A 55998-nucleotide genomic window follows, 5' to 3' on the forward strand; every position below is an offset into this window, starting at 1 on the left:
CTCGCGTGGCTGGACGCGTGGCCGACGTCAGTTCTGTCCACGGTGTGCTGGCCATTCCTGAGTTAGGACGCGTCTATGCATCGGCCACCGGACGCAATGAGATCGACGTCATCGATATGGCGACGCTGCGCATAATTGCTCGCATCCCGACGGGCACATACCCGGACGGGATAGCCTATGCGCCAGACGCGCACAAGCTCTATGTTTCCGACCAAACCGGTGGCTCGCAGACAGTCATTGACGTGACTTCGAACCGACGGGTCGCAATCATCCCGCTTAACGGTGAGGCGGGCAATACGCAGTACGACCCGAGCTCAAAGCACATTTTCGTCAACGTCCAGACGCGCAATCAGCTGGTGGAAATCGACCCCGCCAGTGACAGGATTGTCGCGCGTATAGATGTGCCGGGCGCCAAGGGGAACCACGGGCTGCTAATAGACGCGGGCCACGGACTCGCATTCATCGCGTGCGAGGGAAACGACCGACTTGTCGTTCTCGATCTGCGCACGATGCGTGTGTCGTCGTTGTTCGAGGTCGGAAAGGACCCGGACGTGCTGGCGTACGACGCATCACTCCATCTTTTGTACGTCGCGGGCGAAGCGGGAGTTCTCTCGATGTTTCGGGTAGAAGCCGGCGCAATCTCCAAGCTGGGCGACATTCATGTCGGCCCAAATGCGCACGTCGTCGCTGTAGACCAAAAGACACATCGTATCTACGTTCCGCTCAGGAGCTTAGGCGGGCGGACGATGCTGCGCATTCTCGAACCCAAACGCCAGGATGCCGGTTGATGTCGTGTGTCGCTGCAAAGGCAAGCCACAGCACGCGTGGCGCCCAATCACCCGCCCCACGCGGTGCTCAAGCCGTCCGGGATAATCGTGAACAGTCGAACGCACGCGATTCAAGGGACGATGTGTGAAACGGTTCACTAACCTGAAAATTCCCGGCTGATATCTTCCCGCAGTACCATGGGCATGGGCAGCAATGAACGACTTGCGGGAGCCTCCGACCTTGTCAGTCGACAACAACAGTGAGCCGGATGTGCCGATGCCGTCGCGCAACTTTGTGGTAACGCGACGCGTGCTTGTCATCGTTCTGGTTTTGTCGGTTGTCGTTCCGCTTGGCTGTCTCGCAGGCTATGGGTACTTTGACTTCCAGCGGCGCGTCGCAGACGCGAGCGACATCGTGGACCGCCTGACCAGGGTTGCCCAGGAACACGCGCTAAAGGTTGTCGATATGAACAACGAAATCGGCACGCGCATCGTCGAGCTTCTCAATGATGACGATGACGCGGAAGTCCGCAAACACGAGGGTCGCATATATGGCAGGCTCAACACAATTGCAGCGGACTACCCCCAACTTGCTGCGATATCTGTGTTCGGCACAAACGGTGATCTGTTGGCAAGCAGCCGTTTCTTTCCTGCGCCGCGAATTTCCATCGCCGGACGCGAAGATTTTCGAGCGGCACTTGCGTCGGCGCCGGCCCCCTATTTCTCCAGGCCGTTATCGGGCAAGGTTATGCAGTCGGACGTCTTCACGACAAATATGGCCCGAGTCCGCAACGACACAGATTTTCTGGGCGTCGTCTCCATCGCGCTCAAGCGACAGTATTTCAGCGAATTCTACGCGGACCTGACTAACAACAACTCCGCGTTGCTCGTTGGGCTTTACCGCCAGGACGGGACCATTCTGGCCAGACTTCCGGACGTGGGGGGCCTGCGCAATCCGGCGCCGAATACCCCCTTTACCACAGCGCTTGCGGACGCGGTGCAAGCTGGCCGGGTCGATATGATTTCGACCGTTGACGGTGTCGAGAGAATCCTGTCGTTTCGGCGCGTGGGACGGTATCCACTTTATGTCGCCAGCGGCTACGCCACGGCAGCAATACATGACCAAGGGCGCAAACATCTGGCCATCGTGGCTATGTTCACGCTCGCACCGTGCGTTGGACTCTGGGCGCTGATTGTTTTCTCGCTTCGTCAACTGCGAGCTGAGGAAGCGGCATGGAATCACTGGAAAAACGAGTGGACACGGCGTGCATCTGCCGAAGCTTCGAGCCGTCAGTTGCGGCGCATGGGGGCGCTGGGAAATCTTGTCGCGCGAGTGGCTCACGACTTCAACAATCTGCTGATGGTCGTGGCGGCAAATATGGAACTGGCGACCCGAAAAAACTATGCGAATGTAAAAAAAGAGGTCACCGCGGTGAAGCGAGCCACAGTGGGGGCGGAAGAACTTGCCCGCAGACTGATGAGCGTCGCCCGCAAACAGCCGCTGAAGCATGAAGTCGTCGACTTGCCCGCATGGCTCGTGAGCGCCAGTAGCATCATTGGCACAGCGCTGACAGAAAGAATCGATTTCACTTTGGACGTAGCGCCGGATACCTGGCTAGTTAAGATAGACGTAACCGAACTGGAGTCAGCGATTCTGAACATCGCCGTCAACGCGAGAGATGCCATGCCCGATGGAGGCGTCTTTTCCATCCGATGCAGCAACGTCCGGGGCGCGCAATTCAAGAATGGACTACCCCCCGGAGAGTACGTGTTGTTAGCGCTTTCCGATACCGGACAGGGGATGCCTCCATCGGTGAAGGAGCACGCGTTTGAGCCGCTTTTTACCACCAAAGCACTTGGCGCGGGCACCGGTCTCGGGCTTGCACAGGTATTAGCCACATGCGAGCAGTCCGGTGGAACAGCGATGATAGAGAGCGAGCCAGGTAAAGGAACGACTCTCAAACTTTTCTTGCCTCGCTATCAAGGGGCAGAAAGTTTGGTAGAAGTGGCTTTGCCCGAACCCATTGCTGCGGCGCCTACGCCGCAGCATGTGTTCGTCGTAGAAGACAACCAGGAGGTGGCCGCCGGAATCTGCGCCGTCCTGGAGGTGCTCGGATGCACGGTACGACACGTCATGAGGGCCGACGAAGCGCTTGAGGTGCTCGTCAGCGGTGCCGCATTTGACTTCATACTTTCGGACGTGCATCTGCCCGGAAAGATGAGCGGTATCGACTTTGCCGAACATGTCCGGAGCAGATGGCCGGCGCAGAAGTTTGCGTTGATGACCGGCTACGCTGATGAACTTGAGCGCGCAAAGCTGGGCGGGGTGATTGTCCTGGCAAAGCCGTTCAATATCGACGAACTGAGCCTGCTACTGACCAACAGCAGTACAGTCGCCCGGGTATAGCGCGCGAGAATGGGGCGCATCCGCGCCCCGCCTTGGCGCATGTCCGGGCCGCGACTTGAGCACGCGGGGTCAGCGTCAGGATGCCAGCTTCGCCGCCAGTTCCGCGACGTGCTTGCCCTGGTAACGGGCGATGTCCAGTTCGTTCGCGCTCGGTTGGCGGCTGCCGTCGGCACCTGCAAGCGTCGTCGCACCGTAAGGTGTGCCGCCGGTGATTTCGTCCATCTTCGTGAGACCCGCACACGCGTACGGAACGCCGACGATGACCATCCCGTGATGAAGAAGCGTCGAGTGGAACGACGAGATTGTGGTTTCCTGGCCTCCGTGCTGCGTGCCGGTCGACGCGAAAACACTACCAATCTTGCCGATGAGTGCGCCCTTCATCCACAGGCCGCCGGTCTGGTCGAGAAAATTGCGCATTTGCCCGGCCATATTACCGAAGCGCGTCGGGGTCCCGAAGATGATTGCGTCATAGTCAGCGAGTTCGTCGATGGTAGCCACGGGCGCGGCCTGGTTCAGCTTGATGCCAGCTGCCATTGCCTGCTCGGCGGGAATCGTTTCGGGTACACGCTTGAGCGTCACGCTCGCGCCGGCGAACGACATCGCACCTTCAGCGATAGCATTCGCCATCGTCTCAATGTGACCGTAGGACGAGTAATACAAGACCAGAATCTTAGGCATTGAAGTTCTCCAGGTTTGCATGGCGACCCTGAGGGTCGGTTGAGACGGTTGTCAGACGAGGTGCATGCAATTCCCCCCACTGAAAGTCCAGGACGTGCGCTCCCCTCTTCGCTCGGTAAGGCGTACTGAGCTTGTCAATTTGAGCCAACGTAGTGTTGTCAGCAAGGTCAACGCTCGAAGTGGGCTCGGTACGTACGACAATTTCCATGCCCCGCGCGGTTTGGTTCCCGAGGGTGCGTGTAGGCGACATCGCGTACTGCTCGCGAAGGTTACGCGAACACCATCTGTAGTCAATGGCATATCGCGTTACTGTCTGTCACGTTTTAGTTGACGCGGTGCTTGTGGGAAGCGGTACAAAGATCTCTCCTGGCTGGGCGAGTGGCTCAACGATTTCATCCGGATCCTGCGCCTGTCGGAACATGTTGTCACCCCCAGCGTGGCCCCTTGTATGTCCACGAGGGATTCCCCCAAGGAAGCGGAAATCACTGTATTGCCTTCGGCACGACATTCGTGCCGCTCTTTTCAGTGGGCGCCTGGCGCAATGTCGCCATCGATTATTTGCGTATCGCAAATGGCGTGTTCGCTCGTTGTTCCATACCCGAAAACAGAGTTTGCTCCTATTGTCGTGACGTCGGCGAATTGAAATTCACCGCCTCGGTCGGTGGTCGACCATCCTTGCGATTGACGTCGCACACACAAGACATCGGAGCTGGCTACGCGCAAATGCCCCAGGGGCGCGCGGATGACCAGCGTCCACGGAGACAGACATGAAATCAACCGGATGGGATTCATCCTACGAATGGAAAGCGGTGACGCTGCTGGCGCTTGGCTTTGGGCTCGTTGGCCTGGACCGCTGGCTAATTGCTCCGCTGTTTCCGTCGATCATGAAGGACCTCAACCTCAATGCGCAGGACGTGGGCAATTGCATCGGCGTCCTCGGCCTGTCCTGGGGTGTTTTCGCTGCACTGATGGGCGGCATCTCGGACAAGGTCGGCCGCAGGAAGGTCCTCATACCTGCCATCATCGCTTTCTCGCTGCTCTCCGGGTTTTCGGGGCTCGCGGGCGGTCTCTTTGGTCTGATAGCCATCCGCAGCCTGATGGGCGTCGCAGAGGGCTCCTTCTGTCCCACGAGCTTCGCGGCCACGGCCGATGCGTCGCATCCGCGGCGTCGGGGCTTGAACCTCGGACTCCAGCAAAGCGGCTTCGCGCTGTTCGGATTAGCGTTGTCGCCCATTATCGCCACACAGCTGCTCAGTTTCGGGACGTGGCGATGGGTGTTTGCCCTTGTGGCCATACCTGGTCTGGTTCTCGGGGCGATTATGTTCTTCGTCATCCGTGAACCGAAGGCGACGAGGCGGCCGGGACCGTCGGAACATGCGCCGGCGTCTCTCGGGCATGTACTCAAGAATCGGAACATCGTCGTCGCAATGGGCGCACTGTGCTGTGCGATGACCGGTGTGTTCGTTCTCGGCGCGCTGCTGCCGCTTTACCTCACTGGATACCTGTCGCTGGATACACAGAAGATGGGTCTCGTCGTCTCGGCCATCGGCTTCGGTGGCTTTCTGGGGCAGTTCGGGTTGCCCGGTCTATCAGACGTGGTCGGCCGTCGTCTTGCAAGCATCGTTGGCTTTGCGGGCACTGCAGTCATGCTCTATATCTTCCGCGGCCTCGGCCCCCAGCCCATGGTGCTATTCGCAGTACTGTTCGTTGCTTCGTTCTTCACGCTCGGCCTGGTCTCACTGCTGTCCGGCCCGGTGGCGACCGAGGCCGCGCCAATCGGCCTTGTCTCGACGTCCATTGGTGCGGTCGTCGGCGTGGGCGAAATTTTCGGGGGAGGCATCGCCCCTGCCATGGGCGGGTACGTCGCAGCGCACTTTGGTATCCAGAACATCCTTTGGCTGCCGATGGTTGCAGTTGTCCTTGGCATTCTGGTCAGCATGTTTCTGAAGGAAACCGCACCGGCCGTCCTCCAGCGTCGCTTGGACGTGCGACCGGAGGTGGCCGCAGCAGAGCAACCGCGGTAATTGCCTCGTGTGTGCCGGGACGGGCAAGCAGCGATGTCAGCGCTTGAAAGAGGAGCGATGCAACTCTCCATGCAAGTGCCACTACCTCGGAAGTAACCCTCTCCAGTACCGGGGCAACGTGGACAGCTAATCGGCGGCACTCCCGCACAAGCGGCATGCGGGCTTGAAATCAACGTGAAAATACCTGACGTCTTTTGCAGACGCAGCGAGCCTTCTTGTACATATAATTTTACGTTTTCGCTGACGAGAAGGCGCGGTATGGACCGGTTCCTGAGCATCGAGGCATTCGTAAGAGTCGCGGAGGCGAGCAGCTTCGCGGAAGCCGCCAGGCAGTTAGGTGTGACAAGTTCAGTGGTGACGAACCGCATTCAGCAGTTGGAGAAGTTTGTGAATGCGCCGCTCTTCCATCGAAGCACGCGTCATGTGCGGTTATCCGAAGTTGGCGAGGCCTTCTATCGCGAGTGCGCCGAGGTGGTTGGCCGTGTCAATGAGTTGACTGACCAGATGCGCGAACTTCGCGCGACGCCGACCGGACGACTACGTATCCAGATGCTTCCAGGTTTCGCGCTCGGTCACTTTGGTGCTCCGTTGGTTGAATTCAATCGACGATACCCGGGCATCCAGCTCGACATTATTGTCAACGACCGAGTCGTAGACCCTGTCGAAGAGGGATTCGACATCGCCTTCCAGATTTTCCCGCCGATTTCGGAATCACTCATCGAGCGGCGGCTATTCACCGTGCGCCGCCTCTTTTGCGCTTCGCCCGCTTACCTTGCAGAGCATGGTGCCCCGCAACATCCGCGCGAATTATTGCAGCACACAACAGCACTCTATTCGGGCTACCCCTCACGCAACCGCTGGACGATGACCCACGGCGAAGAGGTGGTCGAAATGGAGTTGCCAGGCATGATTCGCTCAAATTCGGTGCACTTGCTGCGGGAATATGCGCTTGCAGGTGGGGGCCTTGTTTGTCTGCCAACTCTTGTTGCAAGCGACGCGCTTGTTGCCGGTACGTTGCTGCCCGTCTTGAGCGAATATCAACTGGCGCCCCTTAGCTTCGCAGCGGTCTACCCCGAGACCCAGCGACAGGCCTTGAAGGTCAAGGCGTTGGTCGAATTCCTGGTCGAACACATTGGAAACGAGCCCGCATGGGACGCACCCCTGCTGGAGCGTGGCTGGGTGCGGTGAACCGCTTGATTATTCGGGAAACGCAAACGCCGCAGTCGCCGTACCGTAGCTTGTTGCTGCCGCCCCTTGCCCCTAAAGTTGAACGTAACAAGCGGTTCAACACAGGAGACAGCAATGACCGACACGGCATACCACACCGTCTTTGGCTCGCTCGACAGCTACAGGAAGGGTCAGATTGAAATCACTAGCGGCAGCGCTCATCACTACGCCTTCTCGAATGTCTTCGACGTGGCATCCAGATCGGCCCCCTACGTTAAGGTGGTCGCCGGCAAGAATCTCGAATATGTCATTGAAGTGATGCGTACAGAAGGCCAGTCGCCATGGTTCGCCTGCGCACACGACGAGTTCACCATTCAGATGGATGGCGAAGTCCAAATCGAATTCATCAAGCTCGATGTCCCGCCAAAGTCAGGCCGAGGGACCGTGAATGCTGGTGCGCAGCCCGCTGGCCGCAAGATGGGGCACGTTGTCCTGCGCAAGGGGCATCAAGCGCTGCTTCCCGCCGGCTGTGCATACCGCTTCACTGCCGCCGAACCCGGCGTCGCACTGGTGCAGACGATTCTAGGTGAGCTGTCCGTAGAAAGGTGGGCAGACATCTGTCTCCATTGACCCTTGCGACAGCCGCTATTCGAATATCCCAGGAGACAAGTTATGGCCACCCTCGAAAACTTCGACAATCCCGCAGGCTTTGCTGCCGATACGGTACGCTCCAGCGAACCCAGTCCCGTCACCGGTTACCGCAGCTTCCAGCTCGGTGAATTCAATTTCCTGCGTGACGAGTACTTCGTGAAAATCAGCTGGCCGGCGAAAGGACAGACTCGCACGCACGCTGTGCCGGCGGACGCATTCCTTCGGGCGATGATGCGTGATGTGGCGTGGGGCTTCTTTTATGGCTGGGTCAATTTCGACCACGTTTTCGGCACTCGCAACCATTACGGCAAGGTGGACGTTTACGCGGGCACCTTCAACGGTATTCTGAAAGAGGCCGGGGTCGACTACACCGAGACCTTTGAGACGCCGACCATCATGGCAACCTTCAAAGCTATGCTGCATGACTGGACGAACGAAGGGTTCGACCCATTCGCGGCCCCAGACGAAACCGGCACGGCATTCGGACGTAAGCACGGGGACAACGGTTCGGCAATCGAACGCACACGCATCGCGACGCGCCGGATGCCCGGCCTTGAAGGTGACTCGCCGTTGCGCGACGAGTTACCCGTCAACCGCGCCTTCCTGGACGTCGCCCAGGACGAGCCGGAAGTTCACGTCGAGCCGGGCTTCGAAGGCGAACTGCACGCCTTCAACCTCTTCAAATATCTTTCTCGCTCTGACGTGACGTGGAATCCCTCAGTGACGTCGGTTTGCGGCCCCAGCCTGTTTTGCCCGACCACCGAAGAGTTCATTCTGCCGGTGTTTCATGGCAATGACCGCGTCGAATGGTTTCTGCAGTTGTCCGATGAAATCGTATGGGATATCGGCGACAAGAACACCGGCGCGCCCCGTGCGCGAATCACAATGCGTGCAGGCGATATATGCGCGATGCCCGCCGACATCCGGCATCAAGGCTACTCGACGAAGCGCTCAATGCTGCTGGTCTGGGAGAACGCGACGCCGGACCTTCCCCAGCGATACGAGAGTGGCGAGCTTGCTCCCTACCCTATCGAGTTCTAAGCGGCAGGCCAGCAATATATCCAGGACGATTCATGCAAAACCAACTTTTCATCGACGGGCGCTTCGTTGACGCCCTTGACGGCGAAACCATTGACGTGCTCAATCCGCACGACGGCTCGCTTATCACCAGAATTGCCGCGGCTACTGCGGCGGATGTGGACCTGGCCGTCGAAGCGGCAACCCGCGCGTTTCCAAAATGGTCGGCCATGCCGGCAGCCGAGCGCGGCCGTCTGTTGCTGCGCCTTGCCGACGCTATCGAGGCGAATGCAGAGGAGTTGGCGCAGCTCGAATCGCTGGACACTGGCCACCCGATTCGCGATTCGCGCTCGCTGGACGTTCCCCGCACGGCGGCCTGCTTTCGCTACTTTGGCGGCATGGCCGACAAGCTTCAGGGCTCCGTGATTCCCGTTGAAACGGGCTTTCTTAACTATGTGCAGCGTGCCCCCATCGGCGTCGTGGGCCAGATTGTTCCCTGGAACTTTCCGCTCATGTTCACGAGCTGGAAGATGGGCCCCGCACTTGCCGCAGGCAACACAGTAGTACTGAAGCCGTCGGAAATCACGCCGCTCTCCACTCTGCGTATCGTGGAACTCATGGCCGAGGTCGGCTTCCCCGCGGGCGTCGTGAATATCGTCCCGGGCTATGGACACACGGCCGGTCAGCGGCTCGCCGAACACCCCGGCGTTGGCAAGATTGCGTTCACGGGTTCGACGGCGACGGGCCGACGAATTGTCGAAGCGTCGCAAGGCAACCTGAAGCGTGTTCAACTGGAGTTGGGAGGCAAGGGCGCCAACATCGTATTCGAAGATGCCAGCCTCGATGCTGCCATCAACGGCGCAGCCTGGGCCATCTTTCACAACCAGGGACAAGCCTGTATCGCGGGCTCGCGTCTCGTCCTGCACGAACGCATCGCGGATGAGTTTCTCGAGCGATTCGTATCGCTGGCATCGTCGGTCCGTGTCGGCAATCCGCTCGATGACAATACAGAGATGGGGCCGCTGACGTCGAAACAACACCTGGACCGCGTGCTCTCCTTCGTCGACGTGGCTCGGGCGCAAGGCGGCCGTGTTCTTGGCGGCGGAAGCGCTCCCCAGGACCCGACGCTCGCCAATGGTTACTATGTCCGCCCCACGGTCATCGAAGCAAAGAGCGTGTCCGACCGCGTCGCTCAGGAAGAAGTGTTCGGCCCATTCGTCACGGTGTTGCGCTTCGGTAGCGATGAGGAAGCGCTGTCCATCGCGAACTCAACAGAATATGGTTTGGGCAGCGGCCTCTGGACGAACGACCTGTCCCGTGCCCACAAGATGGCGTCGCAAATCAATGCTGGCATGTGCTGGATTAACTGCTACAAGCGCGTCAATCCCGGCAGCCCATTCGGCGGCGTAGGCAAGTCTGGCTACGGTCGCGAGATGGGGTTCGAGGCGATGCATGACTACACGGAAGCGCGGTCGGTATGGGTCAACGTCGACGGTAAAGTGCCGCCGCACTTCAATCGCTGAGGTCTTCATGGAGCGCTTTGTCTACCAGGGTAGCCCTTCCCGGGTGGTTTTTGAATGGGGCGCGCTCGACAAGCTGCCGGATGAGCTGGCAAGGCTCGGTGCGGGCCGCGCGCTGATTCTATCGACACCTGAGCAGCGCCCTCTCGCTGACAGGGTAAAGGAAGTGTTGGGCGAGCGCGCGGCGGGTGTCTATCCACATGCGGTCATGCATGTCCCGGTCGAAGTGGCGCGCGCGGCCCGCGAGACGGCCAGCGAACTCGGCGCTGACTGCTGCATTGCGATCGGTGGTGGCTCAACGATCGGGTTGGGCAAGGCAATCGCACTTGAGTCCTCGTTGCCTATCCTCGCCGTGCCGACGACTTACGCCGGCTCCGAGATGACACCGATTTTTGGCCTCACGGAAGGTCGGCTGAAGCGCACTGGACGCGACGCACGGGTACTGCCCCGTACGGTGCTTTACGACCCGTCCTTGACGTTGTCCCTGCCGTCGGGCATCTCGGCGGCTTCTGGCATTAACGCGATGGCGCACGCCGTCGAAGCGCTCTATGCGGAAGACGCGAATCCGGTCATCAGCTTGATGGCGGAGGAAGCCATTCGTGCGCTCGGCGAGGCACTCCCCGTTGTGGTTCGCGCTCCGCAGGACCGCTTGATGCGCAGCCGGGCGTTATACGGTGCCTGGCTTGCCGGGACGTGCCTCGGCGCAGTCGGGATGGCATTGCACCACAAGCTCTGTCACACCCTCGGCGGCACCTTCAACCTGCCGCACGCCCAAACCCACGCTGCAATGTTGCCTCATACCGCGCATTACAACCATGCCGCCGCGCCAGAGGCGCTACGCCGCGCCGCGCGGGCGTTGGGTGGGATCGAAGCGGACGAAGCAGGTCCGCTGCTGTTCAAGCTGAACGCGCAGCTCGGCATCTCGCCAGCGCTCTCGGACATTGGGATGCCGCAGGACGGCCTCGATGAAGCTACTGAAATCGCTTGCAAGAACCCGTACGCAAACCCGCGTCCGATAGAGCGAGCGGCGATTCGCGAGCTGCTTCAGGACGCGTGGCAAGGGCGCGCCCCGCACTGAGTTACCACGAACGAGAACGGAGACAGACGTGACCCACGAAGAACATCAGGATAGCGGTGCCATGCTGACGGAGCAGGTCGTCGCCAGTTTCGAGAACACTCCGAATCCGCGCTTGCGGGCCTTGATGCAGAGCCTGGTGCGCCACCTGCACGCATTCGTGCGCGAGACGGAACCGACCGAGGCCGAGTGGATGACGGCGATTCGATTTCTGACCGAGACCGGAAAGATGTGCGATGACGTCGTTCGCCAGGAGTTCATCCTGTTGTCGGACACGCTCGGCGTGTCGATGCTGGTAGACGCAATCAATCATCGATACGCGACGGGGGCGACCGAAACGACCGTGTTCGGGCCGTTCTACATGGAGGGAATGCCGGAGCGAACTTTCGGCGAGAATATGGCACACACACCTGGCGAACCAGTCGTCGTGCGGGGTCGCGTGCTTACCATCGACGGCGCTCCGATAACCGACGCCGTGCTCGACGTGTGGCAGACGGCGCAGAACGGCATGTATTCCGGGCAAGACACGCAACAGCCTCACGGTAACCTGCGCGGCCGTTACCGGACCGACGCGGAAGGCCGCTACGCAATCACCACGATATTGCCGGTCAGCTATCCCATCCCGACAGATGGGCCTGTGGGAAAGATGCTCGACGCCACTGGGCGCCACCCCTGGCGTCCCGCGCATCTGCACTTCATGATCGAGGCGCCCGGCTACCGCACCCTTGTGACCCATCTTTTCGACGAGAGCGACCCGTATCTGAAGTCTGACGCAGTCTTCGGCGTTAAGCCATCGCTCATGGTCGAATATCGTCAGCGGGATGCGCATGACCAACTCGCGCGTCAGTTCGAATTGAGCGGTCCATACCGCGAAGCGACGTATGACTTTACCCTCGACAGGGGCTGATTGAAATGGCTCGATTCTTCGCGGTCTTCGCTACTGACCAGCCTGGTATGCGCGATGTGCGCGATCGTGTGCGTCCAAGCCATCGGACTTACCTGCGGTCGGCCGCGCAGCACGGTGTCTATGTGCGACTCGGCGGCCCGACGCTGGAACCGCTGTGCGACGCAATGAACGGGACGCTCCTGGTCGTTGAGGCAGACGACATCAATGCCGTCATGCAATTCGTAGGGAACGACCCATATATGAAAGAAGGCCTTTTTTCACGAGTGGAAGTGCGGCCGTGGGACTGGAGCTTGGGAAACCCCGAGCGAAGAGTGTGAGTCATGAGTGCGAGACAACTGTGCCGCTTCTCCGATATCCCCGACGGCGGTGCGCGAGTAATCGACGAGGCATGCATCGGTCGCCCTGTCATTGTGGTACGGCGAGCCGAGCAGGTGTGGGCGTATGTGAATCGATGCCCACACTTTTCAGTACCGCTCGATTTTGTACCGGGTAGCGTTTCATGTTACCGGTCGCAAGTATTGATGTGCGCCCATCACAGCGCGCTGTTCAGATTCAATGATGGATTTTGTATCGAGGGGCCATGTGCAGGGGCGGCATTAGAAGGCGTGCCTGTCGAGGTCGATTCGTCCGCATGGATCGTTTGTTTGGCCCCTTAGTACAAACGGTAGCGAATTGAGTTGTACCGCGGGTAATCGGTCGAGCAGGCCGCATCAAGCTTGAACGACACTGTCTTCCCGCTGTGCTCCGCGAATGCTCAGACCAGCGAAGGCACTGCGAGTCGTTCTGATAACTGCGAATAGCACATTCGTACTCTCGAAACCTCAAAACCTACAAGTGTATAGCGGCTGTCGAGGCTTATGACCACGGGTGAACTACCATAAGAGTGATTCGGCCTGCGGGAGCAACCAATACCGCAAAAGTCGCATGTGCTGGTCCGGCGCGATCCACGCATCCCGTACTTCCGAAGGTCAATACCGAAGACCCTGCGTGCCCGGCTCGGCCGCCGTGAATTCATCTGTTCATTGCGAACGTCCGAAGCACCGGACGTCGCCGCGAGTGGAGATATTCGATGGACGACCGATTTGACAGACGAGAACTTCTACTTCACCTCGGGGACATGCTCGAAGCCTTGAGCTGTTTGGCCCGGACAGGCGCGCCCCACACGCCGGTGGTGCAGCTTGCAAAGGAAGAGGATTTGATTCGGGACTTCGAGTTCCTCGGTGTGCTTGCCCCGAAGATGACGGTGGACGAACTCAGTGCACGCGTCGCCAGCGCGTTCTTCCTGTGGCCGAAGGAACTGCTCGATACCGAACTCAACCGCACAGCTCTCGCGTCAACCGTTCAACACGAACTCTTTGACGGCAACCTTGACGGCTGGAGCGCCTATGTCGCTCAAATCCAGAAGAAGGTAAAGTGGTTCGGGACGGGGCTCCCCGAGACGAAACCGAACGTCCCGGACGAACGGGGGCACGATACCGCGGAGCAAGTCACTCCGGTCGGGGCCACGCCGTCCGCCAGGCGGAATGCGCCCGGGGCGCGAAAAGGGTGGCCTTGGCCCGACCCAAAGACAGCACGCTAACTGCTGCCCTCGCGGCCTTTGGGACGGGTTCAAGGTCGTCAGCACGCCCGAGCCCTGGCGACAGCATCGTCAACGGCAGAGCTGTCTCGTGAAATGGACTGGCGACCAACTTCACCAGCGGCCGCCTCACGAAACCTTTGACGCTCGTCAATGCGTTCAGCCAAGCCCCGGGCGCAGGCGGTTAGTGGTGACGCTTCGTGCTGTCCTTCGCCGCTTCCCTGGCATCACCGACATCTTTTCTGGCCTGTCCCGCCGCTTGCTCGACGTCGCCTTTCAGTTCCCGGGACGGCCTGCCCGTGACCTTGCCGATTGCCTCGTTGACCTTGCCCTTCATCTTTTGAGCAACGCCTTTGACCTGGTCCTTGTTCATGATGCAGTCCTCCAAAAATACGGCCCGCGTCGCGCTAACCACATTGCGACACTATCAGTATAGGAAAAGCGCTCCGGTTAGCGAAGTAGAACGCCTGGAAGGACACGCGTCCTGTGGACGCGGTACGGCAGAAGCGCAGTGAAGTTACGGTGCGCCCGGACGGCGCGAGAGTCGCCTCCATCGCTCGTTTATTGCGGCAACGAATCGCCAGTTGCGTAGTCGAAAGGCGGCGATGTCGCGTCGACGTGAGCCTGTAGCGGTGGCGACGCCGCGTGCAACCCGCTGTCACTGTTACTGGTTGTTTTGCCCGGAGCCGTTCCGTGGTGCGTTGACGTCGCTGTTCGCGCCACTCCGGGTACCCATATTCAGACCATTGGCCTTGCCGCGGTTCGATTGTGCCGTCGGCCGGCTATTGCGCGCCTCACCGACGCCATTGCTAGTGACATCCCGAGAACCGTCTGCCTTGCCGTTCGGGGCCTTCGTCAAACCGGCGCCGGCACCGGGCGTTGCGGTCCCGCCAGCGGTGCCGCCGGGTTGTGCGTATGCTACGGCCGACAGGGCGACCGCGAGAACTGAAGCGCAAAATGTTTTACCGATGACTTTCATGGCTCCTCCCGGGAAGAAGATGTCTCGTGCAAGCGTCTGCCGCCCGCATGAGCTTAGGTGGTGCATAGTTCGTGCCTCGGGTCGCTGACTGTTCGCGGTTGGCAAGGCAAAACAGCCACCGAGTCCCAGCACAGTCTGACGACGCGTTGCGCACCATTTCGACAGATAGGAGCGTCACCGGTCAGCACCTTACTGAGGAGCGGTCCCAACACGCTCAACCGAAGTTGCGCGGGCAGCGACGAATTTCGCGCGGACCGAATCACCGACTTTCAGACCGCCAAGAGAACAATCTGGGGCAACGTCGAATTCCTCAGTCAGAGTCGGGCCGCGCAATGTGACCTCCCGTTTCTTCCGGTCGATTTTTAGCACCGTCGCCAGCAACTCCACGCTTTGGGTCGAACTGGCTTCCCCATCCTGTGTTGGCTGCACAACTTCGGTTTCGATTCGCTCGCGGATGCCACTCGATGCGGCCTTGGCCACATGAGTCAGAATTGCGTTTCTATATGCGATTTTCACCGTGTCCCCCAAGTGAAAATCTTCGAGTTCTATGACGTCCGGGCTGATTTCAATCACGGCCATTTCGCCGCGCGTGTCGCGCAAGGTCACGCTGTTGTGTAGCGTGTCGATCCCTGTGATGCGTGCCTGAATATGCCGTAGCGCGCTCACACCGGCTGCTTGGCCCGACGTCCGGAAGCTAACGTCCTGGGAAAAGGCCGGCGGAAGTAGAACCGGGCCAACCAGGATAAGCGCAGCGACGATGCCGATGCGGGAGGCGCGCGTTCTGTATTCACTCATGTCCGCTTGCTCTCCGGTTTCCAAAGCGGGAGCGTACCTCCCGGTTGCAGAGGCACGTCCCGTCGGCAAGCTGCTGTCAGTAGGCCTTCTTCATACCGCTGCCCGACGCGGGCGAATCCATTGCTCCCTTCTTCTGCGTCTTCGGCTTCATCTGCTTTTGCGACATGTCGCCCGACTGTCCCATCGTGTTTGCGCCAGACGCGCCAGATGGTGACTCCGTTGCCCCTTTTGCATTCGGCGTTCCCATTCCAGTGCCGCCCTGGCCTGCACCCGCGCCGCCCCCACCACCACCCGCTCCTTGCGCGTAGACGGCACCAGACAAGCTCAGGACTAGCGCAGAAAACAGGAATCCTCTCGCAGCGATTCGCATGACGGTCTCCCTCGTATGCAAAGCGAAGCTGTAACCCGGGTGGGTCCGGCCCGCTGCATTGGACGCCGCAATTTCTGTTCCGCTGTTGGCCATGGCGTGGGTTAGTGGTACGGGGTCAACCGTCTCTGTTTTGTCCATGGGAGCTTACCCGCCGCGGTCGTGGCCGTAGGGCATGGGAGACAGTGACGGCAACGCGGGCAGTCGGTACGAATGAGGCCAACGGTTTTGCACCGGCCGTCCGTAGCTGATACATAATTCGTCATTAACCAGGAACGAAGGCTGTGGGCGAGTTACGAATGGTCGCAACAACGATATAGCGCCGGAGCCTGGCTCCATGGTGCAGTTTGGAGACATCATGAGTGCAGGCTTTCAACACCCGTTCCCCGCAGCCGCCAATAGTGTCGCGCGAGGCAAAATCGTTAGCGCACAACAGGCCGTCAGACTGATTCGACCGGGAAACACTGTGGCAACCGGTGGCTTCGTTGGTATCGGGTTCGCGGAAGAAGTCGCCATCGCGCTCGAGCAGCTGTTCGTTGACTCAGGCCGCAACGCAAGCGCCACGGCTCGAGACCTAACACTGGTCTACGCGGGTGGTCAGGGCGACGGAGCCGGTAAAGGCTTAAATCACCTCGCCCACGAAGGACTCGTCCGGCGGGTTATCGGTGGCCACTGGGGACTTGTTCCTGGCCTCCAACGCCTGGCCGTTGAAGGTCTGATCGAAGCCTACAACCTTCCGCAAGGCGTCATTTCCCAGCTGTTTCGCGACATTGCCGCTCATCGGCCTGGCCACTTATCGACAGTTGGACTCGGCACGTTCGTCGACCCACGCAACGGTGGCGGCAAGCTCAACGCCCGGACGACGGAGGACCTGGTCAGCCTCATATCCGTCAACGGTGACGATTGCCTTCTGTATAAAACTTTCCCGGTCGACGTCGCCATCGTGCGTGGCACAACCGCCGACGCGAACGGAAACGTGACGATGGAGAAGGAGGCGCTCACCCTTGAGTCGCTTGCCATCGCGATGGCCGCGCGGAACTCCGGTGGCATCGTGATAGTCCAGGTCGAACGTATCGCAGAATCCGGCACGCTGAATCCCCGGCAGGTCAAGATACCAGGCATTCTGGTCGATTGTGTCGTGGTTGCCAGACCGGAAAATCATTGGCAAACCTTCGCCGAATCGTACAGCCCGGGGTTCGCCAGCGAGCTTCGCATTGCGACTAGTTCAATTGCGTCCATGCCTCTCACGGAGCGAAAGGTTATCGCACGGCGCGCTTCATTCGAGCTGATGGCCAACAGCGTGGTGAATCTCGGGATTGGCATGCCTGAAGGGATAGCGAGCGTCGCTAACGAGGAGAAAGTTTGCGACCTGTTCACGATGACCACCGAGCCCGGGGTTATCGGAGGCATCCCGGCCGGCGGCTTGAATTTCGGTGCCGCAACCAACACCGACGCCATCGTCGACCAGCCCTACCAGTTCGACTTCTATGACGGCGGCGGTCTGGACATTGCATTTCTCGGGCTGGCTCAAGTCGACCGGGAGGGCAACCTGAATGTGAGCAAGTTTGGTCCGAAGCTCGCGGGCGCCGGGGGCTTCATCAACATCTCCCAGGCTGCCAAGAAGATTGTGTTTGTCGGAACGTTCAACGCCGGCAAGCTGGATGTGACTATCAAAGACGGGCGCCTGCAGATTCTTCAGGATGGTGTTTGCCAGAAGTTCGTAGAAGCAGTAGAGCATCGAACCTTCGCCGGTCGTTATGCTAATGAGCGCCACCAGCCCGTGCTGTACATCACGGAGCGATGTGTCTTTAGCCTGACTCCAGATGGTCTCGAACTCTCCGAAATTGCGCCCGGGATCGACCTCCAGCGAGACATAGTTTCCCAGATGGGTTTTACTCCCGTCATCAAAGCACCACCGCGCCTCATGGATGCCCGCATTTTCGAGAACAAACCGATGGGTTTGCGCGCAATGCTTCTGAGCCTGAAGCTCAACGAGCGCTTCAGCTACGACGCCGATAAAAACATGTTGTTCATCAATTTCGAGGGACACAAGGTGACGACCGCTGAGGACGTCGATGCAATCCGCACCGAGGTCGAGCGGGCGTTGTCCGGCCTCGGGGTCAAGCCTCACGCAATAGTCAACTACGACAATTTCTCGATAGCTCCAGAGGTCATTGATGCCTATTCGGAGATGGTGACCGGTTTAGTCGCCCGCTATTACTCGGACGTGACGCGGTACACGACGAGCAGCTTTCTTCGAATGAAATTGGGGGACGCTCTGCAGCGACGCAGCGTCGCCACGTACATCTATGAAAGTCCCGAAGAAGCATCGTCTCATGAACCTCGGTAGTTGAGTCGGTAGGCTTTCGACATTGAGCGCCACCGACGGAGGAACCAGAAGCTCAGTACAGATGCGGTTAGCTGCGCGGGTCGATTCCCGTGTGATTCTGCGGCGACACAGGTCGCGGAACGAATTGTCTCGACCGCAACCCTACAATCAAACCTCCCGATCGCGCCACTGCATTCATTCGGTACTCTTTCGACCTAGTACCTTCGTCGGGAGAACATGGTATCGGAACGCTCAACTCCCTGACGATATCCAGGATCTTCCAGTATGGGCCTAGCGCGGAAATCAAGGGATTGTTGGCATGCTCAGGCGGAAGGCTGCCTTAGTCTCCTTAACCGCACGTTTGGCTGTAGCTGCAATGTTGTACTCGGTTATCGCGAGACTCTTCTCGATCTCCGCCCTGTTGCTCCCCAGGTTGGCCGCACTGACCGATCGGTAGGCTTCAAGTTCGTGGTAGCTCAATCCCGCCATCCAATCGGGCTGAGATTCTTGCAGAGGACATGGAATTGGCTCTCCCAAGCCGAGCAGGCTCATATTACCGACGTCGGAAGAATCGGGAGTCATATCGACTTCTGTTTGTTTCTCTTTGGCGCGAAACATAGCCTGCTCTCCATCAATGACAGGGGACAAGCGTACATGGCATGCCTGAATTTGATGCCATTACCAACGATCACCGCCCTCTCAGGCGTTATGACCCTCGAGCGGAACTCGGCGACATCGACTTTACGTCCACGACCATTCACTCTAGTGCCGTACGTCCACAGATTCAGCGGCGTCGGCGCGTCACCTGCTTCGACCATCTCGGGTGGCGTCGGATAGCCAGTCACCACCCGGTTGTTGTAACTGAGTATCGCCATCACCACAATCACAAGCAATTGCCTAATGTCCAGCGCCGCGTCAAGAGCGGGTGGACCCGGCCTCTTTCAAAAGAATCCTTTTCGACCGCACCTGGAACCAGAGGCATCCATGTTGCTGGCAGAATGCGAAATCTCGCTTCCATGACATTTCGCAGGTCTGGTCGATATGCCGGAGCGTTCAATATCTCGACCTTATAGTGCTGCTGAAGCGGTTGTGCCTTGTATATACTGCTGGTCTCGCCCTGATCGCCAAACAGTTCCTCGCAGCGTATTTCCGAACACCACTGTTCTTCGGTTATATAGAGCCCGAGGCTCTTGCAGAACTCGACCTTGGAACTGACAGCGTTGACCAGCGCCATCATTGCCCCGTTCCAGCAGGGAGGGTCAAACGTCAGATGCACGCCCACGATCATGCGGGAATAGTCGTCGACGACCAGATACAATGTTGGCCTGCGAAGCGCAATACTGCGCATGACACGGGAAACGGGATATACGTCCATGATGGTCGCATCGATATGGAATCGGTGGCCCGGCCCCCTGGTGCTGGACAGTCGCCCAGTCAACGGCCGCTCGTGCAGCAGATAGCGTCGAATTCCTACCTTGCGTACGCGTTGATCCTTGTAGGAATAGATTTGCGCAATGTAGTACTGCAACTGCCTCGGCGTTATGCTGACTCCTGGGACAAACTCCATGTCGAACAGATTACCTTCGGCATCAAAGACCTTTTGACGCGCATACAAGGTCTTGACCCAACGGACTGCCGCTGCGATTGACTTGAAGGCACGAGCACCTTTCCTGTACTCGGCAGAAAAACGGTAGTCTGCCGCAATCGCCAATATCCTTCGGCGTTCCTCGTCAAGCGCCGGACCGCACAGGCATTTTGGCCGCGATTTACGGCCCGGCTTCGATGTAAAGTTCTTCGTCGTCCCCCTGCCTCCACAGCATGGCCGCCCGACTCGCGGCGCCGCGGGTCGCGAGCGCGAAGCGCTGCAGCCCCGCGCGGAGCGGCCCCGAGGTTCGTCTGCGGCAGCGCCGGCCGCCTGCTATCGCGCACGGCCTCCTCGGATCAAGGTGGCGACGCGGCATCAGCCGTGATAAAAGGCGGATTATCACGGCAACGGCTTGGTCGTGAACCGCGACTGGCCGTAGTCGACCCGATGGAGCCGCTCGGACAAGATTTACCACTATCCGCTCCGGGAGCGACATGAGACGACCGCGGATAACGCGCCGGCCTTTATCTCGTCGGCCATCACGGAAAGTGGCGGATCGCCGACGCGGTCCGACCATACCGCGACCCGACGGCGTGACTCCGAAAACGTTGGGAGAGCACCCCAAACCGATGCAGACGCATCCGTTGACTTGCAGCAGCCACCTCGTCGACGACCCACAGAATTCGAATTCACGAAAACAGGTGAGTCAGCCTTAGGCACGCACGCTCGACGCAGCCGATGGAAAGTCTTCACGGTGCTCCGCCCATTTCAGGATCGCATCCAGTGCCGGGCACAGGGCCTGCCCCCAATCGGTCAGGCGGTAGTCCACCTTCGGCGGCACCTGGTGATACACCGTGCGCGTCACAATGCCGTCCTCTTCGAGGCGGCGTAGCTGCTGGGCAAGCATCTTTTGCGTGATGCCGGGAATCAGCCTCTCAAGGTCCGAAAAGCGTCGCACCTGACCACCGAAAAGGTGAAACAGGATGACCAGCTTCCAACGTCCTTCCAGCAGCTTGAATGCGGCTTCGACGTCGATCGCGGCGGTCGTGGGAGTGTAGGCTTTTCGGTTGGGCACGGCTTACTTACTTTTTAGTGCGTTCTTGCGATGTGGTAACTATAGCGCCATCATTGGGACATGCAAACGTGACGTTCAGGAAAAGTCCGATGAACCTGACCCTGCCGCCGCCACTCGATGCCTATCTGAACGCGGAAACCACCAGCGACACCGCTACTCTGGCGAACTGCTTCGCTGCCGATGCCGTTGTGCGCGACGAGGGCCGCACTATCGAGGGGCTCGAAGCCATCCAGGCCTGGAAGAAAGACGCCAAAGCCAGGTACCAGTACAACGTCGAGCCGTTGGACCTATCCCAGGATGGCGCCGCCGTGACGATGCGCGCCAGGCTCACCGGCACCTTCCCCGGCAGCCCTGTCGAGCTGACCTACACGTTTGTCCTGGCTGGCGGCAAGATCGCGTCTCTGGAGATTCGCTGATGCGCGCCGCACCCGAACTTCAGGGGCTTCGGGCGCTCGTCACTGGCGGGACCAAAGGCGTCGGTAAAGCCGTTGTCGCACACCTTTGCGAGGCGGGCGCGAATGTCCTCGCGACGGCGCGTTCGCGTTCCGATGACCTTGCAGAAGAAAGTTTCATCGGTGCGGACATCACGACGGCCGAGGGCTGTAAAACCATCGTCGACGCCGTGCTCGACCGGCTCGGCGGCGTCGATATAATCGTGCACGTGGCGGGTGGTTCATCTGCGCCGGCGGGTGGCTTCAGGGTGCTCGACGACGACGAATGGAACAAGGCATTGAGCCTGAACCTGTTCCCGGCAGTACGGATCGATCGAGCGCTGTTGCCCTCGATGGTCGCGCAGCGCTCGGGCGTCATCATCCACGTCACGTCGATCCAGCGGCAGTTACCGTTGCCGGAAGCCACGATTGCCTATGCCGCCGCCAAGGCTGCCCTGTCGAACTACAGCAAAGCCTTGTCAAGGGAAGTCAGTCCAAAAGGCGTTCGGGTCGTGCGTGTCTCCCCGGGCTGGGTCGAGACGGATGCCGCCGCAAGTCTCGTTGCTGAGATCGCCCGCCAGAACGGCATCGACACGGAAGGCGCCCGCAAGATCATCATGGATTCGCTCGGGGGCATTCCTCTCGGCCGGCCATGCTCTCCCCGGGAGGTGGCCGAACTCATCGGTTTCCTCGTCTCCGCGCGGGCCAGCGCCATCACCGGCACGGAGTACGTCATCGACGGCGGGACTGTTCCGACCGCGTGATCTGAGCCGCTTGTCGGTGGACGTCGACGTGCTTCGGCGTACGTGAAGCGCGTTTCGCAGGTAGCTGTTCGCGGTTCCCGTTCAGGCGCCGGCCTTCAAGTGGTGTGCCCGCCCAATGAACCTCTGCTTTTGTGCAGCTCGCCCCCCGTGGTGGGCCGGGCATTATTCACAGGCGTCATTGCATCTGGACGTCAGGTCACATAGCAGGTCATCCTTCGTCCGCAATTCGCGATGCCCTGGAATGAACGGCAAGCTCTGAGCGCGATCAGCGACCGTCTCATGTCGAGACGGGAGCGGACCCGCGAAAGCTTCCTCTGAACGTCTCAAACTGGCCGGCCGCTGCCCGACAGAGGGTCACACGAATCAGCGAACAGGCGCCATCCGTATAGTCGATCAAGGCTACGCATCTACTCCTCGCTTCCGGTCATCACTGCCGCCAACTGCCGATTGAAGTCACCCGGATCGAAGTAATCGCGCCACACGGTGATTATTCCGTCCTTGACGGTGACCGTCCCCATCACCGGCAGCGATATCTCGCCGCCGTCTTCATGACGGAAGATATCCACGCGCTCGTTCAGAACGACATCGCCCGATGCCGCGATCTGCGTGACCTGCCAATCGACCGTGAAGATTCGGCCGATCCCGAAGTCGGCGTGGAACATTCTGACGTTGTCGCGTCCGACGATCTGTGGAAACGGAACGTTATCGTAGAGTACATCGTCGGCAAGCATCGCGAGTGCCTCATCGATGCGGTTGGCGCTCCAGTGCTCGAAGAACTCGAGCGCAATGCGAATTGGATCACATGACATGATCAACACATCCTTGATTGGAAAGAAGTGTGGAATTGCGCCGGTTCGCGTCAGCAAGAGACGACACCGGGCACGAGAAGCGCAATGCCGGACAGCGATCGTGCTTCGATGGCACGATGTGCCGATACAGCATCCGCCAGTTCGAAATGCACGACATCGAGATCGCTGAACGTGCCGGCGCGCATCAGCGAGAACAGTTCCGTCGAGGCGGCATCGATGGTCCGCGCGTTGACGAACTGAGGCGTGCCGCCGCGCATGATGCGGACATTGCGCCGCGCAGCGTCGGCGGACTCATCGAGCGCATTGCCCGAGGCCGCGCCAATCGCAACGATGTCGCCGCCATCGCGCACCAGTTCGAAGGCGAGCGCCGAGGTAACGGCGCCCACCAGATCAAAGACCACGTCGACGCCATCGGGCACCAGAACTCCAATCTTCTGGGCGATGGCCGGATCGCCAGCATGGAACGTGTGATGCGCTCCGGCGCGCACCTTCGCCATCTTGTCGCGCGAACCGGCCACGCCCAGCACCGTCGAGCCGAGCGACTTCGCCCATCGCGACAAGATGCTGCCCACTCCGCCCGACGCGCCGATCACCAGCGCCGTCTCGCCCGTGCGCAGCGGATGCAGCGCACGCAAGGCCATCCACGCCGTCAGTCCTTTGGCGAGAAACGTCGCCGCGTGGAAGGTGCAGATGTCGGGCGGCAGCTTGACGAGCGCATCGGCGGAGATGAGACGCTCGCTCGCGTAGCCGCCCGCCGCGAAGAAGTACGCAACGCGGTCGCCGGGCGCGATACCTTTCACATCCGTGCCGATATGCGTCACGGTGCCCGCGCCCTCAAAGCCGGGGATGGCGGGCAGCGTAACCGGAAAGCGGCCGGTACGCACCATCGTATCGACGAAGTTCACGCCGATCGCGTCCTGCGCCATTCGAGCCTGACCCGGACCGGGCAGCCCGACGTCTTCATGTTCGACGCGCAACACGTCCGGCGCGCCCATCTCATGCATGCGGATGACCTGTGCCATGTCTGTCTCCTCAGGCGGACTGACCGCCATCGACGTTCAGCGTCGCGCCGGTGATGTACGACGCGTCCGGGCCGACCAGAAACCCCACGGCGGCGGCGATATCGTCGGGCTGGCCATAGCGGCCAAGCGATGCCATGCCTTTCAGCGTCTCAGCGAACGGGCCGTCGTCCGGATTCATCTCCGTGTTGATTGCGCCGGGCTGAACGACGTTGACGGTGATGTTGCGCGGACCGAGATCGCGCGACCAGCCGCGAGTGTACGCGGCGACGGCCGCCTTGCTGGCGACATAATCCGAGACCCCCGCGAACGGAATATGCACGGCGCCCGTCGTTCCAATGGAAACGATGCGCCCGCCATCGCTGAGCAGCGGCGCCGCGGCGCGCACGGCGGTCGCCACGCCCTTCACGTTGACATCGAGCTGTCGATCGAAGCCGCTCGCATCGGCCGATGCATCGTCGACCATTCCGGTCACGAACACGCCCGCCGAATTCACCAGGATATCGAGCCGGCCGAGTGCCTCATGCGCCTGCGTGACGAGCGCCTGAACTTCGTGCGCGACGGCCTGATCGGCCTTGAACGCGACAGCGCGACCGCCGTTCGCTTCGATTTGCGCGACCAGCGCGTTCGCGCGATCCGCCGATGCAGCGTAGCTGAATGCGACGGCAGCGCCATCGCGGGCCAGCCGACGGACGATCGCCGCGCCGATGCCACGCGATCCGCCCGTCACGAGTGCGGCCTTGCCAGCGAGAGGAAGAGTCTGGGTGTTCATGGTTTTGCTCCGGTTGGTTGATTGCACGGATGCAAGGATAGATCGGAGATTGCATCTTGATTAGATGGTTTAGACTTGATCCATCTTCAATCAATCGTTGAAAGTAGATGGAAACGCTCGCCAACCTGGAAAGTTTCGTGAAGAGCGCGGAGTTGCAGAGCTTTTCCGAAGCCGCGCGCCGGCTCGGCCTGACGCCCGCTGCCGTCAGTCGCAACGTCGCGATGCTCGAGCGCAATCTCGGAGTGCGGCTCCTGCAGCGCTCGACGCGCCGCGTCACGCTGACGGAAGCTGGCGAACGCTTTCTCGATTCGATCGGCGGGAGTCTGGACACGCTGCAATCCGCGATCGAAGAGACATCGTCCGGCGCTGCTGAACCGGCGGGCATGCTGAAAGTCAGCCTGAGTCCCACGCTCGGGCCCGCCTATATCCTGCCGCTGCTTCCGGAGTTTTTACGACGCTATCCGCGCGTGCGGCCGGAGTGGCATGTCGAAATAAGGCAGGTCGATCTCGTGCGCGAAGGCTACGATCTCGCGATAGGCGGCGGCTTCGAACTCACGCCCGGCATCGTTGCGCGCGCGCTCGCGCCGGCTCATATCGTCGCGGTGGCATCGCCCGCTTATCTGCGCGATGTCGCCCTGCCCGCGCATCCGGACGATCTCAGGAATCTGCGCGGCGTGGTGATGCGCGGCACAGCCACCGGCCGCATCAGAAAATGGACGATGCAAGGACCGAATGGCGACGAAGCCACGGCGGCCATCAACGAAGACATTGTGATGAACGATCCCGCTGCGATGCGCGACGCCGCCAGGCTCGGGCTAGGTGTCGCGATGCTGGCACTTCCCGACGTACTGCCGGATCTTGCTGACGGCAAGCTCGTGCGTCTGCTGCCCAAATGGCATGCAGATGCGGGCACCATTTCGCTTTACTACGCTTCGCGGCGGCTTCTACCGGGGAAGACGCGCGTGTTCATCGACTTTGTGACGGAGAATTTTCGGCAGCTCGGTTATGCGCAAAGGTTCGATGCGACGAGGGACGAGCGTGTGACGGATCGCACATCCAACAGATGACCGCGTATCCCTCGACAACAAGTGCCAGGAAGCATGGGCCTGCACCAGCACGTCCCAGGGGGCGGGAGACGGAAAGATGTCCTGCAAAAAGCCAACAAACGCTCTCACCGCCGGATTGCTGCGGCGGCTCTCGGGCCACACGGCAGGTAGATGGAATTGGTCATAGGCGAAGTCATGCAGCACAGGTACAAGTTCGCGCCTCCTAACGTATGGCGCTGCGATATACGTCGCCGAAATCCCGATTCCGGCACCGGCGGCCAAAGCCGCGGCAATCGCGTCGCTGACGTCGATAATCAAACCCGACGCAGGCGTGAACTCAATGAGTTTGCCTCCCACATTGAATGGCCACGCAGCCTCCTGCCCCGTCGACTGATATCTGAAGTTCACGCAATCGTGCTGGGTTCGACAGACTTGCGGACTCTGGGCTGAGTAGCGATGTATTGGCGGGCATTATCCCCACGAAGCGCGCCGGGAAAGTCGAAGAGGTCGCACAAGCGATTATTATTTTCCTTGCGTCCGACGGCGCTAGCTTCATAACGGGCCATACCCTCGCTGTGGCGGTTACCTAGCTCAGTAACTCTGATCGACACGGCGCAGGTCGCGAGCAGCACGGTCGCGCGATCGAGCTTTACCGTGCTGAGCTATCTGGCGACGCTGGAGATTTTCTTCGCTTACTGCTATCCGATTTTCGCTGCTTACGCGTTGGCTGGAGAAGCGGTTGGGGAATGTATAGCGGTGCGGTCGCTGTCGCGATCGCCAGCGGAATGCAACACGGCATGCAGCAGCACGTTCGCACCCGCCTCCGCCCATTCCTCGGTAATCGCCTCGGTTTCGTTATGACTCACGCCGCCAATGCACGGAATGAAGATCATGCCAGTCGGCGCGACGCGTGCAGCGTAGATCGCGTCGTGTCCGGCTCCTGAGATCATGTCCAGATGCGAAAGGCGCAGATGATTCGCGGCGCTGCGTACGGTCTCGATACACGCAGAAGCAAATGGCACAGGCGCGCAGTCGAATATCTGTTCGAGCGTGTAAGTGAGGCCCAGTCCGTGCGCAACGTCTGCCGTCTGCTTGCGAAGCGCGGCGTCCATCTGATCGAGCACCTGCGCATCGGGATGCCGGAACTCGACCGTCAGGAAACATTCGCCAGGCACCGTGTTGCGCGAGTTGGGACGCGATTCGATCATGCCGACGGTGGCGCGCCCATCCGGCGCCTGGCGGCGCCCCAGCCCATCGACGAAATCGATCAGCCGGGCCGCGCCGACCAGCGCGTCGCGGCGCAGGTCCATGGGCGTGGTGCCGGCATGCGCATCGGCGCCGTGCAGCGTGATTTCATACCAGCGCTGTCCCTGGCCTCCCGAAACCACGCCGATGGTTTTGCCCGCGCGCTCGAGGATCGCGCCCTGCTCGATGTGCAATTCGTAAAGCGCATGCACGTCGAAGCCGCCAACCGGTTCGGCGCCGTCGTAGCCAATTTGCCTCAGCGCTTCTCCGATGGTCACGCCTGCCGCGTCGGTGCGCGACAGACCATAGTCGAGCGGATACACGCCCGCGAACACACCCGAGGCGATCATGGCCGGCGCGAAGCGAGAGCCTTCCTCGTTGGTCCAGAGAACGACATCGATGGGACGCTCGGTTACGACATCTGCGTCCTCCAGCGTACGCACCACTTCGAGCGCGCCGAGCACGCCATAGATGCCGTCGTAGCGGCCGCCATTCGGCTGCGTGTCGGCGTGTGAGCCGCTCAGGACAGGCGCGAGCGAAGGATTACGCCCGGCGCGACGGGCAAAGATGTTGCCCATCCTGTCGACACGCACGGTGCAGCCCGCTTCTTGCGCCCACTGCACGAACAGATCGCGCGCTTCGCGGTCGAGCTGCGTCAGCGCAAGCCGCCGCACGCCGCCTTTTTCCGTTGCGCCAATCTGGGCCATGCGCTCCAACGAGTCCCACAGGCGAGCCGCATTGACACGGAGATCAGCCGTCATTGCGATGTGTCCTTGCCTTGCTGGTCCCCATGCGAAGGCGCAGATGCCTCGCCGGCCAAGCGATAACGAAAATCGCAACGTTTGCCGCCTTGCATGATCGTGCTCGTCCGCTCGAGCTTGACGCGCGCATCGTAGCCCTCGATAAACAGGCTGTCGCGCGCACAGCTCAGCAGATGGCCGATCTCGCCCAGCCCCATCGCGTGATACATCTCGGCATAGCGGCAGCGCTTTACGTCGTAGTCGTAGTGCGCGTCGTCGGCGCGCAGCACCTCGACCTGCAGCGCGTCGTCCTTTTCCCACAACGTCTGCAGCGCGATGAACGATGCGATGCTCGTGCCTTCCGGCTCGCGCTGCGCGAACTGCTCGCCCGCCTGCACGGCGGCGCCGCTGACGGCTTCCGCGATCACGGCCTGAGCACGCTCGATACCGAGATCGCGCTTCAGGATGGCGTAGATCGGCTTGATAATTTCCGCCTCGATGCGCCGCCGCGCCAATATGCCGAGGTTGTCGATCGCATCGTGTTCAGGCGTGCGCGTACTCATAGCCACTTACTCCTTTGCAGTCTGCGTGGCCGACGCATTGGCCGACGCATTGTTCGAACCGCCCAGGACGTCCACCACATCCCAGCTTCCGCCCTTGACCTTGTAGATCGTGTAGGCGGGATCCTTGAGATTGCCCTCGGCATCGAAAGCGATCGTCCCCGTAATGCCCGGACGCTGGATGGCATGCAGTGCCGCGACCAGCCGCTTCGGATCGGTCGAGCCAGTTTGTTCGATCGCCGCGATCAGCGTGGCGGCAGCGTCGTATGCGAACGGCGCATGCAGTTCGATCGGCGCGTGATAACGCGCGCGGTATTGCGTATCGAACTGCTTTCCGCCTGGCATGCGTTCGAGCGGACGTCCCGGCTCCAGCGCGGTAACGCCCTCGCCTTGCGAGCCTGCGAGCTTCAGGAAGGTCTGGCTGACGAACCCGCCGCCGCCCAGCAGCGTCGCCGGTATCTGCAACTGCCGCATGCGTCGGACGATGGGTGCCGCCTCGCTATCGATACCGCCAAGAAAGACGAGGTCCGCGTGCTGCGCCTTGATCGCCGTGAGTACCGCGCTGTAGTCGACCGTCTTGTCGGTCACGTACTGGTGCGTGACGACGGTGCCGCCGTTGCTTTCCACTCCTTTGATGAACTGGTTCGCGAGTCCGGCGCCAAACGACGTCTGATCGTCGATCACGGCAATGCGTTTGGCCTTCAGCGTTTTCACCGCGTACGCGCCCGTGTACGCGCCGCTGCCGTCGTCGTGCCCCATGATCCGGAATGCGGTGTCGAAGCCCTGCCGTGTGTACGCGTGTCCGGTGGACGCGGGCGCGATTTGCGGAATGCCGGCATCGTGGTAGACGCGCGATGCCGGCACGCTGCAACCCGTATTCCAATGCCCTACGACGCCGGCCACATGCTGGTCGACCAGTTGCTGCGCGACGCTGACGGCCGTACGCGGGTCCGACTGGTCATCCACGGATACGAGCTTGAACACGACCGGCTTGCCGTCGATGGTGGGGTGCGTGCTGTTGGCGTCATCGACGGCCAGTCGCGCACCGTTTTCCAGATCCTTGCCGATGCGCGCCGACGGCCCGGTCAGCGGACCGGCTACGCCGATGAGCACGGTTTGCGGTGTCTGCGCGTGAGCGTAGCCCATCCCGGCGAGTAACGCGGAAATCGCCACGAGGGCGCAATGCACAGGCTTATGTCTGTTCATGATCGAGGACCGTAGTTGTGTGCCGTAAGATGAGAAACATTAAAGAGTGGCGACCGATGGCTGCAAAGCAGCAAAATGCAGATAGATATGCCCACACGGCATTTGGCGCTTATCCCTTTGTTTTTAAGTATGTTTCTTACTTTGACCTCATACCGCCACATACGCCTATAACTTGATACATGAAAAAAATTCAGCATTTTGCAAGCGATCCGCCTTTGCGTGCGGTGCGCACCTTCGAGGCATTTGCACGCCTCGGCTCGGTTGCAGAGGCTGCGCGTGAGCTCTGCGTCACACCTTCGGCAGTCAGTCACCAGTTGCAGTTGCTCGAGACGTTCGTAACCACTGCGCTAACAGTACGCGACGGCCGCGCACTCTCGTTGACCGACGAAGGCCGCGACTACTACCGCTCCATCAGCACGGCTTTTGCCGTGTTGCGCAGCGCGACGGGATTCGTGCGCGAACGCTCGACGCGCAGGCAGATCACCGTCAGTCTGATTCCACTGTTTGGGATGGGATGGTTCATTCCGCGCCTGCATGACTTTCTGGAAGGGAACGACGACGTGGACGTCACTGTGCTCTATGCGAACCATCGCTACTATCACAGCGATGCCGCCGATCTTTCGATCCGCTTCGGCACGGGCGACTGGACGGGGTATCGGAGCACGCGCCTGCTGTCGGGTGCGGTCGTGCCTGTGTGCACGCCGCGCTTCCTGCGGCGTCACGGTCCATTCAAACGCCCTGCCGATCTGGCCAGCGTCCCGCTCGTCCACGACGAAGATCGCAGCACGTGGGCCCACTGGCTGCAAAGCGCGGGGGTGAAGCATGTTGCGCGGACGGAAGGCCCACTGTTCGAGGATGGACAGTTGACCTTGAATGCGGCGCTCGCCGATCTCGGCGCCGCGCTGTTGCGGGCACCGCTGATAGAACGCGAGCTGGCGTCAGGCCAGTTGGTGAGGCTGTCCGAGCACGAACTCGACGATGGGCGGCACTACTATCTTTGCGTGCGGGCAGGCGCCGAACTGCCCGATGGCGCCCAAAGACTGGCGCAATGGATCGTGGACATGTTGACGAAGAAGCATGGCGGCAGAGCCGCTGCATGAGATACAGCTGCCCTGCTGTGCCAATCTGTGTCCGCTACGACGCCACGACGCTCACTGCGCGCTCGTCTGGCGCTGCATCCTCAGCGTCCTCGCTGAGGCTCAGCTGCGCTACGCCAGTAACATGCACGATTTCGCACGGCGGCTTCGGCATCGGCTCGTCGTCGGCAAAGGCGGTGGCGCAACGCATGGCAAACGCCAGCGCCGATTGCCGGTTGGCGAAGTAGCCCAGATCGCCCAGCGAAGTGGCTTCGCCATCTTCCTCGAGAATCGACACGCGTGACACGAACAGCCGGCCTCTTTTCGCCGCCGACGTCTGGACGGCTTTCCCACGGTGATAAAACAGCATGATGTCTCCCGGGTTGCGCGCCGCCTTCGTTTTGCAGCGGTTCGAAGTGACGCTTCGACAATGCCAGCCTGTGTCACGCTCCTCGCGGCTTACTGCGCAGCAGGAATCCACGCAGCCGTGGCTGCGTCGCTCGAACGGAAGGCGGGGAATTTCGCGCCGAGGTCCGCGATCGTCTTGATGTCGTTCTTCACCAGATCGTCGCGCGTGATCAGCGTCGGCTTCACCACGATGTGATGACTCGGGTCCTGTCCTGCCACCAGCAACGCCGCCGCGCGCACCGACACGGCCCCGACCACCGCGGGATTGGTCGCCGCTGTCGCTACCCATGCGCTGCCGGGTGCGCGGATCGCTTCGATATCGGCAGTCGAAATGTCCGCGCTGTAGATGCGCAGTCTCGACGACAGCTTCGCTTCGTCGGCGGCCAGCTTGGCGCCGCGCGCGAACTCGTCGTAGGGGGCAAACACGACGCGAATATCCGGATGCGCGCGATATGCCGCCGACGCCTGATTCGCAACCGACTGCGCGATCGGGTTATCGACGGTCCCCAGCGTGCTTTCTCCTGCACCTTCGGATGCGCGCGCTTGAAGTCGCGCCACACGGCGTCACGCCGGTCGAGCGGCGCAAAGCCCGCGACATACACGTAATCGGCCGCGAATGTATCGCCGTTGTCCTTCACAGCCTGATCGAGCAGGAGCGACGCGAGATCGTGATCGCTCTGCTCGATTTGCGGCACCTTGGGATTGGCGAGATCGACGTCGAACGCGACGACCTTGATGCCCTTGTCCAGCGCGCGCTGCACGACGTCCTTGAGCGACTCCGGCAAGCCGTGATTGACGATGATGGCCGACACGCCCAGGCTGATTGCCTGCTGGATCTGCTCGCGCTGCTCGGACGCATCCTGGCGGCCCTCGTAGATGCGCAAGTCGACTCCGAGCGCCTTGGCCTGCTTCTGCGCGCCAGCCTCGTAGGCCTGGAAGAAGTCACCCGTCGAGAGATAGTTGACGAGCGCGATCCGCACACCGCCCTTGTCGAATGGCGCCGGTGCGCCTTTGAGCGGCTCGGCCTGCGCGGAGACAGCGGAGAGCACGGCGACCGAGCACAACGTCAGCGCGCCGAGCGCACGCACCCAGACCGAGCGGCTTTGAAACAGCGATTTCATCGGAAGTCCCCTTGTGAGATGCCTGATAACCGGCAGCGTCAGTTCCATGCGTGACGTGCCGGTTTCACGCCGTTCAGATAGTAGTTGCCGACGAGGTGATACTTCCATCGGACGGGGTCGTGCAGCGTATGTGTGCGCGCGTTGCGCCAGTGGCGGTCAAAGTTGTGTTCGCTCAGCGTCGACTGGGTGCCCGCGAGTTCGAAAAGCTTTTCGCCCGCCAGCAGCGCGATTTCGGTCGTCAATACTTTTGCCTCGCCGACGGCCACCGAGGCCCGCGCGACATCGTCTTCCGTGGTCGCGCCCTTGGCCGAGAGTTCGTCGATCACGCGGGCCGCGCGTTCGAGCAGCGCTTCGGCGGCATGCAACTGGATATGCAGGCGGCCGATTTCGCGCAGCGTGAGCGGATCGTCGCTGGCCTTGTCGACGCCGCTGTCAACCCACGGGCGCGTGCGTGTGCGCACGAATTCCAGCGTATCGGCAATCGCGCCTTTCGCAATGCCGGCATCGATGGCAGCCTGAATGATCTGCGACACGGGGCCGTTGAGCGTCGGTTCGTCCGATACGCGCTGCGCGGGCAGCACGTGCGAAGCCGGCACGCGTACTTGTGCCAGCGTGACCGTGCCGCTTGCCGTCGTGCGCTGGCCAAAGCCGGACCAGTCGTCGATGACTTCAAGACCCGCCGTGCCCTTCGGGATATAGGCGAGCCACGCCTTGCGTTCTTCGTCGAGGCCGAGCACGGGCACGAAATGCGCGAACAGCGCGCCAGTCGAATAGAACTTCGTGCCGTCGATTACATACTCGTCGCCATCGCGCCGCACCGTGGTCCTGAGGTCGAGCACGTTCTTCGTGCCTTTCTCGGAGAAGCCGTTGCCGAAGCGCTTGCCCGCCAGGATTTCCGCAAAGAAATAGCGCTTCTGCTCTTCGGTGCCCGTCAACGCGATCACATCGACTAGTCCAAAATGGTTCTGCGGCAACTGGCCTAGCGAAGGATCGGCAGCGGAGACGATCTTGATCACCTCCGTCAGCGTGACGAACGACACACCCGCGCCACCATATGCTTTCGGCACCGTGATGGCCCACAGGCCCGACTGCGAGAACCACTCGATTTCTTCACGCGGCAGACGGCGTTCGCGATCGCGTTCGGACGCGCCCACAGCGACGCGCCGCGCCAGTTCATGCGCTACGGCAATGGCTTGTGCATCGTCGGCGATCACGCGCACCGCGCCGGCATTCGCGTCCACCTGCTGTTGATCTGCGACGTCCGTGTCGGCCATGAATGTCTCCCTTTGATGACTATCGGCACAATCTAGCAACGCTCGTCACAAACACAAACTGAGCGATTTGAAAATGCATATGACGTGGGGCTGCAGATGGTTCTCTCGTCTCACGCGCGTGCGCCCGAACGCGACCCGACGCTGAACGTGAAGGCCAGTGCGAACACGAGCAGCACGCCCTTGATGAAGTCCTGCATGTAGTACGGCGCGTTCAGCATCGTCAGTCCGTTGAGCAGCACGCCGACGAACACAGCGCCCACCACCGTGCCGAGCACGTTGGGCCGCTTCGCGCCCCACACTGCGTAACCCACCAGCGCCGCCGCAACGGCGTCGAGCAGCAACGAATGCCCGGCGCTCACATCGCCCCGGCCGACGCGCGCCGCGATCAGCACGCCGCCCAACGCGGCAATCGTCGATGACGCGACATAGGCGGCGATGCGATAGCGGGCCGTCAGCGCACCGGCCAGGCGCGCGGCCGTTTCGTTACCGCCGATTGCATAGATCACCCGCCCCCAGCGCGTCGCTTCCATCACGAAGCACGCCACTGCTGTCAACGCCAACAGCAGCAGAACGGGCAACGGCACGATGTCGAACAGGCGCGAGCGCCCCAGCGCGAGAAACAGATCGGGAAAGCTGCCCGTCGCTTCCGTGCCGTCGGGCAGCACGGTGCCCGTCGCAAGCGAACGCCCGCCTGTCGGAATCAGTTGCAGACCCGCTAGCAGGAACAGCGTGCCGAGCGTGGCAAGCTGGTCGGGCACGCGCAGACGTGTGATCAGCAAGCCATTGAACAGGCCCGCGACCACGCCGAGTGCCAGACAGGCCAGCACGGCGCTCAACGCTCCGCCATGCCATACGATCAGCACATAGCTCGCCGCCATCTGCGCCGTTGCCGCGGCGCTGCCGACAGAAAGATCGAAGCCACCTGCCGCCAGCGTGATCGTGACGCCGATGCCCAGCAGCGCAACGATCGAAACGGCCTGCAGAATGCTCAACAGATTGTCGACGTTCAGAAAGGCTGGCTCGCGCACCGCGAACACGACGATCAGCACCGCCAGCACGAGCAGGATGCCCGTACGTTCCAGATGCTCGCGCAGACTGCCCGAGCGCGGGCGTGCCGTCGATTGGGTAGAGACGTTCGTCGTCACAGGCGGGGTGGTCAAGTTCATGAATGAGTGAGAGCAACTGATGAAAAAGAATCGGCGGGAGCCGCGCGTTCGAGTGTCGTACCGCGATCGAAATGCGCGACGCGATCGGCGATTTCGAATGCCTCTTCGAGATCGCTGACGAACACCAGCGTGGCACGCCCTGCCGCGCGCTTGCGCAGCAGCGCGACGATGTCGGCGCGCGCGCCTGCATCGACACCCTGAAACGGTTCGTCGAGCAGCAACAGCTTCGATGGTTCCGTGTGCCAGCGCGCGAGCACGACCTTTTGCTGATTGCCGCCCGACAGACGCGACAGCCGGTCGTCCGGTCCTGTGCAGCGCACGCCGAACGCGGCAATCGCGTCGCGGGCCGCCGAACGCTCGGTCTCGCGGCGTACGAAGCCGCCTCTATGCCAGCGCGACAGAAACGGAAAACTGAGCGTCCCGGCGATCGACGCGAACGGCACGCTGTCGGGAAACAGGGACGACCGCCAGCGGTCTTCTCCCGCGAGGTAGACACCCGCGCGAATCGCATCAGCGGGCGAGCGTGGACGCCACGGCTTGCCAAGCAACTGCATGTCGCCATGCACGGCTCGGATTTCGCCAAAGATGACACGCGCAAAACGCGATTTGCCGCCGCCGACGGGACCCGCGATTGCCACGATCTCGCCTTCTTCCAGGTCGAGATCGAAAGGTATCGAGTCGGGCGTCAGCCTGAGATCGCGCACGCTGAACAACACGTTGCCGGATGTGCCGCAGTCACGCGACGCAGCACGATCGGCGGGCAGTGCATGGCCGATCATCGTTTCAATCGCGGCGTCGAAATCGATGGGCGGACGCAGGTCTGCCACGATGCGGCCATCGCGCATGACGGTCACGCGGTTCGCGATGCGGCGCAAATCGCCTAGCCGATGCGATACCAGCAAGATCGCCGCGCCGTCGGCACGCAAACGCTCGATCAACGCGAAAAGCCGCTCCGCTTCGGGCGCAGAAAGACTCGCCGTAGGCTCATCGAGAATCAGCAGCGACGGATTGCCCGCCAAAGCACGCGCCACCGTCACGAGTTGCTGACCTGCCAGCGACAGCGTACGCAACGGCGCAGACAGGTCGATTTCGAGTCCAACGCGCTGCGCAAGTGGCCGCGCAGCATCGACGCGTGCCGCTAGCGTCATACGCCACGCGGACGCTCCGTCGCAAAGCTGGTCCAGCAACAGGTTATCCGCAATGGATAAGGTCGGCACTACGGCATCCGCGATGCTTTGATGCACGGTCGCAACGCCAAGCCGTTTGGCGTGCTGCGGCGACGAAGGTGCGAAGGGTTCGCCACGCAATGACAGCGCACCGCTATCCGCTCCGTAGACACCGCTGATTATCTTGACGAGCGTCGATTTGCCCGCGCCGTTTGCGCCCATCAACGCCACCACTTCTCCCGCACGAATGTCGAGGTCGAGATGGCTCAGTGCAGTCGTCGCGCCGAAGCGCTTCGTTATGGAGACGGCCTTCAGGACAGGATGATTCATTGCAGAGAAGATCGCTTTTCGATGCATGACCTTTCATGCTAGACAAACTCATCCATGCCGCAAACGAATCGCTCTTCATATGCTTAGTATTCTGAATCGATTGATAACGGCGTCTGCATTCGTAGTCGTAACGACGCTATCGCCGACTAAAGTCGCCATGTGGATAACGATCTGCCAATCCGTTATTTACGGGCGGCAAGCGGTGATTTTTATACTCATCTGAGTCCAGCGCTCAATGTGCGTCGTGGGCATGGTTACCGTTATTTCAAAGGATCTGCATGACCTCATTGCACGCCGCCGAACTCTCCGTCGGAACCGACTACGAATCACTCGCCAATCGCTTTCGTCCCATCTTCGCGCGTATCGCCGAAGGTGCGGCACAGCGCGACCGTTCACGCGAATTGCCGCATGAAGCGATTGGCTGGCTGAAGGACGCGGGCTTCGGCGCAGTGCGGATACCTGTCGCGCATGGCGGCGCCGGTGCATCGCTGCCGCAGCTGTTTCGTCTTCTGATCGAACTCGCCGCTGCCGATTCGAATCTGCCGCAGGCGTTGCGCGCACTTCGCTTTCGTCGAAGACTGGCTGAATGTGCCGCCGGGGAATGAACGCAATACATGGTTCGACCGCTTCGTGAGCGGACAACTGGTGGGCAGCGCGTGGTCCGAAGTGGGTGACGTCGCCGTCGGCACGCTCGCGACGAAAGTATCCCAACGCGATGGCCAGTTCGTGGTGAATGGCTCGAAGTACTACAGCACGGGCAGCATCTTCGCGGAATGGATCGACGTACTCGCGAAACGCGAGGAAGACGGCGCCGACGTGATCGCCGCCGTCAGCACGAACCAGCCCGGCGTGACACGCAAGGACGACTGGGACGGCTTCGGCCAGACAACCACGGGAAGCGGCACGACGGTATTCGACAATGCCTCCGTCGATGCGCACAACATCATCGCGTTCGAGCGGCGCTTCAGGTATCAGACCGCGTTCTATCAGCTGGTGCATGTCGCGACGCTGGCGGGCATCGGCGCGGCCATCACGCGCGACGTCGGCACGCTGGTGCGGCAGCGCAAGCGTATCTATAGCCACGGCAACGCGCCGCACGTGAGCGAAGATGCGCAAATCCAGCAGGTGGCGGGCGAAATCGCTTCATGGGCTTATGGAGCGCAGGCGCTCACCGCGCAGGCCGCGCAGCCCCTGCAACGCGCGTACGAAGCCCGCTTTTCCGACGATGCCGAAGCGGAACATCGCGCCAATGTCGATGCCGAAATCGAATCGGCGCAGAGCCAGCTCGTCGTGTCGGACCTCGTGTTGCGCGCGGCGACGCATCTGTTCGATGCGCTCGGTGCATCGGCGACCAGCACCACGCAGGCGCTCGATCGTCACTGGCGCAACGCGCGCACCGTGTCGTCGCACAACCCACTCGTCTACAAGGCACGCATCGTCGGCGATTGGGTGATTAACGGCAAGGAGCCGCCGTTTATCTGGAGCATCGGCAACGGCCCCAGCCAGGGGAGCAAGTGAGCGTCATGACCAAACCCATTCGCTTCAATGCGTTCGAGATGAACTGCGTCGGTCACCAGTCACCGGGATTGTGGGCGCATTCGCGCGACCGCTCGTGGCAATACAAGGATCTCGAATACTGGACCGACCTCGCGAAGGTATTGGAGAAAGGCATTTTCGACGGCATCTTCATCGCCGACGTGATCGGCTATTACGACGTCTACAAGGGCAACAACTATCACGCGCTGCATCAGGCCGCGCAGATTCCCGTCAACGATCCGCTGCAACTCGCCGCGCCGATCGCGATGGTGACCGAGCACCTTGGCATCGGCATTACGGCGTCGACGAGTTTCGAGCATCCGTATACCTTCGCGCGCCGCCTCTCGACCGCCGATCATCACACGAAGGGACGGCTCGCGTGGAATATCGTCACGTCGTATCTGGAGAGCGGCGCGAAGAACATCAGCGAAGGCGGATTGCGCGATCACAGCAACCGCTATGAAGTCGCAACGGAATACGTCGAAGTGTTGTATAAGCTGCTGGAAGGAAGCTGGGAAGACGGTGCCGTCGTGCGCGACCGCGAGAAGCGCGTGTTCACGCATCCGGAGAAGGTCCACGAAATCGGCCACAAGGGCAAGTACTTCGAAGTGCCCGGCTATCACCTCTGCGAGCCTTCGCCGCAGCGCACGCCGGTGCTCTTCCAGGCGGGTGCGTCGGGTCCGGGCAAGGCATTCGCTGCGCAGCATGCCGAATGCGTGTTCGTCGCCGCGCCGACTCCAACCATACTGAAGAACTACGTCAGCGATGTGCGACGCCAGGCAGCGGAAGCGGGACGCGATCCTGACAAGCTGCTGATCTACAACCTCGTCACCGTGATCGTCGATGAAACCGATGCGAAGGCGCAGGCGAAGTTCGAGGAATACAAGCGCTATGTGTCGTATGACGGCTCGCTCGTGTTCATGTCGGGATGGACGGGGATCGACTTCGGCCAGTACGCGCCCACCGATCTCGTGAGACGCGTCGAAACCAACGCGATCGTCTCGGCCGTCGAGCATCTGGCGGGCGGCGACAAGGCATGGACCATCGAAGAACTCGCGATCTGGGGCGGCGTCGGCGGCATGGGCCCTGTGTTCGTCGGCTCGCCTCCGACGGTGGCGGATATCCTGCAGCAATGGGTCGAGGCGACGGGCGTCGATGGATTCAACCTTGCGTATGCCATTGCGCACGAAACGTTCGAAGACGTCGTGCATTACCTCGTGCCCGAGTTGCAGCGCCGCGGCGTGTATCCGACCGCCTACGCGCCCGGCACGCTGCGCGAGAAGCTGTTCGGCGGCGGGGCGCGCCTGCCGGAGACGCATCCTGCTACCCGCTTTCGCGATATCGAGCGCGTCAAGCGCGAGTCCCAACAGGCGCAGCCCATCACGGCAACACCCGCCCATGCCGAAGCCGAAACGGTGAGGTAAGCGCTTCCCGGCCATTCATTCATACCGCTGTTCTTATTCCCGGAGCACCTCCACAGATGAGTCACATTACCGTCGATACGCACGGCGGCGGCACCCTGCGCCGCGGCTATCTGCCCTTGGCGGAACTGATCGCCCAATCGATCGGCCTGGTCGGCGCGGCGGGCGGCGCCGGCCTGCTCGTACGCGCCGTCTTCGCCACGGCCGGCAACGGCACATGGCTGGCCTATCTGTTCGCGACCGTGGGCCCGCTGTTCGCGTCATGTAGCATCACGCAATTCGCCTAACGTACCGCTTCGTCGGGCGCGCTGTACACCTATACCGCACGCGGCATTGGCCCGATCTGGGACGTCGTGGCAGGTTGGTCGCTGCTGATCGCCTACTCGATCGGCGCAGCGGGCATTCTGCAAGGCACCGTCAACGAGACAGTGGTCTTGCTGAAAGACGTCGGCGCGCTGGGAACTACGGGCGCATGGCTGCCACGTTTCGGTGGCGCTCACGCCCGATCATCGCGCTGGCGGCGTGGTTCATCGCGTATCGCGACATCCGCCTGTCCACCCGCACCGCGCTGTGGATCGAACTGACGACAGTCGCACTGATTCTGCTCGTGATCGTCGTAGCATTGTTCGCGAAGCATCGCGGGGCGGACAGCAGCCAGTTGACGCCCGACGGCGTGAAACCCGATCAGTTACGCCTCGGCATGGTGCTGGCGTTTTTCAGCTTCACGGGTTTCGAAAGCGTGACGACGCTCGGACTCGAAGCGAAAGAACCGTTCCGGCTGATTCCGCGCGCCGTCATCGTCAGTATTCTCGGGCCCGCTGCGCTGTTTCTCGTCACATCGTATGGTCTCGTGGCGCTGTTTCATGGGAGCGTCGCTTTGTCTGCGATGCGGACCAGGCGTCAGTGCCATTGGTAGATCATCCGGCGAGCCTTGTGCGGTGGGCTGCGCGACGGGATCGAGCGGAAATGCACCCTCTTCCCGGTTAAAAGTGAAGGGCCGGATAGTAGTGGCTATCCGACCCTTCATTTCTGCATAACACGGACGGATTGACACGAAAGGGGCGAAAGTTGGAGCTTTCCCGCCTTCGTTTAGGGACACTTCGTGGGACATGTTCCGGTCGGCCGCCCGGAATGGGGCGCTGGGCAGGGGCCGACCGGAAAGGGGGGCCAGTGGGCAGTCGGTAGTGCAGAGGCTGCCCGACACGCGCCGGTCTGGGTTTGCAGAGGAGGCGCTTGATAGGTCGCGCACGGCGGCAGATCGGACGCAGCGGCGGGAATGGGACGGCGGAAAACGCAAAAGCCCTCTGCAAGGGGACGGCGTTCAGCTGGGCGGGTCTGCTTACTGCGGTTTGACCGGCGGGTACTGTTCGCGGGCGTGGAGGATCTGCACGACAACTTGTATGATTTCTTTGTGACGGATTCGATGATGTAAGAAGATCGGATTCGCTCAGCAGTTCTTGGGGGGCACCCCAGGATCGAGCGGCTGGATGCCTGCGACAACTTTGGCCTTGAGCCAGGACAATAGATCTTTGCAGCAGCCGCTCACCCTCCGAAACAGATCGGACAGTATCTTTGGCCCGGCTTGGCCGGCAGCCCGCATTCACAAGGTAGATCATCAGAGGATGTTGCATGCATTCGTTTCATTGCGGAATTGACGTCGCCAAAGCCAAGCTGGATTGCGCACTGTGCCTGGTGAATGGAAAGTACAAAAATAAGGTATTCGAGAATAACCAGAAAGGCGTCAATGCATTAGTCGAGTGGCTGGACAAGCATGGAGCCTCGGATGCACACATGTGCATGGAAGCCACTGGCGTTTATTGGGAAGCGGCTGCCGAGTATCTGACCGCCAAAGACATGACGGTAAGCGTGATCAATCCTGCGCAGATCAAGGCATTCGGCGCCTCCCGCCTGGCGCGCAGTAAGACAGATCGCGGCGACGCCCAATTGATTGCAGAGTTCTGCTTCGAACGCCGCCCGACAACGTGGCAAGCTCCGTCACCTGCAGAACAGGCCTTGCGGGCCTCGGTGTTGCGCTTGGAGGCATTGCAAACAATGCGCACGCAAGAGAGCAATCGCCTTGAGGTGGCGCGCAATGTTGTTGCAGAAGACATTGTCGGCCATATTGAATGGCTCGATACCGAAATCAAGAGGTTGCTCAAAAAGATCCGTGATCAAATTGACGGCGACCCGGATATGAAGGGCAAACAGATGTTGCTCGATAGCATTCCAGGCCTGGGCGAGCGCACTATCGCGGTGCTGCTGGCCTTTTGTATGCACCCCGGCCGCTTTGCGAACGCCCGGCAGGCGGCGGCCTTTGCCGGTCTCGATCCGCGACAGCACGAATCCGGCAGCAGCGTCAAAGGCAGACCCCGTATGTCAAAAGTCGGTCACGCCTTTTTGCGTAAAGCGCTTTATATGCCTGCCATGACAACGCTTTACAAAACTGATTGGGGAAAGCGCTTTCGCGAACGGCTGGCGGCTTCCGGCAAGCCTGCCAAACTCATCATCGGTGCGATGATGCGCAAGCTCGTTCACGTCGCTTTCGGTGTTATCAGGTCAGGCAAGTGCTTCGATCCTAAACTGCAAAATGCTTGACGGCGACCACAGTATCTATCGTGTCGACCTGAACCTGGTAGACGACGATGTAGTTGGGATGGGCTACGATCTCCCGAGTGCCAGGCACGCGGCCCTCACGAAAGAGATACGGTGCTCTGACGCCGGGACCACGGCGTCGACGATCTGCTCGAAAAGCTTCGTTGCAGCTCGGGGGCTACGGTCTGCGATAAACGCGATCCGTTCCCGCAATTCCTGGCGAGCGCTTTCGGTCCGGAGGATCCGGAAGCTCACTGTCGCTTGGCTTCAGCAGCAGCGATGACTCCGCGGATATCGGCCAAGACCGCATCGTGCGCGACCAGAGGGCGGGGATCCGCGAGCGCTTCCTCGACCTTGTCGTGGTTTTCCGGCCGTGCGTCATCATGCCCAAGCGCGAAACATGGCTCCCGTCGTCCTATTTCGGCACGGCGTCTGACTCTTCGTAGCAACGTTGATGGAGCGTGAGAACCCCATCGTGGCACCTTGATGCCGTCGCCCGCAACGGGCGCCTGATTCGGGATGGGGAAGTCCCTTTCATTCATTCGAGCGGCTGCTTCGCATCAATCTGCGGACAGAGCGCCTCGGCCCGTCGGTCAAACTCTTTGAATGATCCGTTGATTTGGGCCAGTTGGGTCGTTCGAGATGGTGCTTCCGCAGGCGCTGCACGTCGATGGACAGCGCCTCGTTCGGGATTCGCCCGGTGCTACCGCATTCCTGCTCGATTGCCTCTATTGTTGCCTGAAGATACACACGCTGCTAATACCGCTCGCTGGCCGCCTCGTGCGGCCGCATTTTATCGCGAGCGGCAACGTTGAATCCTGCGCGGGCAAAAATGCCTTGACAGTAAGAGCATATGCTCCTATCTTGGTGATAAGAGAGCATATGCTCTTACTTTCAAATGGAGGGAAGCTATGAACCAGGCCGAAATACTTGTGAGCGGTGCAACCGGACGGACCGGAGGTATCGCTATCGACGAACTGCTCAAGATGGGCAGACGCGTGCGGGCATATGTGCGCACAGACGATGATCGGGCCGCCGCCCTGAGGCAGCGCGGAGTCGATATCGCCGTCGGGGACTTCACCGACATCAATGACATCCGTGCAGCCATGGAGGGAATCCGATCGGCCTATTTCCTTCATCCAATCGCGCCCGGAATCATCGGGGCCGCGGCCTATTTCGCGCAGGCAGCAAAGGAAGCGGGCGTCACGGCGATCGTCAACATGTCGCAGATTTCCGCACGTCGGGAGTCGAAGAGCCACGCGGCTCAGGATCACTGGGTTTCCGAGCGGGTCTTTGATTGGTCAGGCGTTCCAACTACGCATCTCCGTCCCACCTTCTTCGCCGATTGGCTCGTCTATCCGCATTTTGCGAAGGAAATCTGGGCCACGAAGAAGATTGAATTTCCCTTCGGCAACGGCCGTCACGCACCCATCGCCACGGATGATCAGGGGCGGGTTATCGCCCATGTCCTGGCCAACCCCCAAGGCCACGAGGGCAAGACCTACGCACTCCATGGCCCCGTCGAGATGAACCATACTGAGATCGCCGAAGCAATGGGCGAGGTCCTCGGAGCCGGGATCGAATACGCGCCGACTTCTATCGAAGAGTTCCGGATCAAGATGGAAAACCTTTACAAGTTCCCGCCGTTCCTCACGCAGCATCTGGTCGAAGTCGCTCAGAACTACCGTGACGGCGTCTTCTCGGGCACCAACGACGTCATCGAGAAAATTACCGGGAAGCCGCCCCTCTCGGTCCAGCAGTTCGTCGCCCAGAACCGTGCCGTATTCGCGTGAGCGCAGCCTCAAACGAGTCGAGGTTTGAACATGTCATCCACTCAAGATGAGCGTCACCCGTTTCTGGACGATCTGACCGCTGACGCAGAGTTGGTCAGCTCGGTATTGCGCGGCCCCGTGATCGGACGTGACGAAATCCGCCTGGCCGTCGACGCCGTCGGAACCTTCTACGCCTTGCAGACGCCCACGTTTGTCCAGACGGACGGTTTGCGGCTCGTTCTCGAGTACGAGGCCGTTCTGACCAACGGCGAGGACCTGAGCGCGGCCGTCGTAGTTGACCGTAACGCCGACGGATCGGTGCCGCGCGTGAGCGTGCGGATGAGTCCACTTGGCGCGGTGCTGACTCTCGCCGCTTATCTGCGGGAAGCGCTTTCAAACCAGTTTCCGGAAAACCTTTTTCTTTGAACCACGCGCGCGCGCCCGGGGCGGATGTTGCCCTCCCGAGGCACGCGGCTTCAAACAAGGAGTTAGTCATGGATGTCAAGAACGCCACTGTCTTTATCACCGGTGCCAATCGCGGCCTGGGCCTGGCTTTTGCACGAGAGGCACGCCAGCGTGGGGCGGCGAAGGTATACGCGGGCATGCGTAACACGAACGGCTTTGAAGAGCCGGGCATCGTGCCCGTCAGGATCGACGTTACTGATACGGCCTCGATCGCCGCAGCTGCGGAACTGGCGGCAGACACGACTCTGCTGGTCAACAACGCGGGCATTGCCGCTCTGATCGACGGGCCTCTGGCGCATGACGTAGAAGCGCAATCGGCTCGCATGTTCGATACGAACTACTACGGCGTAGTGCGCGTCACGAAGGCCTTCGAGCCGATATTGGCCGCCAGGCCGGATGCGGCGATCATTAACGTGCTTTCAGACATCGTCTGGCTTCCGCGGCCCTATCTGGCACCGTATGCTGCATCAAAGGCAGCAGCGTGGAGTTATACGAATCAACTTCGCTTTCACCTGCAAGCGCGTGGAGTTCAGGTTCTCGGCCTGCACGTTGGGTTCGTGGACACCGACCTGACCAATGGCATTGACGTACCCAAAGCCAGCCCGGAGGATGTGGTGCGACAGACCTATGACGCGCTCGCCGCCGGCAAGAGCGAGATTATGGCCGATAGGGGAACAGCGATACTGAAGAGCACGCTTGCCGCCGAGGAGCCCGGCTACATCACTCCGCCGGAGGGGTTTTGAACCATGCAGATGACGAGAGTCGGCTACGGGGGCGAGACTTGAGGCGCGCAGATCACCGGTACGCCAGCGTTTTCAGTGTCGACTTTCATCGAAAGATACCGCCGTACCTTCGCGCGTGCGCGTAGCGTTCCGGCAATCAAAAGAAATGAGGAGGGAACCAGATGTTGTCGTTCGACCAGCCGCTTGGAATCGATCAATGCAACTGCTTCGCAGTGAGGAAGGCAAGCAGGCAGATTTCCCGCCTCTACGATAGTCATCTCGAACCGGCGGGTCTGCGCATCACGCAATTTCTCACGCTGGCTGCACTGGACGAGGTGGGAAGTGCCGCGGTCAACGCCCTTGCCGAACGGCTCGATATCGAACGGACGGCGATGGGAAAGATGGTCGGCTTCCTTGAACGCGACGGCTTCGTCACGATCAGGCCGTCCCCCACAGACGGCCGAAGCCGCATTGTTGAGCTTACCGAGGAAGGACGGCGCCTGCACGAAAGAGCTGCGCCGCTCTGGCGGGAAGCGCAGCGGGATTTCGAGCAACTGAACGGCGTAAAAAATGTCACGGCGTTACGGGAGGGGCTGAGAGGAGTGGTCGTCGGCGACGTGACGGTACGCTCAGCCGGGGACTGAAGCTCAGCAAGAATTGCCGCGAACGCATGAGACCGCGGCTGCCGGGACGATAGGATGATTGAGGCGTCGACAAACACGAATGTGGCAGGACGGATTGGATCCGCAAACCCACAGCGGGCACACCCAATCGGCAACGGCGATTCGCCGCTCAGAGTCGCCTGCTCTCCTTCCAGCGGCAGCAAAATTGCCGTGCAAAACCGCTCCTGGATCTGATGGCGGCTAAGCTGGCTATAGCCGCCATCGGTCGATGGTCGCGCCGGCGACTCCAGAGCCGAAGCACAGCAGCAGCTTGTGCGAATACCGATGTCCGAGGCCCCCCTCGAAGCCGTCATTGAAATCCCGCCAACCCGACGGGCAGCTCCGGGTCGGGTTGCGTCAGCCCGCTCTTCAAATTCATCGCCGGAAAGCGGCCAGTGGAACTCCGCTTCCCGGAAGCGGCCCGTCGGTAGTGCGTACTCCCGACCCTCTATAGATAGTCCGTCCCGCTTTAATCGATACTGTGGGGCTGGCAGCGAGCTGCCAGCCGAGGCGGGACATGCACCCGTGGACTACGAATATCCCGACCCAAACGCCTGGACGATTGCCGCTTTAGCTTCGAGTCCACGGGTGCGCCTGCGTCCGATAACGAATACTCAGGGTTCGCCGTGGCACCGGCTCACTATATTGCTTTCGCTGGACGCAAGCACGCATGCCCCTATCGGGCAATCTATCACTTGCGGGGGTTTACATGACACCTCTATCGAACCAGCAATTCAAGGCTTTCATCGGCCTCGACTGGGCAGATACCAAACATGACATCTGCCTACAGCAGGCTGGCGACGACAGGCGCGAGTTCGACTGCATCCCTCACCAGGTTACGCGCATTGATGAATGGGCAAAGGCGTTACATCAGCGCTTTGGTGGTCCGATCGCAGTCGCGCTTGAGCTGGCCGCAGGGCCGATCGTCTCTGTGTTGCGGAAACATGAGTTCGTTACTCTATTCCCGATCAACCCCGCAATGCTCGCGAAGTACCGTGAGGCATTCAAGCCGAGCCGGGCCAAGGACGATCCCACCGATGCGGAACTGGCACTCGACCTGTTGCTGCGCCATCCTGAGCGGTTCAGCGCGCTCAGGCCGCAGAGCACCGGCATGCGTTCCCTGCTGAGCCTGATCGAACAGCGTCGCGAACTGGTCGGTGACAAGACGCGCTTCACCAACCGGCTAACCCACGCACTCAAGCAGTATTATCCTCAAGCCCTGGAATGGTTCGACGACATCGACACGGTGCTGTTTTGTGATTTTCTGACGCGCTGGCCAACTCTGCCGGCAGTCAGGCGCGGGAGCAGGAAGACCCTTGAAACGTTCTTCCATGCGCACAACTGTCGCCGGGCCGAACTCATTGAGGGACGTCTGGACTCGATCCGCTGCGCTGTTTCGCTCACTGATGATCCGGGTGTCGTTGCACCTCACCGGTTGCTCGCGCTGACGCTGGTGAAGCAACTGCGTACAGCGCTGGCTGCGATCGACATGTTCGACAAGGAAATCGCGGCAGTCGCACGGGGGCTGCCCGACTTCGGCCTGTTTGACAGCTTGCCCGGCGCAGGTCCACATCTGACACCGCGCCTGCTGGCTGCGTTTGGCGAGCAACGGGACCGCTTCACGGGCGCTGATGAACTGCAGAAGTACTCCGGCATCGCACCGGTAACGGAACGCAGCGGCAAGAAGTGCTGGGTGCACTGGCGCTGGCAATGTCCCACGTTCCTGCGCCAGACCTTCGTCGAATGGGCTGGCCAGACCATCACCAAATCGTTCTGGGCGGGCGCTTACTACCGGCAACAGCGGGCGAAGGGCAGCTCGTATCAGGCCGCCGTCCGGGCGTTGGCGTTCAAGTGGATACGGATCCTCTATCGTTGCTGGCAGACCGGAACACGGTACGACGAGAGCATTTACCTCAACGCCCTCAGGAAGCGTGGCTCGTCACTCCTGAAGAACCTGGAACTTCCGGGGTAACCCGTTCCGCCTGGCCTCCGTTTGCTGTCGCGAGTTGTCCACCGCCGGCCGGCGGGTCCCTTGTTATGACCTTGACAACGGCCGGCGGTGGACAACTCGCGAAGTGAGCGCGCGACGTTTCTGCACCATACGCCGTTTCAGGAATGGGCGACGCCCGAGGCTACAAGGTCATGGATTTGGACAGAACTGCCTTCGAAGAACACTTGACTGACCGACTCAGGGCGTGAAGCCGCCAGTCGGACTTTGGATGGAGCAATGACCGCTTCCAAGGGATACTGTTGAAAAAGTCGCCGAGGAGGTTTTAGCAGTTGTTCTGCGCGAATATTGACCTCTCAGATCGGCCTATAAGCCGCTCGCACATGCCGCCCAAGGGTAAGAGGACCCCTGAAAACCTCATGAAATAGACGACCAGCGACTTTTTCAACAGTATCAAGGCACAACCGCCTGTCGAGTGTTCGCGGTGTTCCTCGGTGAAAGAACATCAGGAGTTTATAGGCTGGGCGATAGCCCTCAATCGATTCGCAGATTCATGCCGGTGATGTACCCCGCAAGAGGACTCGCAAGGAGGGCGATGGCACCTGCAATCTCATCCAGACGGCCAACCCGGCCGACGGGCATGATTAGCGATACCACTCCGAGAATGCCAACTTTGAAGGACGCACCAGGACGTCGCGGCTTAGAGGAAGGGCGAAATGTTCGCCATTGCGCGCGTCACGTAGGTCTCCTTCTCCCCCACTGGGGCGACGTGGTTAAGCGCGTTGCGTGCAGCCTCGACACCCTCCAGACGCGCGATAACCCACGCCGCCAGATACTGCGATGCCAAGCAACCGCCGGCGGTCGCGACGTTATGCTTCGCCACGAACGGCTGGTTGAGCACCGCCACACCTGCCTCCTCGACCCACGGTTTGGTGGTCACGTCCGTACAGGCGGGAACGCCGTTCAGCAGGCCCAGCTTCGCGAGAATCAACGTGCCCGAGCACTGAGCGCCGAGCAGTTGGCGCGTCGGGTCGAGCCTCAGTTGCGCCATCAACGCGGCATCCGCGACGACGTTCCGGGTCCCTATCCCGCTACCCACCAGCACGGCGTCCGCTTCGTATGCGTCCGCGAGCGACGCTTGCCGCTCTATCACCAGGCCGTTCATTGAACGCACCTTGTCCGTCGGACTGGCGATCGAAACCTTCCAGCCGAGCTTCTTGACCCGGTTAAGGATGTTGAGCGCGACCAGCGAGTCGAGCTCGTTGAAGCCTTCAAAGGTCAGAATGGCAATGTGCATGGCGTCCTCGAAGAAGTGGAGACGTTGTGTTAAGCCATCGTATGCTCGATAATCAATACAATCAAATAATTGTCATGGATACATTTAGACATGCCACAACCACGCTACAAGCATCTGGTCGACCGCCTCGCGGCTGACATCCGCGCGGGCCGCCTGCGTCCCGGAACGCGTCTGCCAACGCACCGCGACCTCGCTGCTCGCGAAGGCCTCGCGTTGGTCACGGCCTCGCGCGTTTACTCGGAGCTGCAGGATATGGGTTTGGTCAGCGGCGAAACCGGCCGCGGCACATTCGTCAAGGAGGCGCTTCCGCGCGGACAGGGCATCGACCTGCATGCCTGGAGCGCAGACACGGTCGACCTAAGCTTCAACTATCCGTCTACGCCGGGCCAGACCGATCTTCTCAGGGCGGCGCTGCGCCAGCTCGCGGCAGCGGGCGATCTGGAGTCACTACTTCGATATCAGCCCCACGGCGGGCGCGAGCACGAACGCGCAACCGTGGCGGCTCACCTCCGCAGCCGGGGGTTGACAGCAACGGCCGAAATGACCTTGCTCGTAAGCGGCGCACAGCACGGGCTGACGACATCCGCCATGGCATTACTCGAGCCCGGCGACGTGGTGGCCGTGGACACGCTGACTTACCCTGGATTCAAGCTGGCCGCCGAGGCCAATCGGCTGGAACTTGCGCCGATCCCGGCCGCTGGGCACGGCCCCGATCTGGACACATTGGCGGCCCTGTGCAAACGACGGCGAGTACGCGCCGTCTACACCATGCCGACGCTACACAATCCGCTTGGCTGGGTAATGAGCGCGGCGCGACGTCGGGAGCTTGTTGCCATCGCCCGGGAACACGGGCTGATCATCATCGAGGACGGCGCTTACGCATTCCTGGCGGAAGATGCTCCGCCTCCGTTGGCATCGCTTGCGCCGGAGACGACCGTCTATGTATCGAGCTTGTCGAAGAGTGTCGCGACGGGGCTGCGTGTCGGCTTCGTCTGTGCGCCGAGCGCATGGGTTCCCAAACTCGAACGGGCGATCCGGGCCACTGTCTGGAACACTCCAGCGATCATGACGGCCGTTGCCTGCGGCTGGATGGAAGACGGCACCGTAGCCCGGCTTGAAGGAGAGAAGCGACGGGATGCCGCAATGCGTCAGAGCCTCGTCGCCGACATTCTGGGCCGGCTTAAACGGGTCGGCCACCCCAGTTCCTACTTCGTGTGGCTGCCTCTCGCGCAGGAGCTACGCGCGGACGAGATTGCGATGGCGTTGATCCGCGAGCGGGTTTCAGTGTCGACAGCCCTGCCTTTCTCGACGTCGGCTCATGTGCCTCATGCCGTCCGGTTGGCAATCGGGTCTGTCGATCTGGTCACGCTCAGGCGATCGCTGGAAGTAGTGGCCCGTGTCATCACCGATAGAACCTACTGACCGGAAAACGCGCCAGCGCCTACCGAACCGGCGCCAGAGTCATTTGCTCGATGTGCTGCAACACGCCTTGAGCTTCAAGCCTGGCCGCAGGAGCAAGCAACGCTATATCTGCTCTCGCCGCACCTATCAACGAAAACCCTCCTGCAAACGAAGCGCCGGTATTACCGCCTTCGGCGCCCATGCACCCCCACCGTCTGCTGTTGCGATGCGTACATCACGGTGCGAGCGCCTGCGATATACGACGGCCGCCGCCGGTCACGGCTGCCCGAATGCCGCCGCGAATTCGTCTGAGTAGATTTCGGCCAAAGCGACGCGCAACGCCGCCGCACGTTCTTCGCAGAGGATCAGCCGTATACAGGACGAACATTTAGGGCAGTTATTGGCCGAATCCGGAAATGCGAAGTCGGATCGAACACTGCGGCCCGCGGTCAAAAGGTGAACTTCCGTAGACGACCCTGAGCGGCTGTCGAATACCCACACATCAATGACTCTTTACAAAAGATACTGTTGAAAAAGTCGCCGAGGAGGTTTTAGCAGTTGTTCTGCGCGAATATTGACCTCTCAGATCGGCCTATAAGCCGCTCGCACATGCCGCCCAAGGGTAAGAGTACCCCTGAAAACCTCATGAAATAGACGACCAGCGACTTTTTCAACAGTATCAAACGAGGCGGACGTTCGGCCCACGAAAGCCTATCTGATTACCTGTCACCGAAAAGGTATCATCGCTAGCAACTGGGCAATCCCTGCGCGCAGCTTTCGTTTGCTAGCGCCGTCGGCCGCCTGGATGGACAAGCCCGAAAAGACCGACATGCACAATGTCGCAAGCGCCACGGCGTCTGCGTCGCGCGCGAGTTCCCCTTGCTCGATCGCTTTTTTCATACGCTTCTCCACGGTTCGAGTCGCCTTTAACCGCAACTCCTGAAGAAAGTTTCTCAACTCGACGTGCTCTGCGCCGACCGCTGCGCCGCCGAGAAAAATCATGCATCCACGCGGAGGCTGAGCGACCGTGAAAAGCTCAATGCTTGTCTCGAACATCACTTCGAGACTGTCGCGCAAAGTCGCGCGCGATTCGAAGTTCCGGAACGCTGCGCCGCCTTCAGTCCGCACATAAAGTTCGATCGCCTCGTGATAAAGCCTTTCCTTGCTGCCGAACGCCGCGTAGATGCTTGGTGAATTGACACCCATTGCATCGACAAGATCCGTCATCGAGCAATTGTCAAAGCCCCCCTTCTCCCAGAAAAGGTTCATTGCCCGCCTGAGCGCCGGCTCGCGTTCAAATGCTCTTGGTCTTCCACGTCCTCTTACGTTGCCTTCAGTGCTCGACTCCATGCTCCCTCCCGGCGATCGATTGTTTCAAACGCGTGAATAGTGAATTCTATGTCGATCATAACAAAATTATGGACACCGCATTCCGCGCGTGCTTCAATATCTGTGACAGTCGTTACATATATGTCTGTGAACAGCGGGGATATTCACCGTTCGAACGATTCAACGTCTTAGGGAGTGTGTGATGAAGCTGATTTCCTCGTTACTTTTCACGGCGATGCTTGTCGCGCCGATGGTCTCGCACGCGCAAGTGTCGTCCGCAGCGAAGGCTGATTCGCCCGTTTTCACCGTTTTTGTCGATACGCCCACGGGCTATACGTTCGTGAAGATGCCGGACGGCTGGAAATATGTGGGCGCCGTGACGCAGAAAGACGCACGCCTCGCACAGCGCAGATCTGTGCCGAAAGCACAATCATCGGCGGTAAGTCGGGCTGACCAGGGGTGAAAGGAATCAGAAGCTAACAACCGCTTAGAATTGCGTTTCACCGGCGCTATATCTTCAGTGAACGGCCGTTCAGCCTGCAGGCAACTAAGCGTGAGCTATCTGGAATCGGCTGGGTTCGAAAGTCCGTAGCCGGTCCAAGCAGTACGAGGCCTGGCTGAACGATTCCCAGTCTGAAACGGCGACGTAATCGAAAACGAACAGACCTATTTCTGCGGATAGCCAACTAACGATCAGGTTCGCTTCTACGAGGCCGCCTTGAGCGCGACACAGGCTGCGACGGAGCTGGCTGTAGCCGGCCGCCCCTCTCAGGTACTGATGCGGCGGCGCAGGAGGTATTCGAGCGGGCAGGGCCTATCGCAACACGTCCGACATCGCACGGGGCATGGGATGGGGCATTCTGCATCATGAACTCCCTGCCTACATGGCGTTCAATCATCGCCCACTGCGAGAGCGGGAAGTCCTTTCGGTCGAGCCGGCTTTGCACTTCGACAACCTCGGGGGTGTCGGTAGGCGATGTGCTGGACTCCCGGCGTCCGCCACGTGCTGATTGCCAATGATCAAACTTCCGCTCATGACAATTGGACGGCCGTTTTCGGAGCGGAGCCGACATCTGAATGTCTGGCTCACGAGGCATGCGAGGGACCGCTCCTGGCCGATTGGGTGAGGTCGCCAACGTCCGCTTTATGGCGCTGCAGTCGGCAAAAGCTTGATTCGACTGACTGACCGCTTTGGAGAAGGTCGTCTGACCGGAGTGGGTCGGGCTGCGTCAACCCGCTCCGCGAATTCATCGCCGGAAAGCGGCCAGTGGAATCTCGCTGCCCAGGAACGGACAGTGGTCAGTTCGTACTCCCGACCCTCTTCTGCCGTTCGGCCCCGCGCCGTCCCAACGGCGGCTTCTGGGACGCACCGGCCAGCCGCAACGGCTCTGTCAACTTGTCGAGACTGAGGCGGAAAGACGGCAGGAAAAAGCGTCCCTCAGAACGCGTAGGACGGATTTTCGGTGACTTTGGTGAGTTCGCACCAGGCAACGAATCGCGCCGCGAGCTGTTTGCGATAGAGTGAAGCGGGCTGCAGATGCCGCTTGAGCGCGAAGTGTTGCCTGATCGGTCCGAAGCACCAGAGAAATTCCTGTGTGCGTTGCGGGTCGCGAAAGCCGCGCATGCGACGCTCGCGTTCGCGAGTTGGTTGGTGGCTGTTCTCTGCGCGGTTGTTCAGTCGGGCGGCCGCTTTGACGAACACGTGCTTCACGTTCGCAAGTTCCGGGATCTCCGCTTTTGCCGCCGGATACCTGCGCAACTGATCGGTGACGATCTTGCGAGGCACCGGGCCCGAACGTAGCAGACGCCTGAAGAAACGTTTGGCCGCGGCTTTGTCCCGCCGCTTTTGCAGCAAGATGTCGGGTTCGGCGCCATGCCCGTCGACCGCACGCCACAGCAGGTGCGGTTCGCCACGCAGCGTGACGAACATCTCGTCGAGGTGCCATGTGCTACCCGGCTTGCGTCGCGCAGCTTTGACCCCGTGAGCGAAGCCTTTGCCAAACTTATCGCACCAGCAACGGATTGTCTCGTATGTCACGGTCACACCGCGCTCGAAGAGCAGTTCCTCGATGTCGCGCAAGCTCAACTGAAAGCGGAAATACCAGCGCACAGTGCAACTGATGACCTCGGCTGGGAAACGGTGACCGTGCTAGAGCGATTTCGATTTCTTCATCACGCCATCTTACGTGACCGGGCCAGCAACCTGACAACGCCGTCCACCGCTGTCTAACGCAACGAGACGCCATCAAAACGATGACTACCCAACGGCGAAAATACGAGTCCGCTCACCCGTGTTGAGGCGGGCAGCGACACGATTGAATGCGCAATGGGCGTGTAAGGCACCTGCTGCTTGAAGATGACCTGCGCCTGCTCATACAGGCGCGTGCGCTCACTCACGTCTGCGCTGCCGCGCGCCTTCTCGATCAAGCCATTGAACGCCGGATCGCACCACTTCGCGACATTGCTGCCATGCACGGCATCGCAGCCGAGCAAAGTGCCGAGCCAGTTATCCGGGTCGCCGTTATCGCCCGACCAGCCGTACAGAATCGCGTCATGTTCGCCGCCCTGCTTCGCGCGCCGGTTGTACTCCCCCCATTCGTAGCTGACGATCTTCGCGCGCACACCGATCTTCGCCCAGTCCTGCTGGATGATCTGAGCCATGAGTTGCGCATTCGGGTTATACGGGCGCTGCACCGGCATCGCCCACAGCGTCAGTTCGAAACCATCGGGAAAGCCAGCCTGCGCGAGTAACGCCTTCGCTTTTGCGGGATCGAGCGGCGCATCCTTCAACGCCTTGTCGTAAGACCATTGCGCGGGCGGCATCGGGTTGGTCGCGACCGTCGCGTTGCCAGAAAACACCGCTTTGATGATCGCAGGCTTGTCGATCGCCATGTCGAGCGCCCGTCTGACTTCCACGCGGTTCAGCGGCGCGTGCTGCGTGTTGTACGCAACGAATCCCACGTTGAAGCCAACGCCGGAGACCAGCTTCAGCGCGGCATTGCGCTTGACCACGTCGAGATCCGCGGGCCGGGGAAAGACCGACACCTGGCACTCGCCGCTCGCGAGCTTCTGAATGCGTACCCCCGAATCGGGCGTGATTGAAAACACGAGATGCGCAAGCTTCACGTCGTCAGGCTGCCAGTAATCGGGATTCGCGTCATAGCGAATCAACGCGTCCTTCTGATACGAGCGGAACGTGAATGGTCCCGTTCCGACCGGAAACTGGTTGATGTCGCTTTCGCGATGTGCGTCCGAAAGTTTCGCCGCGTACTCGCCGGAAAGAATCGACGCAAAGCTCATCGCAAGATTGCGCACGAAGATCACGTCCGGCTCTTTCAGTCGGAAGCGCACGGTGTAATCGTCGACGCGATCGATGCCGGCAATGTTCTTGTCGAAGCCGAGATCGCTGAAATAGGGAAAGCTCGTTGGATACGCCCGGCGAAATGGATCGTCCGCGTGCAGCATGCGGTTGAAGGTAAACAGCACGTCGTCGGCGTCGAACTCGCGAGTCGGCTTGAACCATCCGGTCGTCTGGAATTTCACGCCTTTTCGCAAGTGGAACGTGTATGTGCGCTGATCCGCCGACACGTCCCAGCTCGTCGCGAGAGCGGGTTCCGGGTCTAGTGTGCCGCGCTTGAATTGCACAAGCTCGTTGTACACGGTGTTGGTGCCGGCGTCGAAATCGGTGCTCGTGGTGTGCTGTCCTGGGTCGAAGCCGGCGGGACTACCCTCTGAACAGAAGACCAGCGTTCCGGATGGTGCCGCGTGCGCCGCGCTGCTGAACGCACCGGCACAGGCAACCTGAAGCGCTGCAATGCCGAGCACGCTCGACAGGCGGGAAGCCACGCGAATGAAGCGCGTACGATTGTGAAAGCTTTGGTGAGCCATGATGAGTAAGAAGTAAGAGATTGAACGCGCCGCGCGATGTAGCGCCGCGCGCAGACAAACATCGGCGAGACATGGGCCGTTACGGCGCGCTAGAACTTCGGCAGGCCGGGCGGATTGGATTCGGAGCGCGTCACCGCTTCTTCCTGAATGCCCCAGCGCGCAAGTGAGCGGGCGTAGCTACCATCGGCAATCAAGGAGTTCGTCGCGACAGTGCGTGCATCGACGAGACCGCTGCCCTTGCGCGAAGCAATCGCGACGTCGGCACGCGCGGGCCAGCCCGCGTTGACCGTGCCCACCCGACGGATTGCGCCTGTCGCGGCCGCGTCATACGCGAGAGGTGCATTCGGGTTGAGTATTGCGTCCGCGCGCCCCGACAGCAACGCGACGCGGCTCGCGGCATCGTCGTCGAAGTACTGCAACTCAATTGGCTTAAGTCCCTTCGAGACATTCTGCCGATCCCATTCGAGAATGATCTTTTCCTGAATGGTGCCCGACGATGTAATGAGCTTCAGCCCCGCAACGTCCTTCGGCTCAGCGATCTTCGTGATCGGGCTTTTCGTTCTCACGTAGAAGCCATGCAAGCCCTGCCGATAGGTAGTGAAGTCGAACTTTTCCTTGCGCTGTTCAGTCACGCCCACGTTCGAAATGACTGCATCGTATTTGCCCGACGTCAGGCCGAGCGGCCAGTCGGCCCAAACAATCGGCACGATGTCCAACTCCAGTCCGAACGAGTCGGCGATCAGTTGCGCGTAATCCGCATCCGATCCGACAACCGTTCGCGCGTCCGTTGCATAAGTCGCGGTGGGCGGCAAATGCGGCGATATGGCTACCGTAAAGCGGCCTTCGTTAACAAAGCGATAGCGCCCGGCCAGTGCGGACAACGCGCCTGCGTCCTTCTGCGCGCGGATTCTGC

The 55998-nt window shown here is 60.7% G+C and carries 54 protein-coding genes and 5 pseudogenes (2 of these 59 cut by a window edge); 33 read left to right on the forward strand and 26 right to left on the reverse strand.

The window, feature by feature from the left end; genetic code table 11:
• A protein-coding gene (locus tag RW095_RS29845) for a YncE family protein (RefSeq protein ID WP_317022329.1) crosses the window boundary here: on the forward strand, positions 1-788 show its 3' portion. 265 nt of this gene lie to the left of the window's left edge; only the last 788 of its 1053 coding nucleotides appear in the window; its start codon lies off the left edge, out of view; its stop codon occupies positions 786-788.
• A gap of 256 nt (positions 789-1044) precedes the next feature.
• Entirely contained in the window at positions 1045-3174 is a 2130-nt protein-coding gene (locus tag RW095_RS29850) for a hybrid sensor histidine kinase/response regulator (RefSeq protein WP_317022723.1), read from the forward strand.
• 75 nt (positions 3175-3249) lie between these two features.
• On the opposite strand, the gene wrbA is transcribed toward RW095_RS29850, so the two are convergent.
• Positions 3250-3852, reverse strand: coding sequence for an NAD(P)H:quinone oxidoreductase (gene wrbA / locus RW095_RS29855; RefSeq protein WP_317022330.1), 603 nt, complete (start codon positions 3850-3852; stop codon positions 3250-3252).
• A gap of 767 nt (positions 3853-4619) precedes the next feature.
• Between wrbA and RW095_RS29860 the strand changes: the two genes are divergently transcribed.
• The 11 genes from RW095_RS29860 (at position 4620) to RW095_RS29905 (ending at position 13792) form a co-directional block, all read left to right on the forward strand.
• Positions 4620-5876, forward strand: a complete 1257-nt coding sequence (locus RW095_RS29860; protein ID WP_317022331.1) for an MFS transporter — start codon at positions 4620-4622, stop codon at positions 5874-5876.
• 258 nt (positions 5877-6134) lie between these two features.
• The gene (locus tag RW095_RS29865) at positions 6135-7064 is read left to right on the forward strand and encodes a LysR family transcriptional regulator (RefSeq protein ID WP_317022332.1); all 930 of its coding nucleotides are present in this window, start codon (positions 6135-6137) and stop codon (positions 7062-7064) included.
• 114 nt (positions 7065-7178) lie between these two features.
• A complete protein-coding gene (locus RW095_RS29870) occupies positions 7179-7673 on the forward strand; it encodes a cupin domain-containing protein (protein ID WP_317022333.1) in 495 nt (164 codons plus the stop codon).
• A 42-nt stretch (positions 7674-7715) separates the two neighbouring features.
• On the forward strand, positions 7716-8735 hold the full coding sequence (locus tag RW095_RS29875) for a hydroxyquinol 1,2-dioxygenase (protein ID WP_317022334.1): 1020 nt from the start codon (positions 7716-7718) through the stop codon (positions 8733-8735).
• Positions 8736-8767: 32 nt separating this feature from the next.
• A complete protein-coding gene (locus RW095_RS29880) occupies positions 8768-10234 on the forward strand; it encodes an aldehyde dehydrogenase family protein (protein WP_317022335.1) in 1467 nt (488 codons plus the stop codon).
• 7 nt (positions 10235-10241) lie between these two features.
• Positions 10242-11309: a maleylacetate reductase gene (locus RW095_RS29885; protein WP_317022336.1), complete on the forward strand. Its 1068-nt coding sequence runs from the start codon at positions 10242-10244 to the stop codon at positions 11307-11309.
• A gap of 61 nt (positions 11310-11370) precedes the next feature.
• Positions 11371-12213, forward strand: coding sequence for an intradiol ring-cleavage dioxygenase (locus RW095_RS29890; RefSeq protein ID WP_317022724.1), 843 nt, complete (start codon positions 11371-11373; stop codon positions 12211-12213).
• Between the two features lie 5 nt (positions 12214-12218).
• Positions 12219-12530: a YciI family protein gene (locus RW095_RS29895; RefSeq protein ID WP_128585575.1), complete on the forward strand. Its 312-nt coding sequence runs from the start codon at positions 12219-12221 to the stop codon at positions 12528-12530.
• 3 nt (positions 12531-12533) lie between these two features.
• Positions 12534-12869: a Rieske (2Fe-2S) protein gene (locus tag RW095_RS29900; protein ID WP_128585576.1), complete on the forward strand. Its 336-nt coding sequence runs from the start codon at positions 12534-12536 to the stop codon at positions 12867-12869.
• Positions 12870-13139: 270 nt separating this feature from the next.
• Positions 13140-13346 carry a DUF6538 domain-containing protein gene (locus RW095_RS41570; protein WP_394365206.1) on the forward strand — a complete coding sequence of 69 codons (207 nt, stop codon included), beginning with the start codon at positions 13140-13142 and terminating at the stop codon, positions 13344-13346.
• Positions 13283-13792, forward strand: a complete 510-nt coding sequence (locus tag RW095_RS29905; protein WP_317022337.1) for a Mov34/MPN/PAD-1 family protein — start codon at positions 13283-13285, stop codon at positions 13790-13792. Before RW095_RS41570 ends, RW095_RS29905 begins: the two co-directional genes overlap by 64 nt.
• Positions 13793-13973: 181 nt before the next feature.
• Here RW095_RS29905 and RW095_RS29910 read toward each other — a convergent pair whose 3' ends face one another.
• From RW095_RS29910 to RW095_RS29925, 4 genes are all read right to left on the reverse strand, one after another.
• Positions 13974-14162, reverse strand: a complete 189-nt coding sequence (locus RW095_RS29910; protein ID WP_317022338.1) for a CsbD family protein — start codon at positions 14160-14162, stop codon at positions 13974-13976.
• Positions 14163-14453: 291 nt separating this feature from the next.
• Positions 14454-14768, reverse strand: coding sequence for a hypothetical protein (locus RW095_RS29915; protein WP_317022339.1), 315 nt, complete (start codon positions 14766-14768; stop codon positions 14454-14456).
• Between the two features lie 189 nt (positions 14769-14957).
• A complete protein-coding gene (locus RW095_RS29920) occupies positions 14958-15563 on the reverse strand; it encodes a copper-binding protein (RefSeq protein ID WP_317022340.1) in 606 nt (201 codons plus the stop codon).
• 76 nt (positions 15564-15639) lie between these two features.
• Entirely contained in the window at positions 15640-15933 is a 294-nt protein-coding gene (locus tag RW095_RS29925; protein ID WP_317022341.1) for a hypothetical protein, read from the reverse strand.
• Positions 15934-16288: 355 nt separating this feature from the next.
• Here RW095_RS29925 and RW095_RS29930 point away from each other — a divergent pair, with 355 nt between their 5' ends.
• On the forward strand, positions 16289-18280 hold the full coding sequence (locus RW095_RS29930) for an acyl CoA:acetate/3-ketoacid CoA transferase (RefSeq protein WP_317022342.1): 1992 nt from the start codon (positions 16289-16291) through the stop codon (positions 18278-18280).
• Between the two features lie 282 nt (positions 18281-18562).
• Here the strand turns inward: RW095_RS29930 and RW095_RS29935 are convergent, their stop codons facing one another.
• The 3 genes from RW095_RS29935 to RW095_RS29945 form a co-directional block, all read right to left on the reverse strand.
• A complete protein-coding gene (locus RW095_RS29935; protein WP_317022343.1) occupies positions 18563-18877 on the reverse strand; it encodes a hypothetical protein in 315 nt (104 codons plus the stop codon).
• 265 nt (positions 18878-19142) lie between these two features.
• Positions 19143-19970, reverse strand: a complete 828-nt coding sequence (locus RW095_RS29940) for a hypothetical protein (RefSeq protein ID WP_317022344.1) — start codon at positions 19968-19970, stop codon at positions 19143-19145.
• 586 nt (positions 19971-20556) lie between these two features.
• A complete protein-coding gene (locus RW095_RS29945; RefSeq protein ID WP_317022345.1) occupies positions 20557-20919 on the reverse strand; it encodes a winged helix-turn-helix transcriptional regulator in 363 nt (120 codons plus the stop codon).
• A gap of 89 nt (positions 20920-21008) precedes the next feature.
• Between RW095_RS29945 and RW095_RS29950 the strand changes: the two genes are divergently transcribed.
• Entirely contained in the window at positions 21009-21335 is a 327-nt protein-coding gene (locus RW095_RS29950; protein WP_317022346.1) for a nuclear transport factor 2 family protein, read from the forward strand.
• Positions 21335-22114: an SDR family oxidoreductase gene (locus RW095_RS29955; protein WP_317022347.1), complete on the forward strand. Its 780-nt coding sequence runs from the start codon at positions 21335-21337 to the stop codon at positions 22112-22114. The genes RW095_RS29950 and RW095_RS29955 overlap by 1 nt, the downstream gene beginning before the upstream one ends.
• Positions 22115-22521: 407 nt before the next feature.
• Here RW095_RS29955 and RW095_RS29960 read toward each other — a convergent pair whose 3' ends face one another.
• The 3 genes from RW095_RS29960 to RW095_RS29970 are packed head-to-tail and all read right to left on the reverse strand — an operon-like array spanning position 22522 to position 24714.
• Complete coding sequence (locus RW095_RS29960) at positions 22522-22923, reverse strand: limonene-1,2-epoxide hydrolase family protein (protein ID WP_317022348.1); 402 nt, start codon at positions 22921-22923, stop codon at positions 22522-22524.
• A gap of 50 nt (positions 22924-22973) precedes the next feature.
• Complete coding sequence (locus RW095_RS29965) at positions 22974-23945, reverse strand: zinc-binding dehydrogenase (RefSeq protein WP_317022349.1); 972 nt, start codon at positions 23943-23945, stop codon at positions 22974-22976.
• A 10-nt stretch (positions 23946-23955) separates the two neighbouring features.
• Positions 23956-24714 (reverse strand): SDR family oxidoreductase, encoded by a 759-nt coding sequence (locus tag RW095_RS29970; protein WP_317022350.1) that lies wholly within the window; start codon positions 24712-24714, stop codon positions 23956-23958.
• Between the two features lie 107 nt (positions 24715-24821).
• On the opposite strand from RW095_RS29970, the gene RW095_RS29975 reads away from it, so the two are divergent.
• A complete protein-coding gene (locus RW095_RS29975; protein ID WP_317022351.1) occupies positions 24822-25781 on the forward strand; it encodes a LysR family transcriptional regulator in 960 nt (319 codons plus the stop codon).
• Positions 25782-25871: 90 nt separating this feature from the next.
• Here RW095_RS29975 and RW095_RS29980 read toward each other — a convergent pair.
• Positions 25872-26168 (reverse strand): annotated as a pseudogene (locus RW095_RS29980) (LysR substrate-binding domain-containing protein); the annotation flags it as partial.
• Between the two features lie 53 nt (positions 26169-26221).
• On the opposite strand from RW095_RS29980, the gene RW095_RS29985 reads away from it, so the two are divergent.
• On the forward strand, positions 26222-26350 hold the full coding sequence (locus tag RW095_RS29985) for an SDR family oxidoreductase (RefSeq protein ID WP_317022352.1): 129 nt from the start codon (positions 26222-26224) through the stop codon (positions 26348-26350).
• 10 nt (positions 26351-26360) lie between these two features.
• A pseudogene (locus RW095_RS29990) lies at positions 26361-26514 on the forward strand (amino acid ABC transporter permease); the annotation flags it as partial.
• Here the strand turns inward: RW095_RS29990 and RW095_RS29995 are convergent.
• From RW095_RS29995 to RW095_RS30005, 3 genes are read right to left on the reverse strand one after another with little or no spacing between them, the layout of a single operon-like run.
• Entirely contained in the window at positions 26477-27766 is a 1290-nt protein-coding gene (locus tag RW095_RS29995) for a Zn-dependent hydrolase (protein WP_317022353.1), read from the reverse strand. The pseudogene RW095_RS29990 and the gene RW095_RS29995 overlap by 38 nt on opposite strands.
• Positions 27763-28308: an L-2-amino-thiazoline-4-carboxylic acid hydrolase gene (locus tag RW095_RS30000; protein ID WP_317022354.1), complete on the reverse strand. Its 546-nt coding sequence runs from the start codon at positions 28306-28308 to the stop codon at positions 27763-27765. The genes RW095_RS29995 and RW095_RS30000 overlap by 4 nt, the downstream gene beginning before the upstream one ends.
• Positions 28309-28314: 6 nt before the next feature.
• Positions 28315-29451 carry a branched-chain amino acid ABC transporter substrate-binding protein gene (locus RW095_RS30005; RefSeq protein WP_317022726.1) on the reverse strand — a complete coding sequence of 379 codons (1137 nt, stop codon included), beginning with the start codon at positions 29449-29451 and terminating at the stop codon, positions 28315-28317.
• Between the two features lie 239 nt (positions 29452-29690).
• Here RW095_RS30005 and RW095_RS30010 point away from each other — a divergent pair, with 239 nt between their 5' ends.
• Positions 29691-30611 carry a LysR substrate-binding domain-containing protein gene (locus tag RW095_RS30010; RefSeq protein ID WP_317022355.1) on the forward strand — a complete coding sequence of 307 codons (921 nt, stop codon included), beginning with the start codon at positions 29691-29693 and terminating at the stop codon, positions 30609-30611.
• Between the two features lie 34 nt (positions 30612-30645).
• Here RW095_RS30010 and RW095_RS30015 read toward each other — a convergent pair whose 3' ends face one another.
• The 5 genes and pseudogenes from RW095_RS30015 to RW095_RS30035 all read right to left on the reverse strand — a co-directional run bounded on the left by RW095_RS30015 (position 30646) and on the right by RW095_RS30035 (position 36052).
• Positions 30646-30957 carry a hypothetical protein gene (locus RW095_RS30015; RefSeq protein WP_317022356.1) on the reverse strand — a complete coding sequence of 104 codons (312 nt, stop codon included), beginning with the start codon at positions 30955-30957 and terminating at the stop codon, positions 30646-30648.
• An 89-nt stretch (positions 30958-31046) separates the two neighbouring features.
• Positions 31047-32116, reverse strand: a pseudogene (locus RW095_RS30020) (substrate-binding domain-containing protein).
• A 38-nt stretch (positions 32117-32154) separates the two neighbouring features.
• On the reverse strand, positions 32155-33390 hold the full coding sequence (locus RW095_RS30025) for an SfnB family sulfur acquisition oxidoreductase (RefSeq protein WP_317022357.1): 1236 nt from the start codon (positions 33388-33390) through the stop codon (positions 32155-32157).
• A 110-nt stretch (positions 33391-33500) separates the two neighbouring features.
• The gene (locus RW095_RS30030) at positions 33501-34556 is read right to left on the reverse strand and encodes an ABC transporter permease (RefSeq protein WP_317022358.1); all 1056 of its coding nucleotides are present in this window, start codon (positions 34554-34556) and stop codon (positions 33501-33503) included.
• Positions 34553-36052 (reverse strand): sugar ABC transporter ATP-binding protein, encoded by a 1500-nt coding sequence (locus tag RW095_RS30035; protein ID WP_317022359.1) that lies wholly within the window; start codon positions 36050-36052, stop codon positions 34553-34555. The genes RW095_RS30030 and RW095_RS30035 overlap by 4 nt, the downstream gene beginning before the upstream one ends.
• 278 nt (positions 36053-36330) lie before the next feature.
• Here RW095_RS30035 and RW095_RS30040 point away from each other — a divergent pair.
• The 10 genes and pseudogenes from RW095_RS30040 (at position 36331) to RW095_RS30085 (ending at position 47194) form a co-directional block, all read left to right on the forward strand.
• Positions 36331-37570, forward strand: a pseudogene (locus tag RW095_RS30040) (acyl-CoA dehydrogenase family protein).
• 5 nt (positions 37571-37575) lie between these two features.
• Positions 37576-39012: an LLM class flavin-dependent oxidoreductase gene (locus RW095_RS30045; protein WP_317022360.1), complete on the forward strand. Its 1437-nt coding sequence runs from the start codon at positions 37576-37578 to the stop codon at positions 39010-39012.
• A 56-nt stretch (positions 39013-39068) separates the two neighbouring features.
• Positions 39069-39296 carry a hypothetical protein gene (locus RW095_RS30050; RefSeq protein WP_317022361.1) on the forward strand — a complete coding sequence of 76 codons (228 nt, stop codon included), beginning with the start codon at positions 39069-39071 and terminating at the stop codon, positions 39294-39296.
• Between the two features lie 185 nt (positions 39297-39481).
• Positions 39482-39925: an amino acid permease gene (locus tag RW095_RS30055; protein ID WP_317022362.1), complete on the forward strand. Its 444-nt coding sequence runs from the start codon at positions 39482-39484 to the stop codon at positions 39923-39925.
• Positions 39926-40638: 713 nt separating this feature from the next.
• The gene (locus tag RW095_RS30060; protein WP_317015009.1) at positions 40639-41604 is read left to right on the forward strand and encodes an IS110 family RNA-guided transposase; all 966 of its coding nucleotides are present in this window, start codon (positions 40639-40641) and stop codon (positions 41602-41604) included.
• 908 nt (positions 41605-42512) lie between these two features.
• Positions 42513-43394 (forward strand): NmrA family NAD(P)-binding protein, encoded by an 882-nt coding sequence (locus tag RW095_RS30065; protein WP_317022363.1) that lies wholly within the window; start codon positions 42513-42515, stop codon positions 43392-43394.
• Positions 43395-43424: 30 nt separating this feature from the next.
• Complete coding sequence (locus RW095_RS30070; protein WP_317022364.1) at positions 43425-43799, forward strand: hypothetical protein; 375 nt, start codon at positions 43425-43427, stop codon at positions 43797-43799.
• A gap of 68 nt (positions 43800-43867) precedes the next feature.
• Positions 43868-44581: an SDR family oxidoreductase gene (locus RW095_RS30075; protein ID WP_317022365.1), complete on the forward strand. Its 714-nt coding sequence runs from the start codon at positions 43868-43870 to the stop codon at positions 44579-44581.
• Positions 44582-44742: 161 nt separating this feature from the next.
• Positions 44743-45204: a MarR family winged helix-turn-helix transcriptional regulator gene (locus RW095_RS30080; protein ID WP_317022366.1), complete on the forward strand. Its 462-nt coding sequence runs from the start codon at positions 44743-44745 to the stop codon at positions 45202-45204.
• A 727-nt stretch (positions 45205-45931) separates the two neighbouring features.
• Entirely contained in the window at positions 45932-47194 is a 1263-nt protein-coding gene (locus RW095_RS30085; protein WP_317022367.1) for an IS110 family RNA-guided transposase, read from the forward strand.
• A gap of 510 nt (positions 47195-47704) precedes the next feature.
• On the opposite strand, the gene RW095_RS41575 is transcribed toward RW095_RS30085, so the two are convergent.
• The gene (locus tag RW095_RS41575) at positions 47705-47812 is read right to left on the reverse strand and encodes an SDR family oxidoreductase (protein ID WP_394365222.1); all 108 of its coding nucleotides are present in this window, start codon (positions 47810-47812) and stop codon (positions 47705-47707) included.
• Positions 47813-47870: 58 nt separating this feature from the next.
• Complete coding sequence (locus RW095_RS30090; RefSeq protein ID WP_317022368.1) at positions 47871-48467, reverse strand: DJ-1/PfpI family protein; 597 nt, start codon at positions 48465-48467, stop codon at positions 47871-47873.
• A gap of 90 nt (positions 48468-48557) precedes the next feature.
• Here RW095_RS30090 and RW095_RS30095 point away from each other — a divergent pair, with 90 nt between their 5' ends.
• The gene (locus RW095_RS30095; RefSeq protein ID WP_317022369.1) at positions 48558-49889 is read left to right on the forward strand and encodes an aminotransferase-like domain-containing protein; all 1332 of its coding nucleotides are present in this window, start codon (positions 48558-48560) and stop codon (positions 49887-49889) included.
• Between the two features lie 705 nt (positions 49890-50594).
• Here RW095_RS30095 and RW095_RS30100 read toward each other — a convergent pair.
• Positions 50595-51137, reverse strand: coding sequence for a TetR/AcrR family transcriptional regulator (locus RW095_RS30100; protein WP_317022370.1), 543 nt, complete (start codon positions 51135-51137; stop codon positions 50595-50597).
• A 262-nt stretch (positions 51138-51399) separates the two neighbouring features.
• On the opposite strand from RW095_RS30100, the gene RW095_RS30105 reads away from it, so the two are divergent.
• Complete coding sequence (locus RW095_RS30105; RefSeq protein ID WP_317022371.1) at positions 51400-51660, forward strand: hypothetical protein; 261 nt, start codon at positions 51400-51402, stop codon at positions 51658-51660.
• A 255-nt stretch (positions 51661-51915) separates the two neighbouring features.
• Positions 51916-52068, forward strand: coding sequence for a hypothetical protein (locus RW095_RS41580; RefSeq protein WP_394365207.1), 153 nt, complete (start codon positions 51916-51918; stop codon positions 52066-52068).
• 567 nt (positions 52069-52635) lie between these two features.
• On the opposite strand, the pseudogene RW095_RS30110 reads toward RW095_RS41580, so the two are convergent.
• The 3 genes and pseudogenes from RW095_RS30110 to RW095_RS30120 form a co-directional block, all read right to left on the reverse strand.
• Positions 52636-53370: pseudogene (locus tag RW095_RS30110) on the reverse strand (IS6 family transposase).
• A 53-nt stretch (positions 53371-53423) separates the two neighbouring features.
• Positions 53424-55085 carry an ABC transporter substrate-binding protein gene (locus tag RW095_RS30115; protein ID WP_317022372.1) on the reverse strand — a complete coding sequence of 554 codons (1662 nt, stop codon included), beginning with the start codon at positions 55083-55085 and terminating at the stop codon, positions 53424-53426.
• Between the two features lie 89 nt (positions 55086-55174).
• On the reverse strand, positions 55175-55998 hold the 3' portion of the coding sequence (locus tag RW095_RS30120) for an ABC transporter substrate-binding protein (RefSeq protein WP_317022373.1). The gene runs 106 nt beyond the window's last position; only the last 824 of its 930 coding nucleotides appear in the window; its start codon lies off the right edge, out of view; its stop codon occupies positions 55175-55177.

This window comes from Paraburkholderia kirstenboschensis (assembly GCF_032806925.1).
Classification (GTDB): Bacteria; Pseudomonadota; Gammaproteobacteria; order Burkholderiales; family Burkholderiaceae; genus Paraburkholderia; species Paraburkholderia kirstenboschensis.

Bases quoted from the DNA above. Each gene is read 5' to 3' on its own strand.
- RW095_RS29850 (WP_317022723.1), top strand. From the start codon at position 1,045: ATGCCGTCGCGCAACTTTGTGGTAACGCGACGCGTGCTTGTCATCGTT.
- wrbA (WP_317022330.1), bottom strand. From the start codon at position 3,852: ATGCCTAAGATTCTGGTCTTGTATTACTCGTCCTACGGTCACATTGAG.
- RW095_RS29860 (WP_317022331.1), top strand. From the start codon at position 4,620: ATGAAATCAACCGGATGGGATTCATCCTACGAATGGAAAGCGGTGACG.
- RW095_RS29865 (WP_317022332.1), top strand. From the start codon at position 6,135: ATGGACCGGTTCCTGAGCATCGAGGCATTCGTAAGAGTCGCGGAGGCG.
- RW095_RS29870 (WP_317022333.1), top strand. From the start codon at position 7,179: ATGACCGACACGGCATACCACACCGTCTTTGGCTCGCTCGACAGCTAC.
- RW095_RS29875 (WP_317022334.1), top strand. From the start codon at position 7,716: ATGGCCACCCTCGAAAACTTCGACAATCCCGCAGGCTTTGCTGCCGAT.
- RW095_RS29880 (WP_317022335.1), top strand. From the start codon at position 8,768: ATGCAAAACCAACTTTTCATCGACGGGCGCTTCGTTGACGCCCTTGAC.
- RW095_RS29885 (WP_317022336.1), top strand. From the start codon at position 10,242: ATGGAGCGCTTTGTCTACCAGGGTAGCCCTTCCCGGGTGGTTTTTGAA.
- RW095_RS29890 (WP_317022724.1), top strand. From the start codon at position 11,371: ATGCTGACGGAGCAGGTCGTCGCCAGTTTCGAGAACACTCCGAATCCG.
- RW095_RS29895 (WP_128585575.1), top strand. From the start codon at position 12,219: ATGGCTCGATTCTTCGCGGTCTTCGCTACTGACCAGCCTGGTATGCGC.
- RW095_RS29900 (WP_128585576.1), top strand. From the start codon at position 12,534: ATGAGTGCGAGACAACTGTGCCGCTTCTCCGATATCCCCGACGGCGGT.
- RW095_RS29905 (WP_317022337.1), top strand. From the start codon at position 13,283: ATGGACGACCGATTTGACAGACGAGAACTTCTACTTCACCTCGGGGAC.
- RW095_RS29910 (WP_317022338.1), bottom strand. From the start codon at position 14,162: ATGAACAAGGACCAGGTCAAAGGCGTTGCTCAAAAGATGAAGGGCAAG.
- RW095_RS29915 (WP_317022339.1), bottom strand. From the start codon at position 14,768: ATGAAAGTCATCGGTAAAACATTTTGCGCTTCAGTTCTCGCGGTCGCC.
- RW095_RS29920 (WP_317022340.1), bottom strand. From the start codon at position 15,563: ATGAGTGAATACAGAACGCGCGCCTCCCGCATCGGCATCGTCGCTGCG.
- RW095_RS29925 (WP_317022341.1), bottom strand. From the start codon at position 15,933: ATGCGAATCGCTGCGAGAGGATTCCTGTTTTCTGCGCTAGTCCTGAGC.
- RW095_RS29930 (WP_317022342.1), top strand. From the start codon at position 16,289: ATGAGTGCAGGCTTTCAACACCCGTTCCCCGCAGCCGCCAATAGTGTC.
- RW095_RS29935 (WP_317022343.1), bottom strand. From the start codon at position 18,877: ATGTTTCGCGCCAAAGAGAAACAAACAGAAGTCGATATGACTCCCGAT.
- RW095_RS29950 (WP_317022346.1), top strand. From the start codon at position 21,009: ATGAACCTGACCCTGCCGCCGCCACTCGATGCCTATCTGAACGCGGAA.
- RW095_RS29955 (WP_317022347.1), top strand. From the start codon at position 21,335: ATGCGCGCCGCACCCGAACTTCAGGGGCTTCGGGCGCTCGTCACTGGC.
- RW095_RS29960 (WP_317022348.1), bottom strand. From the start codon at position 22,923: ATGTCATGTGATCCAATTCGCATTGCGCTCGAGTTCTTCGAGCACTGG.
- RW095_RS29965 (WP_317022349.1), bottom strand. From the start codon at position 23,945: ATGGCACAGGTCATCCGCATGCATGAGATGGGCGCGCCGGACGTGTTG.
- RW095_RS29970 (WP_317022350.1), bottom strand. From the start codon at position 24,714: ATGAACACCCAGACTCTTCCTCTCGCTGGCAAGGCCGCACTCGTGACG.
- RW095_RS29975 (WP_317022351.1), top strand. From the start codon at position 24,822: ATGGAAACGCTCGCCAACCTGGAAAGTTTCGTGAAGAGCGCGGAGTTG.
- RW095_RS29995 (WP_317022353.1), bottom strand. From the start codon at position 27,766: ATGACGGCTGATCTCCGTGTCAATGCGGCTCGCCTGTGGGACTCGTTG.
- RW095_RS30000 (WP_317022354.1), bottom strand. From the start codon at position 28,308: ATGAGTACGCGCACGCCTGAACACGATGCGATCGACAACCTCGGCATA.
- RW095_RS30005 (WP_317022726.1), bottom strand. From the start codon at position 29,451: ATGGGCTACGCTCACGCGCAGACACCGCAAACCGTGCTCATCGGCGTA.
- RW095_RS30010 (WP_317022355.1), top strand. From the start codon at position 29,691: ATGAAAAAAATTCAGCATTTTGCAAGCGATCCGCCTTTGCGTGCGGTG.
- RW095_RS30015 (WP_317022356.1), bottom strand. From the start codon at position 30,957: ATGCTGTTTTATCACCGTGGGAAAGCCGTCCAGACGTCGGCGGCGAAA.
- RW095_RS30025 (WP_317022357.1), bottom strand. From the start codon at position 33,390: ATGGCCGACACGGACGTCGCAGATCAACAGCAGGTGGACGCGAATGCC.
- RW095_RS30030 (WP_317022358.1), bottom strand. From the start codon at position 34,556: ATGAACTTGACCACCCCGCCTGTGACGACGAACGTCTCTACCCAATCG.
- RW095_RS30035 (WP_317022359.1), bottom strand. From the start codon at position 36,052: ATGAATCATCCTGTCCTGAAGGCCGTCTCCATAACGAAGCGCTTCGGC.
- RW095_RS30045 (WP_317022360.1), top strand. From the start codon at position 37,576: ATGACCAAACCCATTCGCTTCAATGCGTTCGAGATGAACTGCGTCGGT.
- RW095_RS30050 (WP_317022361.1), top strand. From the start codon at position 39,069: ATGAGTCACATTACCGTCGATACGCACGGCGGCGGCACCCTGCGCCGC.
- RW095_RS30055 (WP_317022362.1), top strand. From the start codon at position 39,482: ATGGCTGCCACGTTTCGGTGGCGCTCACGCCCGATCATCGCGCTGGCG.
- RW095_RS30060 (WP_317015009.1), top strand. From the start codon at position 40,639: ATGCATTCGTTTCATTGCGGAATTGACGTCGCCAAAGCCAAGCTGGAT.
- RW095_RS30065 (WP_317022363.1), top strand. From the start codon at position 42,513: ATGAACCAGGCCGAAATACTTGTGAGCGGTGCAACCGGACGGACCGGA.
- RW095_RS30070 (WP_317022364.1), top strand. From the start codon at position 43,425: ATGTCATCCACTCAAGATGAGCGTCACCCGTTTCTGGACGATCTGACC.
- RW095_RS30075 (WP_317022365.1), top strand. From the start codon at position 43,868: ATGGATGTCAAGAACGCCACTGTCTTTATCACCGGTGCCAATCGCGGC.
- RW095_RS30080 (WP_317022366.1), top strand. From the start codon at position 44,743: ATGTTGTCGTTCGACCAGCCGCTTGGAATCGATCAATGCAACTGCTTC.
- RW095_RS30085 (WP_317022367.1), top strand. From the start codon at position 45,932: ATGACACCTCTATCGAACCAGCAATTCAAGGCTTTCATCGGCCTCGAC.
- RW095_RS41575 (WP_394365222.1), bottom strand. From the start codon at position 47,812: ATGCCCGTCGGCCGGGTTGGCCGTCTGGATGAGATTGCAGGTGCCATC.
- RW095_RS30090 (WP_317022368.1), bottom strand. From the start codon at position 48,467: ATGCACATTGCCATTCTGACCTTTGAAGGCTTCAACGAGCTCGACTCG.
- RW095_RS30095 (WP_317022369.1), top strand. From the start codon at position 48,558: ATGCCACAACCACGCTACAAGCATCTGGTCGACCGCCTCGCGGCTGAC.
- RW095_RS30100 (WP_317022370.1), bottom strand. From the start codon at position 51,137: ATGAACCTTTTCTGGGAGAAGGGGGGCTTTGACAATTGCTCGATGACG.
- RW095_RS30105 (WP_317022371.1), top strand. From the start codon at position 51,400: ATGAAGCTGATTTCCTCGTTACTTTTCACGGCGATGCTTGTCGCGCCG.
- RW095_RS30115 (WP_317022372.1), bottom strand. From the start codon at position 55,085: ATGGCTCACCAAAGCTTTCACAATCGTACGCGCTTCATTCGCGTGGCT.